Annotated in this window: 56 protein-coding genes and 2 riboswitches (2 of these 58 running past the window's edge); of the genes, 18 read left to right on the top strand and 38 right to left on the bottom strand. The window is 39.9% G+C overall.

Annotated elements, in window-relative coordinates; genetic code table 11:
• Positions 1 to 847: the beginning of a 2-succinyl-5-enolpyruvyl-6-hydroxy-3-cyclohexene-1-carboxylic-acid synthase gene (gene menD / locus JOC34_RS15210; RefSeq protein WP_205137617.1), read on the bottom strand. 893 nt of this gene lie to the left of the window's left edge; the window shows 847 of its 1,740 coding nt (coding positions 1-847); the start codon lies at positions 845 to 847; its stop codon lies beyond the left edge, outside the window.
• 3 nt (positions 848 to 850) lie between these two features.
• Positions 851 to 2,233 carry an isochorismate synthase gene (locus tag JOC34_RS15205; RefSeq protein ID WP_205137616.1) on the bottom strand — a complete coding sequence of 461 codons (1,383 nt, stop codon included), beginning with the start codon at positions 2,231 to 2,233 and terminating at the stop codon, positions 851 to 853.
• A 288-nt stretch (positions 2,234 to 2,521) separates the two neighbouring features.
• Between JOC34_RS15205 and JOC34_RS15200 the strand changes: the two genes are divergently transcribed.
• The 3 genes from JOC34_RS15200 to JOC34_RS15190 are packed head-to-tail and all read left to right on the top strand — an operon-like array spanning position 2,522 to position 4,242.
• Entirely contained in the window at positions 2,522 to 3,457 is a 936-nt protein-coding gene (locus tag JOC34_RS15200) for a 1,4-dihydroxy-2-naphthoate polyprenyltransferase (RefSeq protein WP_205137615.1), read from the top strand.
• 20 nt (positions 3,458 to 3,477) lie between these two features.
• Positions 3,478 to 3,864 carry a hotdog fold thioesterase gene (locus JOC34_RS15195; RefSeq protein ID WP_205137657.1) on the top strand — a complete coding sequence of 129 codons (387 nt, stop codon included), beginning with the start codon at positions 3,478 to 3,480 and terminating at the stop codon, positions 3,862 to 3,864.
• Positions 3,865 to 3,885: 21 nt separating this feature from the next.
• Positions 3,886 to 4,242: a TraR/DksA C4-type zinc finger protein gene (locus JOC34_RS15190; protein ID WP_205137614.1), complete on the top strand. Its 357-nt coding sequence runs from the start codon at positions 3,886 to 3,888 to the stop codon at positions 4,240 to 4,242.
• A 517-nt stretch (positions 4,243 to 4,759) separates the two neighbouring features.
• Here the strand turns inward: JOC34_RS15190 and JOC34_RS15185 are convergent.
• The 3 genes from JOC34_RS15185 to JOC34_RS15175 form a co-directional block, all read right to left on the bottom strand.
• A complete protein-coding gene (locus tag JOC34_RS15185) occupies positions 4,760 to 5,347 on the bottom strand; it encodes an ECF transporter S component (RefSeq protein ID WP_205137656.1) in 588 nt (195 codons plus the stop codon).
• Between the two features lie 171 nt (positions 5,348 to 5,518).
• Positions 5,519 to 5,668: riboswitch (FMN riboswitch) on the bottom strand.
• 148 nt (positions 5,669 to 5,816) lie between these two features.
• Entirely contained in the window at positions 5,817 to 10,190 is a 4,374-nt protein-coding gene (locus tag JOC34_RS15180) for a S8 family peptidase (protein WP_239544459.1), read from the bottom strand.
• A 608-nt stretch (positions 10,191 to 10,798) separates the two neighbouring features.
• Positions 10,799 to 11,857 (bottom strand): M20/M25/M40 family metallo-hydrolase, encoded by a 1,059-nt coding sequence (locus JOC34_RS15175; RefSeq protein WP_205137613.1) that lies wholly within the window; start codon positions 11,855 to 11,857, stop codon positions 10,799 to 10,801.
• 145 nt (positions 11,858 to 12,002) lie between these two features.
• Here JOC34_RS15175 and JOC34_RS15170 point away from each other — a divergent pair, with 145 nt between their 5' ends.
• The 5 genes from JOC34_RS15170 (at position 12,003) to JOC34_RS15150 (ending at position 17,012) form a co-directional block, all read left to right on the top strand.
• Complete coding sequence (locus tag JOC34_RS15170; protein ID WP_205137612.1) at positions 12,003 to 12,557, top strand: thioredoxin family protein; 555 nt, start codon at positions 12,003 to 12,005, stop codon at positions 12,555 to 12,557.
• A gap of 116 nt (positions 12,558 to 12,673) precedes the next feature.
• Positions 12,674 to 13,672 (top strand): ion channel, encoded by a 999-nt coding sequence (locus JOC34_RS15165; protein ID WP_205137611.1) that lies wholly within the window; start codon positions 12,674 to 12,676, stop codon positions 13,670 to 13,672.
• A 101-nt stretch (positions 13,673 to 13,773) separates the two neighbouring features.
• The gene (gene yugI / locus JOC34_RS15160) at positions 13,774 to 14,160 is read left to right on the top strand and encodes a S1 domain-containing post-transcriptional regulator GSP13 (RefSeq protein ID WP_205137610.1); all 387 of its coding nucleotides are present in this window, start codon (positions 13,774 to 13,776) and stop codon (positions 14,158 to 14,160) included.
• Positions 14,161 to 14,297: 137 nt separating this feature from the next.
• Positions 14,298 to 15,644 carry a glucose-6-phosphate isomerase gene (locus JOC34_RS15155; protein WP_205137609.1) on the top strand — a complete coding sequence of 449 codons (1,347 nt, stop codon included), beginning with the start codon at positions 14,298 to 14,300 and terminating at the stop codon, positions 15,642 to 15,644.
• A 198-nt stretch (positions 15,645 to 15,842) separates the two neighbouring features.
• On the top strand, positions 15,843 to 17,012 hold the full coding sequence (locus JOC34_RS15150; protein WP_205137608.1) for a MalY/PatB family protein: 1,170 nt from the start codon (positions 15,843 to 15,845) through the stop codon (positions 17,010 to 17,012).
• A 191-nt stretch (positions 17,013 to 17,203) separates the two neighbouring features.
• On the opposite strand, the gene JOC34_RS15145 is transcribed toward JOC34_RS15150, so the two are convergent.
• A complete protein-coding gene (locus JOC34_RS15145; protein ID WP_205137607.1) occupies positions 17,204 to 17,776 on the bottom strand; it encodes a superoxide dismutase family protein in 573 nt (190 codons plus the stop codon).
• A 103-nt stretch (positions 17,777 to 17,879) separates the two neighbouring features.
• Entirely contained in the window at positions 17,880 to 18,086 is a 207-nt protein-coding gene (locus tag JOC34_RS15140; RefSeq protein WP_205137606.1) for a hypothetical protein, read from the bottom strand.
• A gap of 120 nt (positions 18,087 to 18,206) precedes the next feature.
• Here JOC34_RS15140 and kapB point away from each other — a divergent pair, with 120 nt between their 5' ends.
• Positions 18,207 to 18,599, top strand: coding sequence for a kinase-associated lipoprotein KapB (kapB, locus tag JOC34_RS15135; protein ID WP_205137605.1), 393 nt, complete (start codon positions 18,207 to 18,209; stop codon positions 18,597 to 18,599).
• Between the two features lie 29 nt (positions 18,600 to 18,628).
• On the opposite strand, the gene JOC34_RS15130 is transcribed toward kapB, so the two are convergent.
• On the bottom strand, positions 18,629 to 18,892 hold the full coding sequence (locus JOC34_RS15130; protein ID WP_205137604.1) for a phosphocarrier protein HPr: 264 nt from the start codon (positions 18,890 to 18,892) through the stop codon (positions 18,629 to 18,631).
• Between the two features lie 284 nt (positions 18,893 to 19,176).
• Between JOC34_RS15130 and deoD the strand changes: the two genes are divergently transcribed.
• Together deoD and JOC34_RS15120 are read left to right on the top strand one after the other, a co-directional pair.
• On the top strand, positions 19,177 to 19,884 hold the full coding sequence (gene deoD, locus JOC34_RS15125; protein ID WP_205137603.1) for a purine-nucleoside phosphorylase: 708 nt from the start codon (positions 19,177 to 19,179) through the stop codon (positions 19,882 to 19,884).
• Positions 19,885 to 20,034: 150 nt separating this feature from the next.
• Positions 20,035 to 20,508 (top strand): divergent PAP2 family protein, encoded by a 474-nt coding sequence (locus JOC34_RS15120; protein WP_205137602.1) that lies wholly within the window; start codon positions 20,035 to 20,037, stop codon positions 20,506 to 20,508.
• A gap of 130 nt (positions 20,509 to 20,638) precedes the next feature.
• Here JOC34_RS15120 and JOC34_RS15115 read toward each other — a convergent pair whose 3' ends face one another.
• The 10 genes from JOC34_RS15115 to JOC34_RS15070 all read right to left on the bottom strand — a co-directional run bounded on the left by JOC34_RS15115 (position 20,639) and on the right by JOC34_RS15070 (position 32,306).
• Complete coding sequence (locus tag JOC34_RS15115) at positions 20,639 to 21,331, bottom strand: 3D domain-containing protein (protein ID WP_205137601.1); 693 nt, start codon at positions 21,329 to 21,331, stop codon at positions 20,639 to 20,641.
• 58 nt (positions 21,332 to 21,389) lie between these two features.
• Positions 21,390 to 21,701: a YuiB family protein gene (locus JOC34_RS15110; RefSeq protein ID WP_205137654.1), complete on the bottom strand. Its 312-nt coding sequence runs from the start codon at positions 21,699 to 21,701 to the stop codon at positions 21,390 to 21,392.
• Between the two features lie 167 nt (positions 21,702 to 21,868).
• Positions 21,869 to 23,086, bottom strand: a complete 1,218-nt coding sequence (locus JOC34_RS15105; protein WP_205137600.1) for an NAD(P)/FAD-dependent oxidoreductase — start codon at positions 23,084 to 23,086, stop codon at positions 21,869 to 21,871.
• Positions 23,087 to 23,844: 758 nt separating this feature from the next.
• Entirely contained in the window at positions 23,845 to 24,990 is a 1,146-nt protein-coding gene (gene alr / locus JOC34_RS15100) for an alanine racemase (RefSeq protein WP_205137599.1), read from the bottom strand.
• Between the two features lie 665 nt (positions 24,991 to 25,655).
• Positions 25,656 to 26,504, bottom strand: a complete 849-nt coding sequence (gene dat / locus JOC34_RS15095; protein WP_205137598.1) for a D-amino-acid transaminase — start codon at positions 26,502 to 26,504, stop codon at positions 25,656 to 25,658.
• Positions 26,485 to 27,507 (bottom strand): pyridoxal-phosphate dependent enzyme, encoded by a 1,023-nt coding sequence (locus JOC34_RS15090; protein ID WP_205137597.1) that lies wholly within the window; start codon positions 27,505 to 27,507, stop codon positions 26,485 to 26,487. Before JOC34_RS15090 ends, dat begins: the two co-directional genes overlap by 20 nt.
• A gap of 17 nt (positions 27,508 to 27,524) precedes the next feature.
• On the bottom strand, positions 27,525 to 28,724 hold the full coding sequence (locus JOC34_RS15085; RefSeq protein ID WP_205137596.1) for a M20 metallopeptidase family protein: 1,200 nt from the start codon (positions 28,722 to 28,724) through the stop codon (positions 27,525 to 27,527).
• Between the two features lie 82 nt (positions 28,725 to 28,806).
• Positions 28,807 to 30,237, bottom strand: coding sequence for an NAD-dependent succinate-semialdehyde dehydrogenase (locus tag JOC34_RS15080; RefSeq protein ID WP_205137595.1), 1,431 nt, complete (start codon positions 30,235 to 30,237; stop codon positions 28,807 to 28,809).
• 22 nt (positions 30,238 to 30,259) lie between these two features.
• Positions 30,260 to 31,618: a 4-aminobutyrate--2-oxoglutarate transaminase gene (gabT, locus tag JOC34_RS15075; RefSeq protein WP_205137594.1), complete on the bottom strand. Its 1,359-nt coding sequence runs from the start codon at positions 31,616 to 31,618 to the stop codon at positions 30,260 to 30,262.
• Between the two features lie 34 nt (positions 31,619 to 31,652).
• Positions 31,653 to 32,306: a GntR family transcriptional regulator gene (locus tag JOC34_RS15070; RefSeq protein ID WP_205137593.1), complete on the bottom strand. Its 654-nt coding sequence runs from the start codon at positions 32,304 to 32,306 to the stop codon at positions 31,653 to 31,655.
• 200 nt (positions 32,307 to 32,506) lie between these two features.
• Here JOC34_RS15070 and JOC34_RS15065 point away from each other — a divergent pair, with 200 nt between their 5' ends.
• The gene (locus tag JOC34_RS15065) at positions 32,507 to 33,481 is read left to right on the top strand and encodes a 2-hydroxyacid dehydrogenase (protein ID WP_205137592.1); all 975 of its coding nucleotides are present in this window, start codon (positions 32,507 to 32,509) and stop codon (positions 33,479 to 33,481) included.
• Between the two features lie 63 nt (positions 33,482 to 33,544).
• Here JOC34_RS15065 and JOC34_RS15060 read toward each other — a convergent pair whose 3' ends face one another.
• The 4 genes from JOC34_RS15060 to JOC34_RS15045 form a co-directional block, all read right to left on the bottom strand.
• Positions 33,545 to 34,738: a M24 family metallopeptidase gene (locus tag JOC34_RS15060; RefSeq protein WP_205137653.1), complete on the bottom strand. Its 1,194-nt coding sequence runs from the start codon at positions 34,736 to 34,738 to the stop codon at positions 33,545 to 33,547.
• Positions 34,739 to 35,131: 393 nt separating this feature from the next.
• On the bottom strand, positions 35,132 to 35,854 hold the full coding sequence (locus tag JOC34_RS15055) for an ATP-binding cassette domain-containing protein (RefSeq protein WP_205137591.1): 723 nt from the start codon (positions 35,852 to 35,854) through the stop codon (positions 35,132 to 35,134).
• Entirely contained in the window at positions 35,851 to 36,513 is a 663-nt protein-coding gene (locus JOC34_RS15050) for an amino acid ABC transporter permease (protein WP_205137590.1), read from the bottom strand. Before JOC34_RS15050 ends, JOC34_RS15055 begins: the two co-directional genes overlap by 4 nt.
• Before the next feature lie 140 nt (positions 36,514 to 36,653).
• A complete protein-coding gene (locus JOC34_RS15045) occupies positions 36,654 to 37,433 on the bottom strand; it encodes a transporter substrate-binding domain-containing protein (protein WP_338062685.1) in 780 nt (259 codons plus the stop codon).
• A gap of 337 nt (positions 37,434 to 37,770) precedes the next feature.
• On the opposite strand from JOC34_RS15045, the gene JOC34_RS15040 reads away from it, so the two are divergent.
• The gene (locus JOC34_RS15040; RefSeq protein WP_205137588.1) at positions 37,771 to 38,754 is read left to right on the top strand and encodes an NAD(P)/FAD-dependent oxidoreductase; all 984 of its coding nucleotides are present in this window, start codon (positions 37,771 to 37,773) and stop codon (positions 38,752 to 38,754) included.
• Between the two features lie 821 nt (positions 38,755 to 39,575).
• Here JOC34_RS15040 and JOC34_RS15035 read toward each other — a convergent pair.
• On the bottom strand, positions 39,576 to 39,932 hold the full coding sequence (locus tag JOC34_RS15035; protein ID WP_205137587.1) for a HesB/IscA family protein: 357 nt from the start codon (positions 39,930 to 39,932) through the stop codon (positions 39,576 to 39,578).
• Between the two features lie 155 nt (positions 39,933 to 40,087).
• A complete protein-coding gene (locus JOC34_RS15030; protein ID WP_205137586.1) occupies positions 40,088 to 40,417 on the bottom strand; it encodes a YuzD family protein in 330 nt (109 codons plus the stop codon).
• 152 nt (positions 40,418 to 40,569) lie between these two features.
• On the opposite strand from JOC34_RS15030, the gene JOC34_RS15025 reads away from it, so the two are divergent.
• Positions 40,570 to 40,794, top strand: coding sequence for a NifU family protein (locus tag JOC34_RS15025; RefSeq protein WP_205137585.1), 225 nt, complete (start codon positions 40,570 to 40,572; stop codon positions 40,792 to 40,794).
• Between the two features lie 70 nt (positions 40,795 to 40,864).
• On the opposite strand, the gene JOC34_RS15020 is transcribed toward JOC34_RS15025, so the two are convergent.
• Both JOC34_RS15020 and JOC34_RS15015 read right to left on the bottom strand, forming a co-directional pair.
• A complete protein-coding gene (locus JOC34_RS15020; protein WP_205137584.1) occupies positions 40,865 to 41,827 on the bottom strand; it encodes a 2-hydroxyacid dehydrogenase in 963 nt (320 codons plus the stop codon).
• Between the two features lie 23 nt (positions 41,828 to 41,850).
• Positions 41,851 to 42,825 carry a protein kinase family protein gene (locus tag JOC34_RS15015; RefSeq protein ID WP_205137583.1) on the bottom strand — a complete coding sequence of 325 codons (975 nt, stop codon included), beginning with the start codon at positions 42,823 to 42,825 and terminating at the stop codon, positions 41,851 to 41,853.
• A gap of 92 nt (positions 42,826 to 42,917) precedes the next feature.
• Here JOC34_RS15015 and JOC34_RS15010 point away from each other — a divergent pair, with 92 nt between their 5' ends.
• Positions 42,918 to 43,430, top strand: a complete 513-nt coding sequence (locus tag JOC34_RS15010) for a phosphatidylglycerophosphatase A family protein (RefSeq protein WP_205137582.1) — start codon at positions 42,918 to 42,920, stop codon at positions 43,428 to 43,430.
• Positions 43,431 to 43,462: 32 nt separating this feature from the next.
• Here the strand turns inward: JOC34_RS15010 and JOC34_RS15005 are convergent, their stop codons facing one another.
• Entirely contained in the window at positions 43,463 to 44,233 is a 771-nt protein-coding gene (locus JOC34_RS15005) for a TIGR01457 family HAD-type hydrolase (protein ID WP_205137581.1), read from the bottom strand.
• A 47-nt stretch (positions 44,234 to 44,280) separates the two neighbouring features.
• Positions 44,281 to 44,727: a DUF86 domain-containing protein gene (locus JOC34_RS15000; protein WP_205137580.1), complete on the bottom strand. Its 447-nt coding sequence runs from the start codon at positions 44,725 to 44,727 to the stop codon at positions 44,281 to 44,283.
• Between the two features lie 128 nt (positions 44,728 to 44,855).
• On the opposite strand from JOC34_RS15000, the gene JOC34_RS14995 reads away from it, so the two are divergent.
• A complete protein-coding gene (locus JOC34_RS14995; RefSeq protein WP_205137579.1) occupies positions 44,856 to 45,125 on the top strand; it encodes a hypothetical protein in 270 nt (89 codons plus the stop codon).
• A gap of 8 nt (positions 45,126 to 45,133) precedes the next feature.
• Here JOC34_RS14995 and JOC34_RS14990 read toward each other — a convergent pair whose 3' ends face one another.
• Positions 45,134 to 45,415, bottom strand: a complete 282-nt coding sequence (locus JOC34_RS14990) for a YutD family protein (protein ID WP_205137578.1) — start codon at positions 45,413 to 45,415, stop codon at positions 45,134 to 45,136.
• Between the two features lie 137 nt (positions 45,416 to 45,552).
• On the opposite strand from JOC34_RS14990, the gene JOC34_RS14985 reads away from it, so the two are divergent.
• Together JOC34_RS14985 and JOC34_RS14980 are read left to right on the top strand one after the other, a co-directional pair.
• Positions 45,553 to 46,104, top strand: coding sequence for a YhcN/YlaJ family sporulation lipoprotein (locus tag JOC34_RS14985; RefSeq protein WP_205137577.1), 552 nt, complete (start codon positions 45,553 to 45,555; stop codon positions 46,102 to 46,104).
• Between the two features lie 75 nt (positions 46,105 to 46,179).
• Complete coding sequence (locus JOC34_RS14980; RefSeq protein ID WP_338062687.1) at positions 46,180 to 47,118, top strand: M23 family metallopeptidase; 939 nt, start codon at positions 46,180 to 46,182, stop codon at positions 47,116 to 47,118.
• Positions 47,119 to 47,168: 50 nt separating this feature from the next.
• Here JOC34_RS14980 and JOC34_RS14975 read toward each other — a convergent pair whose 3' ends face one another.
• The 9 genes from JOC34_RS14975 to JOC34_RS14935 form a co-directional block, all read right to left on the bottom strand.
• Positions 47,169 to 47,276, bottom strand: a complete 108-nt coding sequence (locus JOC34_RS14975; protein ID WP_205137576.1) for a methionine/alanine import family NSS transporter small subunit — start codon at positions 47,274 to 47,276, stop codon at positions 47,169 to 47,171.
• Position 47,277: 1 nt separating this feature from the next.
• Complete coding sequence (locus tag JOC34_RS14970; protein ID WP_205137575.1) at positions 47,278 to 48,810, bottom strand: sodium-dependent transporter; 1,533 nt, start codon at positions 48,808 to 48,810, stop codon at positions 47,278 to 47,280.
• A 206-nt stretch (positions 48,811 to 49,016) separates the two neighbouring features.
• Positions 49,017 to 50,576, bottom strand: a complete 1,560-nt coding sequence (locus JOC34_RS14965; RefSeq protein ID WP_205137574.1) for a Na+/H+ antiporter NhaC family protein — start codon at positions 50,574 to 50,576, stop codon at positions 49,017 to 49,019.
• A 147-nt stretch (positions 50,577 to 50,723) separates the two neighbouring features.
• Positions 50,724 to 50,902, bottom strand: a riboswitch (Lysine riboswitch).
• A gap of 49 nt (positions 50,903 to 50,951) precedes the next feature.
• Positions 50,952 to 51,722, bottom strand: a complete 771-nt coding sequence (yunB, locus tag JOC34_RS14960) for a sporulation protein YunB (protein WP_205137573.1) — start codon at positions 51,720 to 51,722, stop codon at positions 50,952 to 50,954.
• A gap of 105 nt (positions 51,723 to 51,827) precedes the next feature.
• The gene (locus JOC34_RS14955; protein WP_205137572.1) at positions 51,828 to 52,133 is read right to left on the bottom strand and encodes a YunC family protein; all 306 of its coding nucleotides are present in this window, start codon (positions 52,131 to 52,133) and stop codon (positions 51,828 to 51,830) included.
• Between the two features lie 85 nt (positions 52,134 to 52,218).
• Positions 52,219 to 53,610 carry a bifunctional metallophosphatase/5'-nucleotidase gene (locus JOC34_RS14950; protein WP_205137571.1) on the bottom strand — a complete coding sequence of 464 codons (1,392 nt, stop codon included), beginning with the start codon at positions 53,608 to 53,610 and terminating at the stop codon, positions 52,219 to 52,221.
• Between the two features lie 12 nt (positions 53,611 to 53,622).
• Entirely contained in the window at positions 53,623 to 54,441 is an 819-nt protein-coding gene (locus JOC34_RS14945; RefSeq protein ID WP_205137570.1) for a sulfite exporter TauE/SafE family protein, read from the bottom strand.
• A 392-nt stretch (positions 54,442 to 54,833) separates the two neighbouring features.
• Positions 54,834 to 56,294 carry a CoA-acylating methylmalonate-semialdehyde dehydrogenase gene (locus JOC34_RS14940; RefSeq protein WP_205137569.1) on the bottom strand — a complete coding sequence of 487 codons (1,461 nt, stop codon included), beginning with the start codon at positions 56,292 to 56,294 and terminating at the stop codon, positions 54,834 to 54,836.
• Positions 56,295 to 56,338: 44 nt separating this feature from the next.
• Positions 56,339 to 57,671, bottom strand: partial view of an aspartate aminotransferase family protein gene (locus JOC34_RS14935; protein WP_205137568.1) — the 3' portion only. Its footprint extends 35 nt past the window's final position; the window shows 1,333 of its 1,368 coding nt (coding positions 36-1,368); its start codon lies off the right edge, out of view; the stop codon is at positions 56,339 to 56,341.

The following is a 57,671-nucleotide window of genomic DNA, read 5'->3' as shown; positions in this document are numbered from 1 at the left end:
TGATTGTTTCACTTTTTAGAAAGGCATCATATCCTTCGATAATATGATCTTTGGCATGTTTTCCCGACCGAATTTGTGACAGTGGATCTGCTAAGATCGGTAAGCCCCAGGACACGGCAAGGTCGACAACCGCTTCAGCAAAAGCATCTTCCACTTGCGGTCCACAAACAATAACCCCTTTTCGCTTATCCTGTAATTTTTTAACTAGGGATAGCAATTGTTCTTCAGCCAATTGTTTCCTGCCATCAAGTGTCGGAGTACTCGATTTTTGGCTTGCTTCTCCCCATAGATGATCTAATGAAAAGTCGGGATTAAGTGGTTCGCGAAAAGGAAAATTCAGATGAATTGGGCCGGGATTCCCCTCCTGTGCCATGTAAAAGGCTCTCGCTGCTTTGTTTCTCACATACTGAAGCATAGATGGCGAGCTTTCAGGCAATGCCATTTCTTGAAACCATTTCACATAATCCCCGTATAATTTAATTTGTTCAATCGCTTGTGGCGCGCCAACATCCCTTAATTCATGGGGGCGGTCAGCTGTAAGAATGATAAGTGGCACCCGACTGTAGTGTGCTTCTACAATCGCTGGAAAATAATTTGCTGCTGCAGTGCCTGAAGTACATACAAGCGCAACCGGATGCTTTGTTTGCTTAGCAATTCCCAACGCAAAAAAGGCCGCAGAACGCTCATCGATAATGACCCATTCCTTGATATCCGGATGTTCAGTAAAGGTCAATGCAAGTGGAGTTGAACGCGATCCAGGAGAAATTACGACATTTGTTAATCCGTTTTTTATCAGTTCATCCACGAAATTCGCTGTATAGCGTGTTAGTATCTCTGTATGGTTCATGATTTAACCTCCTAAAACGGATAGCATTGGTAATAATTTGATATTCGTTTCTTCATATTCCGCTTCCGGATCAGAGTCTTTTACAACGCCACAGCCAGCGAATAATGAAGCTTGGTCCTGTTGAATAAGACTTGAGCGAATGGCCACTGCAAATTCCCCGTTCTGATTACTGTCCAACCAGCCAATTGGGGCTCCATACCAGCCGCGATCCAATAATTCATGATCGCGAATATATGTCAGGGCAGCCTCTTTTGGTGTTCCCCCCAGTGCTGGTGTGGGATGTAATTGTTTAACAATATCAAAGATACTATAGTCTTTCTTTAGTGTGCCCGTTACTGGTGTATATAAATGCTGCAGGTTTTTTAATGGATAAATAACAGGTTCTTCTGGTATTTCCAAATTCGTACAATAATTTTTAATTCCTGCTTTAATCATTTGCACAACAAAATCGTGCTCCTGGCGATTTTTCTCATCCTGAAGCAGATCTTGGCTAATTTTTAAGTCTTCTTGAATCGTTTTACCTCGTGGGGCAGTTCCCGCTAGGCAAGTGGATAATAATTGGTCGTTCTCCAGTTTTACTAGTCTTTCTGGGGTTGCGCCAACAAAACAATCCATTTCTTTTTCGAATGCAAAGATATAGCTGTGCGGCTGTGTTTGTATCAAGTCATTTAAAATGGGTGCAATATTCGCTTCTTTATTAAATTTGACACGTACTTCACGCGCCAGTACGATCTTCTCTAAATTACTTTTGCTAATATCTGCCGTAGCAGTACGAACACTTGCTTTCCATTGTTCAGGTTCAATAACTTCTTTTTCCTGAACTACCAAATCATTAAAAGCAATTGGTTGATTGCTAAACAGCTCTGTCTCAGCGCGTTTTAAACCATCTGCCAATTGTTTAGCATCATCGTTCTTTTTCACTTGTATATTACTCGTGAAATAGAAGTCACCATTACGCTTTGTAAGCAACAGCTCTGGCAAGGTAAAATCACTTGCTTGATACTTATGCCATAAGCTCGTACGCTCTTTCTTCGGGTCAAAATCCATTCCCCCAAGTGCTACAATACCCGTACCAGCAACCTGATAGGGATTATGAACGATCGCCTCCGCTAAAATGCTATTCCATTTTTCTTCGGTTACTTTGTAGCGTGATTCTGTTGCTATCATTTGATACGCATTCCCGACTCCAACAAGATAAAAGTCTTCAATTGTACTTGTCCAGAATGTACGATCCTCATATCTATTTTTAGCCGCCTCAAAAAAACGAAGCGGATCAGCTTCAGTTATTTTTTTCGTTATACTAACAAGTCGAGCATCATTATCAGACCGCAGCGTTTGTATTGCTTCTTCTAATAATGTTTCTACCTGTTCTTTTATTTCAATCATCTGTTGAAACCTCCGTTATACTTTCAATAGCAATTATCTACATCTATTTTATGCTCTTTTTGAAACTTTCTCAAGGAAATGGGCTATTTCTCATTTATTTCCTTAGAAAACGAAGCCTTATCGCCAAGCTTTAGTCTGCACTTATGCAGAAATAAAGCAAAACAAATTGACACGCTATGATAACTTGCCTAGAATTAGTATGATATTATAATCAGTGTCTAAATTGATATACCTCATTATTGACAGCATTTAATGTAACATATACAACCATCCAGGGGGAGAACTGCTATGCAATCATCAGATAAAGTAAATATAAAACATGCATTAAATGAAAAACCCGGTCTACAAATTTGGTGGCGTTTATTAAGGCCACATACATTAACCGCAGCATTTGTACCTGTATTTGTTGGTAGTATGCTCGCATATACTGAAGGGTCCATAAATATCCCCTTATTTCTTGCTATGTTACTGGCATCCATCCTTATCCAGGCTGCCACAAACATGTTCAATGAATATTACGATCATGCAAGAGGTCTCGATAATGAAAATTCGGTTGGGATTGGCGGTACCATTGTACGGGATGGTATTGCTCCAAAAACGGTATTAAATTTGGCTTTATCCTTTTTCGGTATTGCTATTTTATTAGGGGTATACATTTGTACCGCATCAAGCTGGTGGATCGCGGTAATTGGTTTAATTTGTATGCTTTTCGGCTATTTATATACAGGTGGCCCTTTTCCAATTGCCTACACCCCGTTCGGTGAGTTATTCTCCGGTTTTTTTATGGGTACGGTAATCATTGGTATTAGTTACTTCATTCAAACGGGAATACTAACGATTGATGCATTCCTGGTTTCTATTCCAATTGCAATATTCATTGGGTGTATTATGTTATCTAATAATATTCGTGATCGGGAAGGTGACCAGGAGAATGGGCGCAAAACGATTGCCATTTTACTCGGACATCAAAATGCGGTCCGCTTCCTAGCGCTTTTATTTATTATCGCCTATGCACTCACTGTTATTTATACTTTCACAGGTATCTTACCGATTTGGTCTTTGCTTCCTTTGATTAGTGCCTTCAAAGCAGTAAGTGTCATTAAAAACTTCCAAGGTAAAACAAAGCCGATTGAAATGATGCCAGCAATGGTTAACACAGGTAAGACAAATACTTTTTATGGCATATTGTTAGGTATTTCATTATTAATCAGTAAATTCATTTGAATAAGAGGAGCTATTTTAAAATGACATATGAAAAAACACTAATCCAATCACTAGGAATCGAAGTCGTATCTCTGGATAAGAATTTAGTCGTTTTAACCATGCCTGTCGATGAGCGAACCCGCCAGCCAGCAGGTTTCTTGCATGGAGGCGCAAGTGTCGCACTTGCAGAAACTGCCGCCAGTATCGGCGCCACCGCCTATATTGAACCAAAGACACAAAGTGTTTTTGGCATTGAGATTAATGCTAATCACATAAAGAGTAAACAGGAGGGTCTGGTAACTGCCAAAGGTAAGCCACTTCATATCGGCAGGACAACGATGGTTTGGGAAATCAAAATAACAGATGAGGCCGACCAGCTTATTTGTATCTCACGTTGCACCATTGGTATCGTACCTAAGAGAATTTAAGTATGTGGAAAGGAGATTATGATGAGCAACAAATTAAGTAAGGAAAAAATAGCGTATTTCAAGGAACGTTTATTACAAATGAAACAAGAAAACGAGAAATCAATTGAAGCAAATGAAGGTAGCGGTCCAAATGATGCTGCACAGGAACTAACCGATTTCGCTAACCATCCTGCAGATATGGGGACGGAGCAATTCGAACAGGAAAAAGAAGCTGGATTCACGCTCATCCATAAAGAAAACTTACAGGAAATCACAGATGCCTTGGAGCGAATCGAGAATGGCACCTATGGCATCAGTGAGAAATCTGGGAAAACCATTCCTGAAGAACGCTTGGAAGCAATACCAACTGCACGGAACTTAGTGGAAGAAGAGAATTAAATTTGCAAGTGTCCACCCTATCATTTGAAAGGGTGGATTTTTTTGATTCTAAATGCGGGTAGATATCGCACAACCTTTCTCATTTTTTCTTCTACTGTCAATACGATAAACAAGTGCACCGTTTCAAAAAATTCTATAACCTGGAAATGAATAATTGTATATTTAGAGATAGGTGTGGAGACATAACTTTCCGATTACCGCAACTGGAATACACTCGCTTTCCGCGGGCGGCTAATGAGCCTCCTTGAGTTAACGCTCGAGGCCACTGAAAAAGTAAAATATAGCACTATAATATGCGGATCTACCATCGCATCTTCGAACATACTGCGCTTTCCGCGGGCGAGTGTCCACACATTCAAATAGTTCAGACTTACACACACAGATTTTAAGTGACAAAATTGGCTCAAATATTTGCACTAGAAAGAAATTCTGATATGCTGCAGATAGAAAAGTCTATACTTTCCTATTTGCGAACAAAGAAGACTCCCTACCCAGTAGAGAGTCTTCTTCCATTTTCCTATGCGGCAACTTTTGCCTGCTTCTGTTCAATCCAGCTACGCATTTTCATGAATAAAGGAACAAATAACAGACTGACAACAATCCCTTTAATAAAGTTAAACGGTAATATACCAACAAGTACTGATGTCCATTTAACTTGTTCCGTCATCTCCCAGCCCATGAACCAACCGTAAGCAGGTAAAATAAAGAAGTAGTTTAACACACTCATGCCAAGCGCCATAATGACTGTTCCGGTAATCAATCCGGTGATAATACTTTTCACACCTTTAAACTTGTGATAAAGAATTGACACTGGAACAACAAACATTAGTCCGGCAACAAAGTTAGCCAATACACCAATTGGATCGCCTGCACCTGATACTAACCAGTAAAGTACGTTTTTAATACCAATAACAATTACCCCGGCCATTGGTGAAAAGATTAATGCCGCCATCATAGCAGGTACGTCACTAAAATCAATTTTTAAATATGGTGGTAAAAACGGTAGTGGAAAATTCAAGAAAAATAATACAAGTGATATAGTACCCATTAATGATAGAATGATAAGTTTTAATAATTTTGATGAATGCCTATTTGTGCTTTGCATCATCATTCTCCCCCTTCATCTTGAATCGATTCCCATCTCGTGATGAAGGATAAGCCTTTTCCGTTTCGTACTTCAACAATAAAAAAGTACACAAAAACCCTAAAGCCTAATGGGGCTTTAGGGTTATAAATTCTACAGAAAATAAAGGTGCTTGTGCACCAAATTACGGCTCGACTTCTTCTCCCATCCAGACTTTAACTGTCGGTTCTGGCATTGCACCAGATCAACCACGCAGCAACAAGATGCTTTGTGGGTCACGGACTTGAAGCGATAAAGCTCCTTACCGTCGGTCGGGAATTACACCCTGCCCCGAAGTGGAATCGATTATTCTTTTATTAACTATTATTATACATGATTTTTTATGACTTGCAATGCATTTGTTTCTCAACCAAAAAAAGGTATGTATTAGCATCATATGCCGATACATACCCTCCATTCAAATCTTCATTAATGGGCAAAGCCTCATTTATCAATCAACATTAATAAATAATTTACCTTCTGCTTGCTTACGGGTTTCGTTCTTAAAGTCGTCCACGGCTTTTACTTCAAGAACCGCCCCTTCCGCGTAAGCTTTCTTCGTGGCTGTCCAATATCCTACATAATGCCCTTCAGATGTTTCCATCATCGGGAGTTCTGTCGCATTGGCAGTACTGGCTTTGGCATTTGTTAGTGGCATTTGGATAAAGAATGTTGTCTTTAATCCTGGCTCACTATCAAATTCCACCTTCACACTTTCACCAACTGCAACCGTCACATCTTCCGTTGGGGTTAAGTTTTCTATTTCAGGTGCATCGTATTTCACCTGTACGTTAACACCAACAGATGTGCTATTCCCCGCTTCATCCTGTGCAACAACTTCAATGTCATTTTTACCGTTATCAAGCAAGATTCGTTTAGAATAGCTTCCATCTTCCACCTTTGCTTTTTGGCCATTTACCTCTACAAAGTCAAGGTGATCATCTGCTACTGTACCTTCAACCGTTACAGTTTCACGATTTAATTTATCGCCCTCTTTAGGGTTATCAATCGTTAAATCAGGCGCTTCTGTATCTAATGTTACTGTAACAGGATCAGATTCCCCTACTGGATTTCCATCCATTGTAGAAACTGCTGTAAACTCATTTTCCCCTTCTTTTAACACCGTAGGGAAGGTGAATTTACCATCATCCCCAACTTCAGTGGTTTCAACCGCTTCATCGTTGTTCATTAACTGAATCGTAGTGGTTGGTGAAGCTGTACCTTCCACATTGACTTCTGATTCATTCGTTAACAATCCATCGTCTGGAGAAGTAATGACTGGTGCATCAACTTCATAACTCACGCGTGCACGAATCATATAGTTACCCTCGTCGGCTGGTGATTGCTCCCATGAACCACCCACATACTGATAACTTCTTTCAGCGTTCGGGCTACTTTCATCTGTAGCTAAACCGGGTGCCCCTGTATTGGCGTCCGTTTGGATATATACCATATAAAAATCGCTATCGACGGTAATTGCATGTTCACTTAAATCAATAGCTGTCCAGTCTGTTTCATCTCGAACCGCTTCACCTTCGATAGGGCCTGCAATTTTTTTACCCGGCAAACCATCTTTACCGGAAGCATCCCAAACCTCTACTGCAAATTCTGTACCGCCTGGAACAGGGAATTCCTCATTCCAGAACTTAAATACACCATCTGTTACAATCGCGTTATCTTTACCTTCTGGCAAGGACATTTTAACTGCCCAGCCATTGCCTGCATCATAAAATGCCCGGGCATTCTCAGCGGATCCATCATCATAACCAATTTCTCCACCTGGATACGTGTAAAATGGCTCAAGTTCAACATTTAGCTCAACATCTCCGTCACTGAGGTCCACTTCCATTTCCTGTCCATGATAATCTCTTGCCAATATTTTTAATGTGTACATACCTTCATATGCGGTTAGAGCATAATTCCCGGCTCCGTCGGTTTCAACAGGTGTGACATTAGCATCTTCGATCAGCATCACTGTAGCACCTTCAATTGCTTCACCAGATGCCTCATCTGTAACGGTTCCACTAACTGTATACTGATTTTCTTCCTCTAGTGTAAAGTTAGCTTCCGTTGTACTGTCTTTTTCAATATTGACCGGCTGCTCGTCCGAATGGAAACCGTAAGCTTCTGCTTGCACAGTAAATTCTCCAGCAGCATGCATCAGTGAATAGGATCCATTTTCAGGATTTGTATTTACGGAACGTCCGCTTTCAATAACGCTAACCTGTGCATCTAATGGAAGTGCGGCCGGACTAATTTCCTCACCCTTCACTGGTTCTTTTTCTTTTGGCATTGCAGGTTGTATCTTGTCTGGATTTACCTCAGGTTTTAGCGCCGTTGCTTGATCATCAGCATGAATAACACCTAAGCCCATATTGAACGGACTTATTTGGTTACCAGCCTGCGCTTTTGCTCCGGACTCATTTTTATGCAATCCAACTGAAGTACTGTTGCTGGATGCGTCCGTTAATTCTACATCATCAATATACCAGCCATCCTTATTGACACTAATGTCAGAAGTCAGATTAAAGCCAATATATACCCGCTCACCGCTATAATCCGATAAATCAATTTCAACGTTTTCCCAGTCATCGGTTAAACCTTCAAATCTTGCAAGTTGCTCCCATTCTTCTTGATCCGTAGAAATCATTATATGACCGAAGTCATAAGCGCCTCCAGAATCATATTTTTCCAGTTCATGCCACTGATTAAACTGCAGGAAGGCATCTCCTTCAGGCAAATCTACCGGAGGCATGACAAGGGTTGCATTTGTATTAGCTTCATATTCGCCATCAAGGTTGGTTGCATAAACCTTGTCGCCAGATGCTGCGCTACCAGGCCCTGACGTTGGTTCGCCCCACTCCCAGCTGTCATTTTCCCCAAAAGAAGTCCATCCTGTTGGCGTAGACTCAAAGTCTTCGCTGTACCCTACTGAAATACCTTGGAGCACTTCAACAACATAGTCATCACTCGTTACTTCATTATTACCAAAATCGTTAATTAGCCATGAATATGTTAAGGAGTCACCACCAATGTCTTCTCCAGGGATGGTCACAGCATATTCACCATCTTTAAAATCTCCGGAGATACGTGAAGCTTCCACGGTTTGCGTCTCTCCATCTTGATTCTCATAATTTAATGCCACTTTAGCAATACTGATATTGTCACTGACCTGAATCGTTAAGTCTAAATCCATGCCAGCATATGCTTCTGCAATTCCTTCATGTTCAAACGTTGGGGCTTCATCATCTTCACCCACTTTTGTAACTTGTCCTTCTAAGGTTCCAAGCCCGTCCTGCATAGATGAAATCGCATCATATGCATTAACTAGCCCATAACCATACCCGTTATTTGGTGATTCCGGATATTCATCATCGGTTCTTGCTGTTGCCGTATCCAATAAAATTTGTTCCATATCGTCAACTGATATATTGGCATCAGCTTGACGTAACATTGCAGCCACCGCTGTAACAACCGGGCCAGCCATTGATGTACCGCTCATTCCGCCATAGCTGCCTCCCGGCAAGGAAGAGCGAATGCTCACGCCTGGTGCCGAAATATCCGGTTTAATTTCATCATATGGAGAAGGTCCACGCAATGAAAAGTCGGCAATCATATCGTTACTATCTGTTGCTCCGGTTGCAAATGATTCCGGATAATTTGAGGGTGACGCAACAGATCCTGGTCCACCTGGGTTAAATAAATCTGTATTACCCGCAGAGAACTCGGGGAAAATGCCGGCTGTTCTCCAAGCAATAACCATATCCCGATACCATTCATCAAGACCTGGCCCACCACCCCATGAATTATTTACCACGTCTGGAGCCATTTCCACATGTTCATTTCCATCAGCATCGGTCGGTGCTAAAATCCATTGTCCTGCTGCCAATAGATCCGCATCAGTTCCGCCAGCCGCTGAAAATGCCTTCGCAGATATAAATTTGGCACCTGGAGCTACCCCAACCTGGTTAGAGCCATCTTCTTCTCCACCAACCATTGTACCAATCGTGTGTGTACCATGATCCAAATCATCATATGGTTCATCTTCGCCTGCTGTAGCATCAAACCAGCTAAATTGGTGGTCCACTTCACCAGTTGCTGCATCATAGCCACGATATTTTTCTTTTAGTGCAGGGTGATCCCACTCTACACCTGTGTCTATACTTGCAATGACTGTTCCCGATCCATCAATACCCGTATCCCAAGCCGCCGGTGCACCAACGCGGTCAACATTCCATTCAATTTCATCATCGGCAGCAGGTGCTTCAGATGTTTTTACTTCCTCGACCGGATTGAGTAATTGTCTCGTTTCATTCGGTAAAATCTTTTCCACTTCGTTAAAAGTTGCTACTTTTTCAGCTACTTTTTTTGTCGCTGTAACTGCCATACCGTTTACGATATGATAAGCAGTGATCGACTCCGCATTACCGTTATCGACCTCTTTTTCCAAAAACTGTTTTACATTTTGTTGCGAAGTTAATGCAGTTGCTTTTAATTCGGATATGACAGCCGATCGTTGCATCAGGGTCGACTTCTGGGCAGATAATTTTGCTTTACTAGCTGAAGATAACGCATCTGCAGCTGCTTTCTTCACATCTGCCTTTTCACCGAATTTGATTAAAAAAGTAACTTTTTCGTCGTCTTTAAATTCATCCAGTAAACGATCACTTACTTTAACTTTTGCCGTTTGGGTTTCATTTACAGATTGATGTAACTTTCCATTCGATTCCGCACTGGAAACGACCGGTGCAATTAAAGAAAAGGTCATCAGAAATGAAGCTGCAATACTAAAAGCTTTGATTTGACGTTTTTTCTTAGTCTTCAAACTTTTCCCCTCCCCATACAATTTTAAAGCATTCTTTTTACGCAGCAGGCAACATCATGTCATCTTCTTAAAAGACATAGAAATTCCTTCCCCCCCCTTTTCCACAATAAATATTTATTGCCGGCTGGAAGTGATTCGTTTGTAGAATCTGCGTTGTTATTGTAAGTATAGTTGGTTAGAGACGCGGAAAATGTCATATTTCGTCGAATTAAAGTTAAGTTTTCATAATTGATAGATTAGTTCCATTTTTTCCACTTTTAGTTCATGGTTCACCATCCCAACAAGTGATTAAACACTTGATGCGATCTAATAGGAACAAGGGTTTCAGAGGATACTAGAAAATCATTTCGGCTCACCTATCTTTTTACCTACTTAAAAATGAATCATATAACCTAGTAAAAAAATAATATTACAGCTGTATTTTCTATTTACTTGAAAACGCGGGGCTTTAGGCGGGTTTTTCTTTACAAAAAGCAGGATTAAAGACTTGGTAATTGTCATCTTAAAATCATTAACTAATACAACGTACCTATTTATTGAAATAATGTCATCAAGATGTAAAAAAGCCTTCCAGCCTCATTGGAGGAAGGAAGGCCTGTTCAACCGGATTAATCTTCTAAAGGATTTAAACTCTCTTCGCCTGTTAAGCCCGCTATCATAGATACTAATAATTCAATTTCTTCATCTATATCCCGTAAACTAACTGTTTCAACAGGGGAATGCATATACCGTAAAGGCAAAGATACAAGTGACACGGGTACGCCCTGTCCTGTTAAACGCATTTCATCTGCGTCTGTTCCTGTCATCCTCGGTGTTAATTCATATTGTACATTCATATTTAACGCTTTCGCAGTCTGCTCTAATAATTTATTTATCTTTATGTTGATTGGTGCTCCTTTTGCCAGTACGGGGCCACCTTCTAAACGAACATCGCCATGTTTATTTTTATTGACGCCCGGATAGTCGGTCGCAAACGTCACGTCACAAGCAAGTGCCATTGTTGGAGCAATACCTGCCGCAGCGAAATAAGCTCCTCCCATGTTTGTTTCTTCATTAACTGTACTAGCCGCGTAGACACCAACTTTACAGCCGGTTTTTGCAAGACGCTTCAGTACTTCAGCAACAATAAATTGTCCTGTCCGATTATCCAATCCCCGTCCTGCCAGGTAACGATCCTGCAAGATCTCGGGAGAGGTTTTATAGACAGCTAAATCACCAATTTGTACATGTGCTTCTGCTTCTTTTTTGGTCTGATAACCGCAATCGATAAATAAATCCTCCAACCCAAAGTCGTTTTTCAACCCACCATGATGCTGGGCATTCACACCAATAACACCGGTAATGGTTTTGTCCGTTCCCACGACCTGAACCCGCATACCAACTGCTGCCTTCGGGTTGATGCCACCCATTTTATCAAAATGCAAGAAACCATCCTCGTCGATTCGATTGATGACAAGTGCAATTTCATCGCAGTGACCAGCGAGTAGTACTTTAAAAGATGCATCCGGATTAAGTACGCCAATTGCATTCCCGGCATGATCTGTTCGCACTTCATCCGCGAATTCCTTCACATAGGTCATCCATTTTTTCTGTATGGCCATCTCATTACTTGATGGCGATGGTGTTTGTAATAGTTCCAGTAAAAATTCTTGATTTGCCTTTTCCATTTCATTATCCTCCTCTAAACTGTATCTCATGCAAATTATACGCCAATCACGTTAAAATTAATAACAAGAGCACATTTGTTTACCTGTGCAACGATAATGGGTAAACTTTAACATAAAGTGAACAGGAATAGAGGAGCGATAATAAATGAATTTAAACGACTGGTATGAAAAAGCAATGTCCCCTGATACGTATATTGAATCAATGGATAAACACAAAGAAAATTTGCTGCACATTTACGACAATTTTAAAATACCGGATGAAAAAGAACTTTTCGATGAAATAAAGGATAAACAGCTTCGCGTCATTGTGCTAACAGAAGATTGGTGTGGAGATGCGATGTTAAATATCCCTATCCTTCTACGACTTGCAGAAGTATCAAACATCAATGTTCGCATGCTGCTTCGTGACCAAAACTTAGAATTAATGGATCAGTATTTAACAAACGGGAAGTCCCGCTCCATCCCCATCTTTGTTTTTATCGACGAAAACGGAAATGAGGTAGCAAAATGGGGTCCTCGTACTAAAAAAATCCAGCAATTTGTTGATGGCGCTAATAAAAAATTGCCCGCCAAGGATACAGCTGATTACAAGGTGAAATTTAATGAAATGATTTTGTTTATGATGAAATCGTACCGTAGCAATACAGCGTTTTGGGATGACGTGTATATGAGTTTGAAGCAAACATTACAAGATATTTAATGGCTATTCGCGAAGAAGCTGACAGACACCTGTCAGCTTCTTCGCTTCTCACATAGTATAACCTACTGAGATCTTAGGCAATACTGCAAATAAAACATCGAATGTCAGGTGAGAAAATGACGATCAAACTCGTAAAGCGGATTTATTTCCGTATTCCTATTGTAATCAGATTGCTATTCATTGTTTTTCTAATTATGCTCTTTTTCGGAAGTGTCATCCATTTTATCGAACCAAAGCAATTTCCCACTATTTTTGACGGTGTATGGTGGGCATTTGTAACAGGTGCAACTGTAGGATATGGCGATTTCATACCACTAACGGTGGTAGGTAGAGTCATCGGCATTCTGCTCATTCTGACTGGTGGGGGGTTTTTAGCCTTCTACATCACTTCTTTATCCGCAGCTACCATGAAGCATGAAAAAGATTTGGAATTCGGTAAGCTCGCCTTTAAAGGAGCGCGCCACGTGATCATTATCGGATGGAACGAACGCTCCAAACAATTAATCAATATGATTGTAGATGTCGATCCAAATATGAAAATTGTTTTAATTGATCATACCTTACAACATATTACCTTCCAACAATATCCGGTACACTTCATCCACGGAGATGCAACCGAAGATGAAATCTTAAGGCGGGCTAATATTGCTCAGGCCGAAAGGGTACTGATCACTGCAAATATTACTAAAAAGGAGCGGGAAGCAGACATCTATACAATCCTCACTACCGTGGCAATTAGGGGGAATAACGAGGACATTCAGATTGTAGCCGAAATCTTAGCAAAAACACAAATTGAAAATGCCTTACGTGCCGGTGCTTCTACTATTATTCGATCGAATGACTTTATGAGTGCTTTATTTTTTCATGAACTGTCACACACAAAAACGGCCACACCCTTTGAAGATATCTTGCAAATATTAGGTAACCAGCAATTTTTTCATACGATTCTATCAGAGGAATTTGAGGGGCAAACATTCTTAACCGCTTCAGGAACACTTCTAAAAAAGCATCACCTGCTTTTAGGTCTGATTCGCGATCAACAATATAAAGTAAATCCACCTGCAGACTTTATTTTAAAAAAGGGTGATATCTTTGTCACACTTTCTAACTGGTAAACACTGACAATAACTATTGTTTATTTTGCTAGATGATAAAAATTGTGGTAAAATATTATATTGTGTAAAAAGAATCGAAAATGGTATAGGAGTTGTTCAGCATGACAGACAAAATTGAGACCGGCCAAGTTTTAGATGGTAAAGTAACAGGGATTCAACCGTATGGTGCTTTTGTTGCTTTAAACGATGAAATTCAAGGGTTGGTTCATATTTCTGAAGTTACACATGGCTATGTCAAAGACATTAACGAACATTTAACAGTCGGAGATGAAGTAAAAGTAAAAGTGCTCAAGGTGGATGAAGCGAATAATAAAGTATCATTATCTATTCGTGCGACTGAGGAAGCACCAAAGAAAACTGCAAAACCGCAAAAAAGTAATCCTGTAAAACAACAGGAAGACGATGCTTCTGGATTCAATACATTAAAAGACAAACTTGAACAATGGATTGAACAATCGGAAGCGCGTGAAGGTACATTTAAGAAGTAAGAAAGAAGGTAAATTTTGGTGCCTGTCAAACAGGACAATCCAATGTTTACCTTTTTTTAATATTTTTTTCTTGCTTTAACACACTAAAATGGGTAATGTAAAGTGTAAATAAGTTTAGTTTACATAGGAGGATAACAATGACACATGTTTCATTTACGTATGATAAGGCGCTTGCCTTTTTCAATCAACAGGAACTGGATAATTTGCAAGGTTTTGTCCAAACCGCACACGATGCGCTACATCAGAAAACCGGAATTGGAAACGATTATTTAGGATGGATTGACTTACCTAAATCTTATGACAAAGAAGAGTTTTCCCGTATAAAAGCAAGTGCAGAAAAAATCAGACAGGATTCTGATGTCCTACTTGTCATTGGTATCGGTGGGTCTTATTTAGGTGCACGTGCTGCACTGGAAATGCTAAATCATTCCTTCCAAAACTTGCTTTCTAAAGAGGCAAGGAAAGCCCCACAAATCATTTTTGTTGGTCATCACATGAGCTCCACCTACATGAATGAGCTATTTGAGGTGTTGGAAAATAAAGATGTGTCGGTTAATGTCATTTCAAAAAGTGGGACAACTACTGAACCAGCGATTGCCTTTCGTATCTTCAAGAAATATCTAGAAGATAAATATGGTGTAGAAGAAGCTAAAAAACGCATTTATGCAACAACCGACAAGGAAAAAGGTGCATTAAAAACGGTTGCAGATGAAGCTGGATATGAAACATTTGTCATCCCAGACGATGTTGGTGGACGTTATTCTGTATTAACTGCTGTCGGTTTATTACCAATTGCAGCAAGTGGTATTTCCATTGATGATATGATGCAGGGTGCACAAGCTGCCATGGATGATTTAGCAGAACCTGCACTTGATAAAAATCCGGCATATCAATATGCGGCTGTAAGAAATGTTTTATATAATAAAGGAAAAACAATTGAAATGCTGATTAATTATGAACCTAACCTGCAATATTTTGCAGAATGGTGGAAGCAATTATTTGGCGAAAGTGAAGGAAAGGACCAAAAAGGGATTTATCCATCTTCTGCTAACTTTTCAACAGACCTTCATTCGCTCGGACAATACGTTCAAGACGGACGCCGCGATCTGTTTGAAACAGTTTTACATGTGAATCAATCCAAAAAGGATATCACAGTAGAATTAGATGAAGGCAATTCGGACGGACTTAACTATTTAGCTGGAAAAACACTGCAGGAAATTAATGATAAAGCTTTCCAGGGTACTTTACTCGCGCATACAGATGGGGATGTTCCTAATTTAATTGTTGAAGTGCCTAAACTGGATGCCTATACATTTGGCTATCTTGTTTACTTTTTCGAAAAGGCATGTGCCATCAGTGGTTATTTATTAGGTGTGAATCCTTTTGACCAACCTGGTGTAGAAGCGTATAAGAAAAATATGTTTGCCCTACTTGGTAAACCTGGATTTGAAGAAGAAAAAGAAGCATTAGAAAAAAGATTATAATCTTTTTTCAAAGTTTTTCCAAGTTGTGTTTATAATTTTTCCATACGGGTAATACTATCAATGTAAGACTTTCTCGTATTCCCCCTGTAAGCAAGGCGTTAAAACGCTTTGCTTTTTTTTATTTCCCTAAACAGCTTCCCATGCACTTTTATTAATCTTTGTTATAATAGGATTGTCGAACGCACAAGGAGGAAAAGTATGAGTATATTTGATGTATTACATGACAGAAAAAACACACGATCCGTAAAGTGGGATAATCTGGAGCCTGTTTTTCAATCAACGGATGTTTTACCAATGTGGGTTGCAGATATGGACTTTAAAGCCCCAGCAGCAGTGAATGATGCATTAGTAAAACGGGCAGAACACGGTATCTATGGCTATACCGTTATTGATGAAGATGTCAAAGGTGCGGTTATCAACTGGGTAAAGCATCGTCAAAACTGGACGATTGACCCGGATTGGTTATCATTCAGTCCTGGTGTTGTAACAAGCTTACACATGGCTGTTCAGGCATTTACAGAACCAAAAGATAAAATTTTGATTCAAACTCCTGTATATACACCCTTTTATAATGTGATCAAACAGCATGACAGAGAAATTGTTAAAAATCCATTAGTGTATGAAAATCAATCCTATACAATCGATTTTGCCGATTTTGAGGAAAAGTTGAAGCAAGGTGTGAAGGCATTTATCTTCTGTTCTCCACACAATCCGGTTGGACGGGTTTGGACGCATGATGAATTAAGTGAGATTGCCAGACTCTGCTTAAAATATGATGTATTAATTTTATCTGATGAAATTCATGGTGACCTTGTATTTAAAGGACAGCACCAGATTCCGATTGCAACAATCTCCGATGAAGTTGCTGATAAAACGATTACCTGTATGGCTCCATCAAAGACGTTTAACTTAGCGGGACTAGATGCTTCATTTATCGTAACGACCAATGAAGAAAAACGAAAAAAATTAAATACGCTATTTAGCAAGCAAGGCATTGGCGGACTGAATGCAATGGGAAATACGGCATTAGAAGCTGCATACGTGCACGGTGGAGCTTGGCTTGATGAACTATTAACCGTTCTTGAAGATCATCAAAAATACGTATCTGAGATGTTTGCAGCCCATGCAAAAGAATTAAAAGTAATTCAATCTGAAGGTACGTATTTATTATGGATTGATTGTAGCGAGTTGAACATGGATGACGAAGAACTGAAAAACTTTATGATTCAAAAAGCTAAAGTGGGTCTCAATCCAGGAATTGCTTATGGTGATGAAGGTAAACAGTTTATGCGAATGAATATCGCCTGTCCAAGAGTAACATTAGAGGAAGGCGTTAACCGAATCATTGATGCTGTTAGCAATAGATAGAAGAAACAAAGGTTCAGGCGGATAATACATCCTTCCTGAACCTTCATTACACCTGCAACGTACATGCTATGCAAATAAGGTGAGACTTTATTTAGTAGGAGTTTTACTGCACCCCAAACTGCGATAAAAATAACGCATACAGAAACGTATAGGTTAGGCTTGGTGAAAACGATCTTAATTAAGATCGTTTTTTAATCTTCCTCCTCTTGATCTTCCGTATCTGTTGGGTCTGTTGGTGATTCTTTTGCCTTTTCCTCAGATTCCGGTTTTATTTCACCACATAAAATACGGGCACCTGTATTTCCACTGGGTTGCGTCACACCATCATCTTTGTCCTCATCAATGATAAGTGCTGTGCCTTTTTGTACGATCGATTTATTGCCATCAAGTAGCGTTGCCTCTGGTATGATTATTTCCCCGTCAACAAGTCCACTTTCATCTGCTTCAACATTCGGCATATCCCCTAAATGTGCCCCCTCTGGATGCATCAGGCCATGTTCCTTTCCTTCGGGATTAAAGTGATTACCGGCACTTTTAAAATCAGGTGCTTTACATTTCGGAAACTCATGGACATGAATTCCATGAAATCCAGGTGTTAAATTTTCAACTTTGATCTCCACTTTTACGCCTTCAGACTGCTCTGTCAATTTTGCCGTACCAACCATATCCCCTGCCGCATTATACATGTCTATGGTTTTGGCTGATGGTGTGTGATTTTGACAGGAAACTAATATTAAGATAAGAAAGATAGAAAGTAACCGCATATTGGTTTCTCCTTTTTCATGTTGTTATTGCTTAGTATCCACAACATGCCCGATGGATAAACCTAAAAACAAAAATCCCCCAATGCCTTGGAGGAATCGTTACTTATTTACTTTTATCAGTATGCTGTGTTTCTTCTTTGATTTTATATTCACCTTGATGATATTTTTCGTTAAATGTTTCTTCTTCCTTTTTAGACCTTTTTATAACCCAATACATGGCTATTGCTGCCATTATCATAAAAATTACCAATGTAATGATTGCTGGGATATATTCTGTTTTATCCTCTGGGAAATAAAGGAATTCCATCATGGTCGCTCACGTCCTTCTACTTACATTATAACAAAGTTTTCCTGCTTACTAAACAATGGATAGTAAATGTTCGCTAATCTGTTACATTTTTGCGACAATACCTATAAGGGGGTTGATGACATGGCAGAGGTTACTATTGGGGAAATCGTGCGTGCGCACTATAATTCCGGAACCTATATCGGAGAAGTAAAGGAGGATCGGGGTGACCGTTACTTAGTTGAGGTATTGGCTGTTCAGAAACACCCATTACAAGGAGATATTCATAATTATGGCGCCGTTGAAGATGTATTTTTCCATGCAAGAAAGGCTTTAGCCAACCATGAAAAAATGAATGTCAAAAAAGCGGCAGTCCATCCGTTCGACGGACAAGTTCCAGATTACGCTCAATCATTACAGCAGGCTATAGCGCTATATAAAGATAAACTTTCTGCTGAAGATACAGCATATAATCATGCTGCCTTACAGAAATTAACAGAACTCGAAGCGGGGCCTTATCGAAAAATAAAAAGCTAGAGGTATTTAATACTCTAGCTTTCACCTACTTATTCTCCTAAATGCTCTTTAATAACTTCTGATACACCTTTAAGTGCATCTTCTTCATCGCCGCCTGTTGCAGTAATTGTAATCTCTGCGCCATTTGGAATTCCTAATGACATAACACCCATAATCGATTTAAGGTTTACCTTTTTGTCATTGTAAGAAACCTCAACCTCTGATTCATATTGTCCTGCCTTATTTACCAACAATGTAGCTGGACGAGCATGAACTCCTGTTTCAGCAGTAATTTTAAATGTTTGTTCTTTCATTTCAATTCATCCTTTCAGTCGAATTTATTTCATATGTACCTATATATTTAGTTAGTACATCAGTGAATAGCTGAACTCTTTTACATTATATACAATTTCATACGATTTTGAAACAGAAAAGGCTCATTCTTTGCTATTTCTGAGATATATTTGTCATATTTAAGACATTATGGTACCGTTACCTTAAAAGTATACGTAAACAGCTTTATAATACAAGAAACGATATTTTTTTAAAGTCTAACTATGGCGTATGATTAAGCCAAGTTTTATTAGGAGGAACATATATGAGTATACATATTGGAGCAAAACAAGGTGACATCGCTGATAAAATATTATTACCCGGTGATCCCCTCAGGGCAAAATATATCGCAGAAACATTTTTTGAAGACGTAATACAATATAACGAGGTTCGTGGAATGTACGGTTTTACCGGAACATACAAGGGCGAACGCATTTCTGTACAAGGAACGGGTATGGGGGTGCCTTCTATCTCTATTTACGTTAATGAATTAATCCAAAGCTATGATGTTAAAAAGTTAATACGCGTCGGTACGTGCGGTGCGATTCAGAAAGATGTAAAGGTACGTGATGTTATTTTAGCCCAAGGATCAACAACTGATTCACAAATAAACCAGCTAGTATTTAATGGTATTGATTATGCACCTTTAGCAGATTTCGATTTATTGAAAAATGCCTATGATATTGGTGTAGCAAAAGGTTTAAACTTACGTGTTGGTAATGTGTTTACAAGTGATACATTTTATCGTGACAATGCGAAAGAAGTTAACGAGTTGCTCGCGAAATATAAAGTATTGGCAATCGAAATGGAAACTTCTGCCTTGTATACATTGGCAGCCAAATTCGGACGACAGGCTTTATCTGTCCTCACAGTGTCTGATCACATCCTAACAGGGGAAGAAACGACTTCAGAGGAAAGGCAAACAACCTTTAACGATATGATGGAAATTGCACTAGATGCAGCCCTTAAATAATATTAATCACTTTAGACCTTTCATCTAACCCATGAAAGGTTCTTCTTTCCACCGTGCTTTACCTTTCACATTATGGTAAAATAACATCAACCTATCACTTGATGGTTAAGATCATGATCACTCTTCATCAGGAAGGACGGATACAAATTCATGGAAATTTTTTTAAATTTTCCTTTATGGGCTGCCTTATCTGCAATTGTTTTAGCTCAGGTTATAAAAATTCCAATCAAATGGATTGTCACAAAAGAACTTAATCCTGGTTTAGCTTTTAGCAACGGCGGGATGCCAAGCAGTCATTCTGCAGCTGTAACAGCTTTAACCACGGGTATCGGAATCATAGATGGCGTCACATCGCCCCTTTTTGCTGCTGCCTGTGTGTTCAGTATTATTATTATGTTTGATGCAACGGGTGTACGTAGACAAGCTGGTGAGCAAGCCGTTGTTTTAAACATGTTAATTAAGGATTTTCAATCCCTTTTTGAAGGTGCTAAAGATTGGAACAAGAAAGAGGAATATCAAAAACGCCGAGAACTGAAAGAGTTACTGGGGCATCAGCCGATTGAAGTTTTCTTTGGCGGACTTTTCGGTGTAGGGATTGCCTTTCTGCTTCACCAATTATATTAAAAAACTTGGCTTATCGCCAAGCCTTTAATGGAGAAAGCCTTAGTTACACTTATACTGGTTTCCTATAAAAGGTATACTTTTCTATCAGTGTTAAAAAGAAGGCTTCCCCGAGCGGAAAGCCTTCTTTCATTTACTCTTCTGTAATTTCTTGTCTGAATACCTGTAATGCTTCGTTTTCATTTAATTTAGTGAGCTGTTCTTCGGTTAATTTCCCATCACCAAGTTCTACAACATAAACTTCAAGCGTCTTTTTACCCCATTGGGCATAGACATCTTCTACGGTCCCATAATACAAATCAATTTTGTTACCATTAATCGCACTTCCCTTATCTGCAACAACGCCATATCCATAATCGGGGATGTACAAAATGGTTCCAATCGGATAAACATTCAGATCTGCAGCGATGGTAGAATATAGGTCCCGCTTTACTTTTACACCGGAATACGTAATCCCATATTCCGGATGGTTATCTGTCTTTCCTGTTGACTCAATGCCCGCAGTATAGCCGGTAGCGACAACCGTATCACTCGGATACTGTTCAACATTAACTGCCTCTTCCAACGTTTTGGGTGCCTCTATATCATCGTTAGAGATCAACCTTGTTCTTTCCATTACCCTGTTTAATACTTTATTTTTTAATTCGATATGTTTGTTCTCAGATGAAGCTTGGGAATCATTTACTGGTTCCTCCAGTATTTTTTGATCTCCCCATACATGCATATCTGCTAAACTGACATTTGAAATAGATGCAACTGTAAAATAGAGTGCACCTATGAATAACAGTATCATACCAATTCTTCTGCATAAATTTATGATTTTCATAATAACACCTCTGGATGTTATCATTACCAATCCCATTTAAATTTATGCATAATTCCAACTAAAACATTTGATAACCACTCTTACGCAAAATTTTAATAACAATACCCGAAACGATTGTTCCAACAAAACCTGCCGTTAAAATCGTGATGTCCACAGGTGTTACATGTATTAATCTTGAATATGCGGTTGAAAAAGCATTACCGGGATTTATAAAATATTCAGCGGTTGATATACCATCGACAATCATTATAACAATGATAGGATAAATACAGGCCATTAACCAGGTCCTTCTTAATAGCATATTTAAAATAAAGGCAATACCGAAAAATATAACGAAATACAATATGATTGAAACAATTAATTGAACCAACGATGTAGCTCCCTTCACTTTCTCTATCTTCATCCAAGACCCATTTTATAATAAAACGGTTCAAATGTACACGCACATGTCCAATTTATGGGTAACGACACCAAAAAGTGAAGACACAAATCGTCTTCACTTTTATACACTCGCTTGCTCGCCAACCGATGCATTTTTTAATAGAATATATTAAACTTCCCTTTTTTCAATAACAATCCAAAACCGCCTAGTTTAAACAAGTAACGGTTATCAATGATTTTCTTCATGACAGTTGCCTTCCAGCCAAATATCTTTTGATTATTAAATACAACACCAATTGCATCGTTATTTCCTAAAGAAGCTACAGTTCCTAGTTTTTTTGGTTTAAAGGCTTCTAATTTTTCATCACGGATAAAAGCTTTCACATTACGCGCAACAATGCTAGACTGCCGGACCGCTGTTTGTGCCGTTGGCGGATAGGATCTTCCTGTATTTGAATCGATAATCAAGGCACAATCACCGATAACAAACACATCATCATAATCTGGTGCGCGCATATCATCCCTCACTTCAACTTTACCTCGATTGGTTTCCAGTCCGGAATGCTCAACGATTTCGTTAGCACGCACTCCTGCCGTCCAAACGGTAGTCATTGTCGGAATTTCCTCTAGCTTATTATCCTTTTCATATACGATACTTTTTGGTTTACATTCTTTTAACATCGCACCTGTAATAAACTCAATACCACGTGACTCCAATGAATTCATTGCGTATTCTACCAACTGTGGTTCAAATCCTGGTAAAACAGTTGGAGAACCCTCTATATTAATAATGCGGACGAGTGATTTTTCAATATCGTATTCCTCACATAGCTCGGGAATACGGTTAGCTAATTCACCTACAAATTCAACGCCAGTAAAGCCACCTCCACCAATCACAATGTTTAGCCGTGCACTTTTTTTTTCTTTTTCATTATGATATAAGGAAAAATTGTATGCAAGATGCTGTCTCAGCATCCGGGCACTATCTATATTATCAATTGTAAACGCATGTTCTTCCAATCCAGGTATACCAAAGGTTGCTGGTTCAAAGCCAAGTCCGACTACAAGGACATCATAATTCAATGTTGTAGTTTCCAATTTAACCAACTTTTCCTCCGGTTTAATGGAAACAACCGTATCCTGAACAAAGTTAACTCGATTCATTTTTATGATATCCCTTAGTGGAATTCGTGTCCGATCGTGATGTAACGTTCCCGCCGCATTTTCGTGTAACCAAGTAGTTTGATAGTGGTAGTCATTTTTATTAACAAGTGTAATCTTTGCTTCATTCGTGCCAAGCGACTTCTGTAATTTAATGGTTGTCATTAATCCGCCATACCCTGCACCTAAAATTACTATATGTGGTTTATTCATTTTATTTTCACTTCCAATTTTTACTGATTCAAATTAAAAAAGCTGACATAAAGCCAAGCTTTAATAACATTTCATACTTTTTTCTAGTGATAAAGTGACACTTCAATCAGTGGGAATCTTCAACGCACAGGACGTGCTAATGCAAGCGTGGCGACAGGACGTCGCGGATTTAGCTTGTGAACGCACAGGACGTGCTAATGCAGGCGTTGCGACAAATGTCTTCGGTGGGACGAACCCGTGGTGCAGTCCCAGGACGTCGCGAACTTAGTCTGTCTCTCCCGCTTCATGTTAGTTGAGGCCCACACGACGTGGGTTTCACAGACGATGTTGCCACTAGAGGTGGTGATTTTAGTTTTGATGCCCTGTTTGCAGGGCTTGTGCGGGCAGTTATCCCCCACCTTAAAAATTTTCGGTGTCCCTCTATTTTTAAAGTGGGGGTTTTACTGCCCGCCAAACTGCGGTAAATCAGATCGTTTAACATATTTTAATGTGTTTGTTACATGTTTGTAATATAACGCTATCAATATAGTATTACTTTCAGCTATATTTTTCAACCCTAAATCACCGCTTGATTATATGTAAATAAAAGAAGAAGGGCTGAAAACCGCCCTGTGTATAGCGAAGATCACTAATGTGGAGGAGATATTTTTTTGCACTGATAGTAAAGTTTAACTTTTAAGATTAATAGTATAAGTTCTGATTTTCTTTCGAGGGAAATGAGGTGTCCATTTAACTCTTTCAGTTGTTTGTGATTCAATCTATCCTATTCCATGTACATATACACGTCTTATTCTTTCTGTCAGACTGGCAACTACCTCATCAACAATGCTATCCATCCAGCCTGCGATATCACGAGCGGTAATTTCGTCATTTCCTTGTTTTCCGAGCAAAATAATCTCGTCACCCGCAGACGCATCGGGTATATTTGTCACATCTATTAAAGTTTGGTCCAAGGAAATAGAACCAACGATTTTAACGCGTCTACCTCCTACAAGCATTTTTCCTTTATTTACCAATGATCGCTTATAACCATCACCATGTCCAATTGGAACAATCGCTATCTTTTCATATGATTTCGTTACATAACTTCCCCCATAACCAACCGGTGTGTTCGGTGGGAGCTCACGTACTTGAATCAGCTCAGATTGCAGTGACATAACAGGCTGAAGTGCAATCATTTTCTCTTGTCTGACTGCAGGTGTATATCCAAATAAACTGATTCCCGGACGCACCATGTCCAAGTGCATATCAGGTCTTTCCAATGTGATCGTTGACCCTGCAACATGGTGGATGGGAAAATGGAAACCATTGTCACTTAATCTAGCTACTGTATTCATAAATAAAGAAAACTGTTGTTCCGTTGTTTTCCAGTCTCCTTCATCTGCATTGGGGAAGTGCGTATAAACCCCTTCCCAATAAAGCCCCGGAAGTTCATAGCACGCTTCGCAAAAGTATCCTGCTGTTGCTGGATCAATTCCAAATCTATGCAGTCCTGTATCTATCTTCAAATGTACGGGATGAATTTTCCCCTGATTGACCGCTGCATCACTGACTGCCTTTGCCAAAGCAAGCGAAGAAATAGAAGGTATTAGATCATAAGCAACGATGTCCACCGCCTGTCTGGGCGCAATCGAGCTTAAAATATGGATTGGCTTCTTAATACCGTTTTCACGGAGGAGCGCCCCCTCTTCAACCGTTGTTACACCGAGACGGTCAGCGCCTGCCGCTACCGCCTCCTGGCTGATGGGGACAATCCCATGTCCGTATGCATTTGTTTTTACAACGGCAAGGAGCATGCTCCTGTTTGCATGCTGTTTTAACAGCTTCACATTATTATTAAAGGCTTCTAGATCAATCTCAGCCACTGTCGGATGATTGGCAGATAATTTTATTAAATTTGACAAGGTATCATCCCTTTCCTAATTGCTATTGGTTACTAGTGCAACGTTTCAAAATTATTTTCCAGAACCTCGAAATGAAAAATTGTATATTCGAAAAAAGGAGTGAAGACAAAGTATTCTCTTCGATTGCCGCAACTGGAATACACTCGCTTTCCGCGGGCGGCTAATGAGCCTCCTTGAGCTAACGCTTTGCGGGGTCTCATCAAGGCCTTTCATCCCGCTGGAGTCTCGCGAATTCCAGTTGCTTGGATGGGTTTTCATTTTCGTCAGTTTGCATTACTGTTTTGGTTCATAGGAGCCAATTTCGTAAGCAATTCAACTTATCCATAGTCCCAAGTATAAGATATACTATCATTTAATCATTCATTAATTTGGAGCACTACATCGTTGATTGGAACGGAAGGCGGCGACTCCAGCGGGAAAAGCATGAGCCTTGAGACCCCGCAGTGCGGTTGATGAAGGCCGACTAAAATCGTCCTTTGCGGACAACGTCGGCATACCCCTTGCCGGGGCAAGGAGGCTCAAGCCATGCCCGCGGAAAGCGTCCGCCTGCAGTAGAAATCAACGGTTTTAGCACACTTCCAAATAGTTCAGACTTACACACACAGATTTTAAGTGATGAAATTGACTCAAAAATTTGCATTAGAAAAAACTTCTTATATGCTGTACTAGCTTTTTTCTAATTCACGAATAGCCGAACGGAATGATTGTATAATTTTCCTTGTAATTTTCCCTGGTGATTCTTGCCCGATTGACTGATTGTCGATCTTCAGAATCGGTATAATATCTGATTTAGTCGCTGTCACAAATACTTCATCTGCTTGTAACAACGTCTTCACCGTAAATGCTTCTTCATGCACTTGAATACCTAACGATTCACACAACTGAATTACTTTTCTTCTTGTAATTCCGTTTAGAATATAGTTATTAGCAGGGTGAGTAAATAGTTCTCCCTCCTTTACGATAAATACATTGGATGCACTCGCCTCTGTTACAGTGTCTCCGCGATGCAAAATAGCTTCGATTGCGTTATTTTCAACCGCTTTTTGCTTTGCTAATGTATTCGGGAGCAGATTCAACGTTTTAATATCACAACGCAACCAGCGAATATCTTCTACTAATACAGCTGTCGCCCCTGCATCCTCCGTTGCACTCATCCGTTCTTCAGCCCTTGTATATGCTATTGTTACCGGTGTAATGCTATTCCCTGGGAAATAATGTTCCCTGGACGACACACCTCGTGAGACTTGCATATAAATAATCCCCTCGTCAAGCTCATTCGTTTTCACCAGTTGAACTAAATTACGCCGCAATTGTTCCATTGTGTATGGCAGGGATAACTGAATTTCCTTGGCACTTCGTTGCAAACGTTCCATGTGTTCGTCAAGCAAAAATGGTTTTCCACCGTATACCCCGATCACTTCATAGATACCATCACCAAATTGATATGCTCGATCCTCTATATCAACAATGTTTTCCCGTTCCATTATTTGGTCATTAAATATCATTTTTGTCATACTTTGACCTCCCATCCTTATCTGCCTCGGCTAATTTGAATAACACAGACGGATCTACACTACAACCACTAATAATAATCACAACATGTGAACCCACTGAAACTTTCTGATTTAAAAGAGCACCTATTCCCGATGCTGCTGCCCCTTCTATTATCATGCGGTGTTTGTTCAGCATAAACAGCATCCCTTGTGCAATTTCCTGCTCATTTAACAAAACAATTTCATTAACATAACGTTGTATCATGTCAAAGGTGTACCGATTATGCAAACCAATTCCGCCCAACAGACTGTCTGCTAGTGTATCCTGTTCCTTCACAGTAACAGGTCCACCCTGCTTAATACTTTCATACATCGCTGCCCCTTGTGGCGTTGATACACCAATAAGCTTAAGGTTTGGATCTGCCGACTTTAAAGCAATCCCGAGTCCTGAATGCAACCCACCACCAGATAAACCACCAATTACGGTATCTGTTTCAGGTAAATCTTCCATTAATTCCAGACCGATAGTGCCCTGGCCAGCGATAACATCTGGATCGTCAAATGGATGAATGACAGTGAGCCCCTGTTCTTCTTCCAGTTCATAGCAACGCTTTTCAGCATCGTCCTGGGAGATGCCGCTGATTTCGAGTGAAACACCCGTACGCTTAAGCGCCTCCACCTTTGCTTTAGGAACACGTTCGGAAATACAAATAACAGCTTTTAATTTAAGTTGATTAGCCAAATAAGCGACACTCATACCAAAATTCCCCGTAGAAAAAGTGGTGACACCAAGCCTCCTCTCCTCTGCTGTTAAACTTAGCATTTTATTTGCTGCTCCCCTCAGCTTAAAGGAATCAGTTATATGAAGATTCTCCAGTTTCAGGTGAACAGCTGTATGTGCTATTTTTGATAGAGCCCTTGAATAAATTAAAGGTGTTTTCGATACAAATGAGGCGATCCGCTTCCGGGCCGCATATATATCACATAGAACTATCGGTTCTTTGATATTATCCTCAACAACCATACAAGCTCACTCCCTTGCTATCCCATCAAAAAACGTCTAGCGGTTTCCGCCAAGATGGATGTTCCAACCGGAAGCACCCGTTCATCGATATCAAAATAGGCTGAATGCAGATTTCTATCCTTTTCGTCTACCAATCCACAACCAAGGAAAAACATCGCACCAGGAACCGCTTCGGTCATATGCGCAAAATCCTCTCCCCCCATACCAAATGGCGTTTCTACTATCTGATACGCTGGATAAAGGTCTTGAAATACATGACGAATAAATTGATTGATTGCCGGGTCATTATTTAACGCAGGGTCTTCCGCTCTGATTGTTAGCTGATAATCTCCACCCAACGATTTCGTCATTGCAAAAGCCTGCTCCAGTTCGTTGTGGATTACCTCCCTTACCTTCGGATGATAACTGCGAATCGTCCCTTGAATATTCACTTCAGAGGGGATAACGTTACTAGCAAGGCCACTGTTTATCTTTCCAATACTTACAACCCCCGGTTCCAGCGGCGATATCCTCCTTGCTGTTATTGCATATAAGGCTTGCAGCACTGGTCCGAGCATCCATATTGGATCTGTTCCCAGATGTGGATAAGCACCATGCCCGCCACTGCCAAAGATTTCAGCTGAAAAGACATCCACATTTGCCATACTATATCCATCATGAATTTTCACTTCTCCCAAGCTGTTTTCCGGGCTCATATGCAGCGCAATAACAGTATCTACTTCATTTAATACCCCTGCATCAACCAAATAAGGCGCACCTGTCGATCCATGTTCATCTGCCCGTTCTTCAGCAGGTTGAAAAATAAACTTCACCGTCCCCTGCAGTTCCCCTATTCGAAATGCATCTCCTAATAAGACTGCTGCACCTAATGCAATCGCTGTGTGTGCATCGTGACCGCAAGCATGCATCACACCTGTTTTTTGTGATCGATAGGTTACATCATTTTTTTCCTGAATTGGTAAGGCATCCATATCTGCACGAATTGCCATTATAGGACCAACCCCATTGGTGAGCGTTCCGATGACGGCTGTTGGGTATCCGATGCCTTGTTGTACACGCATTCCAGGAATATCCTCCAAGGTTTCCGCGACGAAGCACGACGTTTCCTTCTCTTCAAAGCTTAATTCAGGGTGCATATGCAGCTTTCTGCGCCACTTGATCAATTGCGAAGCTAGTTTTTCCGCCTGAACAACCATCTCATTTTGAGATGTAACCATATCGACCACTTCCTTTTTATTGTAAGGCTGGATATGCACTCAAAATCGTGCAGTAATCTACGAAAGTGTGTAACAATATCTGCTATTTCATACCGATCGAAACATATTGTGATTCCAGGAATTCCTCAATGCCTTCTCGGCCTCCTTCTCGACCAATCCCGCTCTCTTTCATACCACCAAATGGGACTTGTGCAGCTGATGGTGCGCCATCATTCCAGCCAACGATACCGTAATCCAGTTGCTCAATCACTTGCATACCTCTTGCAACACTTTCCGTAAAAACATAAGCAGCTAAACCATAGGGAGTATCATTCGCGAATGCAATTGCTTCTGCTTCCGTTTCTACTTTTTGTACCGGTGCTACTGGGCCAAATGTTTCTTCCTGCATGATCACCATAGATGGATCGACATCACCGATCACTGTCGGACTATAAAATACACCACCTTGATCTGTAATCGACTTCCCACCTGTCACTACTGAAGCCCCTTTAGCGACAGCTTCATCCACATGACGTGTTACCTTTTCTAAACCAGCTTGATTAATTAATGGACCAATATCAACCGATTCATCCAGCCCATTACCGACAGTTAATTTTTCAACTTTCTTTGAGAATTTCTCTAAAAACTCCTCGTAAACACCTGACTGAACATAAACGCGGTTAGCACAAATACAGGTCTGGCCAGCATTTCTAAATTTAGAAGCTATCGCCCCCGCCACGGCAGTATCAATATCAGCATCATCTAATACGATCAACGGTGCGTGCCCCCCCAATTCTAAAGATAATCGTTTTACCTGGTCTGCACTTTGTCTGATCAATATTTTCCCAACTTCAGTGGATCCGGTAAATGTAATCTTGCGTACCCGATTATCTTCCATTAACGCCTTGGCGATTTTAGAGGAGGATCCCGTCACAAGGTTCACGACGCCTTTAGGAAATCCTGCCTCTTCACAAAGCTCCATCAATTTGACTGCTGTGATTGGACTTTCACTGGAAGGCTTCATAATTACGGTGCATCCAGCGGCAAGCGCGGGCCCCATTTTCCTTGTTAGCATAGCGGCAGGAAAATTCCACGGCGTTATTGCTGCGACAACACCAACTGGTTTTCTCCAGACCTGCAACCGCTTACCTTTTACGTGTGCTGGAATCGTTTCACCATATATGCGCTTACCTTCCTCTGCAAACCATTTAATAAAAGAAGCTGCATAGTTCACTTCTCCCCTTGATTCATGGATGGGCTTACCCATTTCCAATGTCATGATTTGTGCTAATTCCTCCTGGTTTTCCAGCATCAGATCATGGAGTCGTTCTAAATAAGCAGATCGTTCATATGCAGTGAGCTTAGACCATGCACCAAATGCATGATGCGCTGCTTCAATCGCCTTATTTGCTTCAGCTTCTCCACCGATAGGAACTGTACCAACTGTTTCGTTATTTGCCGGGTTTATGACCGACAATGTATCTAGTTCCTCTCCAACCCAGTTACCGTTAATATGCATCGCATAATTTTCCATTTGCGTCCCCCTCCTCAAACCTTTATTTTACTGCTTCAGCCTTGGCAACAACCGCCGCAATCGATTCATCAAGAATATCCAACCCCTCATCCAGCTGTTCATCGGTAATCACAAGTGGCATCAACAGCCGAATCACATTGTCATAAACCCCTGCATTTAATGCAATGACACCACGCTTTTGCGCTTCTTTTAATATTTGACCTGTCAATTGCTTTGCCGGTGTTTTACTTTCCTTATCCGTAACGAATTCCATTGCGCACATCGCTCCAAGCCCCCGAATATCACCAACGACCTCATAGCGATCATACATTTCCCGGAATTTCCCCATTACCTTATCACCAATAACTGCTGCTCGTTTGTTAATTTGCTCTTCCTCCATCACTTTCAGGACCGCAAGGCCTGCGCTACACCCCAATGGACTACCACAATACGTTCCACCGAGTTCTCCTGAGTTCGCATCATCCATGAGCTCTTTTCTGCCGATTACACCGCTTATCGGTACACCAGCAGCCATCGATTTTGAAATTGTTATCAAATCTGGTTCAACGTCGAAATGCTCCATAGCAAAATATTTACCTGTACGACCGAAACCCGTTTGTATTTCATCGGCTATAAGTAATATGCCATGTTTTTTACAAAGATCATACACGCCCTGGACAAAAGCTTTGTCTGGAATAATAAAACCGCTCTCACCTTGTACCGGCTCCATAACAACCGCTGCAACATTTTCAGGTGCAACCTCAGTAATAAAAAATCTTTCCAGTTCATCCAATAAAAATTGACTGTATGCCGCATCACTCATAGATGCTGGGCGACGATAACTGTAAGGATATGCAGCATGATAAACTTCCGGTGCAAATGGACCATATTCATATTTATATGGTCTCACTTTTCCTGTTAAAGACATGGTCATCAATGTGCGACCATGAAACCCACCTGAAAAGGAGACAACTGCTTGCCTATTCGTATATTTACGGGCGATTTTCACTGCATTCTCTACAGCCTCAGCTCCACTGTTCAAGAACATTACTTTTTTGTCAAATGACCCTGGTGCGAGTGCCGCTATCTTCTCCGCGAGTTCAATATATGGGTCATACATCATCACATTAAAGCCGGTATGGATATAACGATCGATCTGGTCATGTAGTGCTCTTACAACAGTAGGATGACGGTGGCCGACGTTGATTGTTCCAATCGCACCGGCAAAATCGATAAACCGGTTACCATCTATATCTTCCAGTATTGCTCCTTCAGCCTTTTCGATAAAAGTCGGAATGCCATAACTAACCCCATCAGGAACAATATCATGTCTTCGATCAAGCCACTGCTTTGCCTTTGGTCCCGGTAACGCTGTTTGCACATTAGCATATGATCTAGTCATTTTATAAAACCTCCCAAGCTTCTAAACTATTTTTTTATAATTGATGAACCCCAAGTAAATTCTCCTCCACATACGTAATATGGTTTTTGACTTTCTCTTTCACTATTTCGCTATCTTTCGTTAATAGCGCTGCAAGTAAGTCAACATGTTCTTTATGAAAGGATTGAAAGCTGGAGTAATACTGATCGAGATGTACGAGATAAGTTCTGATTTGTATCTGAAGCGAATTATATATTTTAATGATTCTTGAATTGCTACATAGATGCACAATATAGCCATGAAACTGCATATCTAAGTCAAACAGATCATTCCAATTTTCCTCATCAGTTTTTACTTTCATTTGTTCTGTCATCTGATTTAGTGTTTTAAAGTGCTGTTCCTCCAGATGAGGTAATGCTTGCATAAAGGCTTCTGTTTCCAGCAATGTGCGTAATTCAATAATTTCTTCTACATCATGTTTGGAAAATGTTGCTACATATGTCCCCTTTCGTGCCTTATTCATAACCAGTTCTTCATGCTCCAATATTCTCAATGCTTCCCGAATTGTACTCCGACTAACATCAAATTCTTCCGCTAAATCGCTTTCAACTAAACGATCACCAAAATGAATATCTTTACTCCATATTCGTTGTCGGAGATGTTCTGCAATGATGTGACTTAACGGTTCCTGCAAAACGGTGTCATTCATAACTGTATGCGTCACCCCTTTCAAAAATTTCTATTGTTATTGTCGATTGTCGACAACCTCTTAACTTTATGTTAAATCACGTGTTTTCGAATGTCAATCATTTAAATATAATATTTGAAATAATGAAGTATTAATATTGACATCTCCTCCCATTACCTATATTTTTAGGGTAGAATGGCTGGTAAATGGGAGGGGATTATTTGAAGAAAAAGGTCATCGCCTACAACCGTGTTGAAAAACCGGTATTGGAGGACTTACAACAAAAATATGATGTTCATTATTTCAAAAATATTGATACAAAAAGAGATCCTGAGTTCTTAAAACAGCTGCAGACTGCAGAGGGCATTATTGGCTTGGATCTAACAGTCGACGAAGAGCTGTTAAACCATGCACCACAACTTAAAATTGTAAGTAATAATTCTGTCGGATACAATAACTTGGATATCGAACAATTAAACAGGCGAAGTATTATGGCAACGAACACACCAGGAATTCTTACCGATACGGTAGCTGATACGATATTTGGTCTTTTAATTGCTACTGCCAGACGTATTCCTGAACTGGATGCTTATGTAAAAAGCGGAAATTGGACAGAGTCATTAGGATCCGACTATTTTGGTTCAGATGTACACCATAAGACACTTGGAATTATTGGTCTCGGGAGGATCGGCGATGCAATAGCCAAGCGGGCACATTTTGGTTTTGACATGGATATTTTATATCATACGCGCTCCAAAAAGCCGCACGCGGAAGAAACATACGGTGCAAAATACCGTTCTATGGATCAGTTGTTAATGGAATCTGATTTTGTTTGTCTGATGACACCCTTGACACCGGAAACGGAACGTCACATTGGCAAACGGGAATTCCAGTTAATGAAAGCATCGGCTATTTTCATTAATGGATCGCGTGGAAAAACGATCGTGGAGCAGGATCTAATTGCGGCCCTTCAGAACGGTGAAATTGCAGCTGCAGGTCTTGATGTATTTGAACAAGAACCTACGGATCCGGATAACCCGCTACTAAAGATGAAAAATGTTGTCACATTGCCACATATTGGATCATCTACGAATGAAACGGAATTAAAGATGTCTAGGCACGCAGCTGATAATCTCGAAGCAGGCTTAAATGGAAATAAACCACCAAGTTTGATTAACCCAGAAGTTTGGAAATAATAATCATACCAAAATGAGACTGTCTTACATTTGTTCAACTACTGTAAGGCAGTCTTATTTTCCTTAAGCTAAACGAATATTGGGTTTAACGTATAATTCTCTCGGAAAATCGGCAAGTACTTCGCAGCCGGTTTCTGTTACGCGAAATGATTCACTAATTTCCATTCCAGCGTGACCAAGCTCAATTGTTGGAATCATATGAAATGTCATATTTGGCTCAAGTACGGTGTGATCTCCCTGACGTAGACTAACCGTATGTTCTCCCCAATCAGGAGGGTAGTTGAGCCCCATGGCGTACCCAATGCGAGACTCTTTTTTAATACCATTTTTCTCAATCGACTGACGCCAGGCCGTTTCCACCTCTGTAGCTGTAACACCCGGCTTGACGACATCTAAAGCTGCATTTAGACCTTCTACAACCACTTCTCCAAGCTTTTTCATTTCTTCAGTTGGCACGCCTGGAACCACAGTACGTGCTAATGGTGAATGATATCGCCTGTAGCAACCAGCCAATTCAATGATGACAGGTTCACCGTGTTTAAACGTTTCTTCTGTCCAGGTTAAATGACAGGCAGATGTTTTTTCACCGGTTGGAAGCAGCGGAACAATGGACGGATAATCCCCACCAAACTCCTCCGTACCGCTTATTTGTGCCTGTGATATTGCAGCAGCAACATCACATTCTCTGACCCCTTCGTTAATCATATCGAACGCTACTTGCATCGCTTTTTCCGATATTTTTGCGGCTTTTTTAATATATTCAATTTCCTGATCCGATTTAACGATGCGGATCCAATTGATTAAATTTGTACCATCTATAAAAGTAGCATTGGGCAACCCTTGTGTTAGTTGAAGATAGTTTTTTGCCGTAAAATAATATGCATCCATCTCCAAAGCAATGACATGTTTATCGCGATTTTTATTTCTTAATAGATCACAAATGAAATCCATTGGGTGCCTAATAGATGACTGGACATAATGATCTGCATATGGATAAATATGCGCCTCATCTAACCAGGTCGTATGTCTGGCAGCACTGGCATCCATGCTTCGACCAATCCAGTATGGCTGATCTTCATCAAGGAATACCACCAGCGCTTGGTGAACATAAAATGACCAGGCATTGTACCCGCTTAAGTAGTTCATGTTTGCTGGGTCTGTTACTAGCAGAACATCAATACCCGCATCCGCCATCCGCTCTCTTGTTTTTGACAACCTTTGTTCAAACTCCACGATAGAAAATGCTATCACATCCATCCCTTCCCTTCGTACATAAATGATGCATTCATCTAAAATTTTCAAACATCAGTAACTCCTGTGGCATGCGTTCTGCGGCGATTACTACTTTAAGCTATTCCAGGCTCCAACCCGGTCTATCCTCACCCACCTCATTATATTGTAAGCACTTACATAAAGATGTGTGCATATAGTACTTATCGTACTATGAGCAATGTCGATTGTCGACACTATCTTCACTTTCACCATAGTTTATTTCTTTTAAATTGTCAATCAAATAATTTCAACTGTAACTATTTTTTTCATTAGAAAAATTGGCGTATGCCTTAGCACTTATGCAGTAAGAAAGTAGTTATACTTTTTAACTGCCAAAAAAATCTGCATCAAACGGATGCAGACTAGATGGCTTAACTTTTATAAAATTTTGTTCAAAAATGCTTTTGTGCGTTCTGATTTTGGAGCTTTGAATATTTGTTCGGGATCACCTTCTTCTTCAATGATGCCCCCATCCATAAACAAGACGCGATCCCCTACTTCGCGAGCAAATCCCATTTCATGGGTAACAACAACCATGGTCATTCCTTCATGTGCAAGTTGTTTCATCACTTCAAGTACTTCGCCGACCAACTCCGGATCAAGGGCAGAGGTTGGTTCATCAAACAACATCATTTTCGGCTCCATAGCAAGTGAACGAGCAATCGCGACACGTTGCTGCTGCCCACCCGATAATTGTTCCGGATAACTGTCAGCCTTTTCAGAAATACCGACCTTTTCCAGTAAGGCCAATGCCCGTTTTCTCGCTTCTCCCTTATCGAGTTTTCTAACCAATTTTGGTGCAAGCATTACATTTTCTACCACAGATTTATGCGGAAACAGATTAAACTGTTGAAACACCATGCCAACCTCTGTACGGACGGCATTGATATCTGTCTTTGGATCACTTAAATGGTCCCCATCGATAACAATTTCCCCACTGGTCATCGTCTCCAGCATATTTAAGCAACGGAGAAACGTACTTTTACCAGAACCACTCGGACCAATGACGCAAACCACTTCCTGTGGATGAATGTGACAGTTAATCCCTTTCAATACTTCTAGATCACCAAATTTTTTACATAAGTTTTCCACATGTATCACTGGACATTCAACCTCCTTTCAACGAAACGTAAGATGAGAGATAATGTCAGTGTAATAGCAAGATAAAAGATAGCAACCGTTGTATATATTTCCACAGCATTAAAGTGGTTTGCGGCAATTAGTCGACCTTGAAAAATTAATTCCGGTACAAGAATTACAGATAATAGAGATGTATCTTTAATGCTAATGATAAACTGATTACCTAGTGGAGGAATCATCCGCTTAAGTGCTTGCGGCCAAATAATATGCTGCATCGTCTGCCGTTGATTCAGTCCAAGTGAACGTCCGGCCTCCATCTGTCCTTTCGCGATGGAATCAACTGCTCCACGCACGATTTCCGCAATATATGCGCCTGAATTCACAGCAATAACAATGATACCCGCTACAACTGAATCCAACGTGTAATGGATAATCAGTGGTAGTGCATAGAATATCCATATGGCCTGTACTAAAACCGGCGTTCCACGGATAATCTCAATATAAACCGTTGATATGGCATATGCGAACTTATTCTTCGAAACCCTCCCTAAGCCAAATACCGCACCGAGTGCAAACCCGATAACAAGCCCGACAATCGAGATCAATAGTGTATAATATAAACCTTTAAGTATTTCTGGTAAAAATTCAATAACACCTGTCCAATCAAATCTTCCAATCATCCTGTCACCTCTTAGCTAGTAGAATATGCTTATTACCTTGTCTCCTGGTAAATAGCATCTATTTCTAGTTGTATTCATTAAGATAAAGAGGGCGTAACCATAAGAAGTGTTACACCCTCTTTTATAGCATGTAGACTTTATTACTCTGGTTTTTCACCAAACCACTTTTCGTAAATTTCATCATACTTTCCATTATCTTTCAATGTTGCTAAAGCTTCATTAACAGCCTCAACCAAATCATCCTGATCTTTTGCAAAAGCGATTCCGTAATCTTCAGCTTCATAAAGATCACCGACCATTTTCATGCTGTCCTCCCCTTTAGTTTGAATATAATAGGCTACGTTTGGTGCGTCATACAGGATCGCATCGGCACTGCCATTTTCGACGGCTAAGTAAGCTTGATCCAGTTGTTCATATTCATTCGGCTCGGCACCATCGATATTGTCTTTAATATAAGCTGAACTGGTTGAACCAAGTCGTGTTGCAACCGTCTTGTCTTCCAAATCCTCCATACCATCGATATCCTCATTATCTATCGATACCCCTATACGTAGGCCGGATTCATAGTACGGATCACTATAATCAATGCTTTTCTTCCGTTCTTCCGTAATACCAATCCCTGCAAGTGCAATATCAAATGAGCCCGTTTGTAACCCTGGAATAATTCCATCAAAATTTGTCGTTTCCAGATCAATTTTAAAACCGACTTCATCCGCAAGCGCATTGATTAGATCAATATCAAATCCAACATAATCACCATCTTCTTTAAACTCAAATGGTACGAACGATGTATCTGTAGCTACTGTATAAGTATCTTTTAATTCTCCATCTGCACTACTGTCTCCACACGCAGCTAAACCTACTAGAACGGTAACCATGAGCAGTACAGTGCTTAATCTTTTCCAGTTTTTCTTTTTCACTACATTTCCCCCTCGTCTGTGCATTCCAATGTTTTCTAAAACGTATTCCTTAACTCTATCAAATATCGTAATTTTATAAAAATAGAATTTTCGGGCATTTAAACGGTTGTATCAACGTTAAAAGTCCTGAGTGCTATTTTAAATCAATAATCCATATGATTATAAAGATTTGCTCCTATATGCTGATAATCCTGATAGAAAAAGTTTTATGTTAAGAAAAATAAAAATAATGTAACAGACTTTATAATTTATAAGCGCATTAATACACAGCCGATTAACGTTATGATATTATGAGATTGGTGTAAAATTTAATATAGAGAAGATGGGGGTAATTTCCATGTCGGAAGAGGTCTATGATATAACAATAATTGGAGCCGGCCCTACTGGTTTGTTCACCGCCTTTTATGGTGGCATGCGACAAGCGAGTGTTAAAATAATTGAAAGTTTACCACATACTGGCGGGCAACTCACTGCCCTATATCCAGAAAAATATATATATGATGTAGCAGGCTTTCCAAAGATACGCGCACAGGAATTAGTTGACAACTTAGAGGAACAGGCTAATATGTTCGATCCAACCATTGTACTTGACCAGGCAATTGAAAAGGTGGAACGGCTGGAGGATAATACTTTCAAATTAACTTCCAATAAGGAAGTTCACTATACGAAAACGATCATTATAACGGCAGGTAATGGCGCATTTCAACCACGTCGTTTAAATATTGGAACGTGTGATGATTTTGAAGGAATCAACCTACATTACCATGTGAAAGACATGAGTCATTATAAAGATAAGAACGTGGTCCTGCTTGGTGGCGGGGACTCCGCTGTGGACTGGGCACTCATGCTCGAGCCAATTGCGAAACAAGTAACACTTGTACATCGACGCGACAATTTCAGAGCACACGAACATAGTGTAGAACGCTTGATGGCTTCCAACGTATCCGTGTTAACACCTTACGTTCCAGCCGATATTGTTACATCCGATAAAATAGACAAAGTGATACTGGATCAGGTAAAAGGTGATCATCAAGTAGAACTTGAGGTAGATGCAGTGCTTTGTAATTACGGATTTATCTCTACATTAGGACCGATTAAAGATTGGGGTCTGGAAATCGAAAAGAACAGCATCGTAGTGAATACAAAAATGGAAACCAATATACCAGGCATTTATGCGGCGGGTGATATTTGTACTTTTGACGGTAAGATAAAATTAATTGCAACTGGGTTTGGTGAAGGTCCAACAGCTATTAATAATGCGAAACAATACATCGATCCAAACGTTCGCTTACAGCCAAAACATTCAACAGCGATGTTTTAACACACATAAAAGAAACTGACCGGCATGCGTCATACCGATCAGTTTCTTTTGTTTTCCATCCTGTAATATTTACAAAAGTAATAACTCAACTTTCGCAGAGTAAAATTGATAAATAAGCCTTGATAGAATTAGGCAAGATCGTGATACACTGCTCAACCTGACTTTTGATAGAGCCTTTTCGTTAATTTTGTCGCCTTTTATTATCGCATTTATATAAACTGCGACATAAGAGCATGTTGATTTCCCAAGAGATGTGCTATTCCACCGTCCGGGATCGATCCGGGCGGATGCTTTCCGCGGGCACGGCCTCAGCCACCTCGAGAAAACCACTCTCGGGGTCTTCGGACACGTGCTTTTCCCGCTGGAGTCACCGCCCTTCTCTCACCCGGACTGGTTAATGCTATTTACAGGAATGCACTTTTTCATTTCATCCAGCTAAAGCACGCTTTTATTGGCAAACGCTATACTTAGCAGCCCGTATACACGAAGACTCCTGCGGGAGAAAAGGCATCGGTGAGACCCCGCAGTGCGTTAGCGCAAGGAGGCTCAACAGCCGCCCGCGGAAAGCGAAGTGTATACGGGCTGCGGTCGCCTAAGTAACCTGTTTCCATTATCAGGTGCTACAGATCTAACATAGATAGAATTTATGTCGCAACTTCTCTCTTTTGTGTAAAAAACAACCCTTATTTTACAATGTTGCCAAGGGAATTATTGAAAACATTCTAGGTTTAACTCGTCTAACGCTTTGAACGTATTTTATTGGTGCGAAAGTTGAGTAATAAAAAAAGGCCAAGACAATGTGTAGTCTCGGCCAGCAAAAATTAACAGTCGCCTGGTGTTCCCTCTCGATCCTTCGCTCTGAATGAAGAACCACAGCCACACGAAACGATTGCGTTCGGATTATCAATGGAAAACCCGCCGCCCATCATATTTTGTTTGAAATCAATTTTTGTTCCTTCTATGATTGGAATATCCTGATTAAATAAAACAACCGGGATATCATTTATTTCGTCTAATGTGTCCAATTCCTGATTAATATCATATTCAAAACCTAAAGAATAAGACAAACCACTGCATCCTCCACCTTTAATTCCAAATCGGAAACGGACACCTTCAGATTCATCCTTCATCATTTCTTTGATTTGATTACTTGCATCATCTGTAATTGTAATAACCAATGCATGGACCTCCTTTTTTTTACAATTTAATACTATCCTTAGCTATTAGTATACAAACTGGTTCGCCATTATTCAAATAATTAAATCCTTGTAAGCGAAAAATTGGACAGAAATCAGCTGCCATTTTTCCAGTTAATCCATATTAGCTTGATTCATTACGCCAATAACTCCAGTCCATGTTCATCTAAAGCCTGATACACTGTCTTTAACCGTGGGATACCCTCGGCAACCATATCATCATTGACAAATACAATAGGATAAAATAAATCCTCTGCAAATATGCGCTCCACAAACTTCTGTTGCTTTTCTATCTTTTGCGGTTGATCAATATCAACATATTCGTAAGCGATTGGTTCATCATTATATTTCCTGCCAATTGCTGCCTGTAACCATTCGTAGGTGTCCTTTGATCCTGGTGCACCGACACAGCTTGCACAAATTTGTTCTGCCCCATACACAGTGATCGTCACTTTTTTAATTCCCATTTGCAATCCCCCCATTCCCAGTTACTTTTATTTTACAAAACCTTTGCTGAAAGGTACAATAAAAGAAGTTAATCTGCTTAAAATCAAATTTTCAGATAGATTTTTTATCGTCAATCCTTTATAATAACAATATGGAAAGGAGTAGATGGATTATGCAAGAGCAAGTACAAGAAGTGTTAAGTAAGCTTCGTCCATTTTTACTACGAGATGGTGGAGACGTGGAATTAGTCGATGTGGATGAAGATGGCATCGTTCTGCTTCGCCTGATGGGTGCATGTGGAAACTGTCCAAGTTCAACCATTACTTTAAAAGCTGGAATCGAACGCGCACTAATGGCTGAAGTGCCTGGTGTAACAGAAATTGAACAAGTATTTTAAAGAGAAATCCATAAAGAAAAGGCAGACACCTATTGTCTGCCTTTTTATTTACCTTTTTGAACACATATTTTTATACTTGGGTTTTTGGTTGTTTTCCATCCATTACTGCCGAGATATTTTCTAAGCATAGTTTAATCATGATTGTACGTGTTTCCTCACTGGATGAACCGATATGCGGTAAACAGATTACATTGTCCAATTTCATTAATGGGTGATCATTACGAATAGGCTCTTTCTCAAATACATCTAAACCTGCTGCTTTGATTTGCTTTGTCTGCAGCGCTTCAAATAATGCTGATTCATCTACTGTTGCACCCCTGGAAATATTAATGAAGATAGCAGTTGATTTCATCTTTTGAAAAGCACCTACATCAAACATTTTATTGGTTTCACTCGTTAGTGGAACAACAGAAATAACAAAATCTGCTTCCTTCAACAAGTGATCCATTGTCACATAAGTTGCTTGTAATTCATCTTCCGCTTCATATTTACGTGAACGGTTGTGATAAAGGACAGACATGCCAAATCCCTTCGCCCGTCTCGCAATTGCTTCACCAATTCTTCCCATTCCTACAATACCAATTGTTTTATGGTGAATATCTGAGCCGGCTAATAAATAAGGTGCCCAGTTTTCCCATTGATCTGCTTGAACATAATTACTTGCTTCTACAATTCTTCTCGCCGTTGCCATAAGTAATGCAAATCCCAAATCCGCTGTTGTTTCTGTTAATACATCAGGTGTATTTGTAACAATAATGTCACGCGATTTTGCCGCGTCCAGATCAATATTATCATAGCCTACAGCCAAATTCGCTATAATTTTCAGGCGAGGAGCTTCTGTTAGAAGTGCCTCATCAATTTGATCACTCAGCATGCAAAGCAAACCATCAGCTTGAGCGATTTCTTTTAATAACACGTCATGCGGAACTGGTTCTGTTTCCTTTTCCCACATGTGAAATTCAAATGTATCCTTGTATGGTTCCAATAATTCCCCTGGTATTTTTCTTGTAATATAAATGCATGGTTTTGACAATTTAGTACCTCTTTTCTATGATGTTATAACCATTTTATCACAGGGATATTCAGCTTTTCATGCTTGACGCCTCCCATTTGAAAAAAGTCAGCCAGTTTTCTTTCATAATCAGCTTGTTTGTCCAAAAGGTCCGTCATTTGTGTATATAAGCTTGCAAAGTCATCGGTTAAGAATCCACTTTGCATGATATCAAAAAAATGAATTGGAAAAATCAAACGCGCATATAATAAACGCCAGCTGAAAACAGATAGTGGTCGGATACTATTATAATCCTTTAGAAATTCAACCAATTCATCCTCGCCACCATCTTTCAACAATGTCATCCGGATATATTCGGCGAGATCTCTTGCTGGATGGTCATACACAAACTCATCCACCCAAAGGATTGGTTTTTCTAATTGGTTTGTATACCTGCGAAATGAGATAGTACCCTGATCCGCCTCATGGAAACGATTGTCCTGTTCACTCTCCTGCAAATATTGAATCGCATTTTCGCTGATACCAATCACATATGGTAATATATCCATGATTAACTGATAATAATGGGTCGGATGTTTTTTTGCTTCCTGTTCCAAATTTGTTTCGAATACGGTTAACTTTTCTATCCATAGGGCTTTCCATTGCCCATAACTGGAAATGGCTTTTGGTTCATAATCATAGTTGGCTCCCACTAGATGGAAGGATGCAAGTGACTCACCAGGTGATAACCGTTGATCCTGTAACGGTTGCTGGACCTGTAGTACCATATGGTTTTTCCCCTGATCGGTTGTAAACCATTCCCCATATCTGTTTTGAATTGGGAATGCGGTATGATTAAAGTGATTTTCTAATAAATAATAAGCTAAAGCAGCTTGTTCCATATGAATAACTTCCTTGTTGTTCACGTTAATGATAAAATAGAAATATTCATCATGTTTGTAACCTTCTTTACCGTCCAGTACTATCTTTTCTTCAACTGGAAGTTCATAGTAGGTATGTAACAATTCACGAAAAGGCAAATTAATCTCCCCTTTATTAGCTATTCATACTATTGTATGTATCAAAAAGGAAAATCTTAACTACAAATACAGATTAGAAAAGGTGATTGTGAATGGATAAAAATACAAATCAAAGTGTATTAGAAGTTAAAGCACGACAATTGTTAACGGAACGCGGGGTGGACTTGGAGGATATCGCTGAACTGGTCTATTATTTGCAAGCAAAATACCATGATGATCTACAAATGGAAGACTGCCGCTATAATGTGGACCGAGTATTAACAAAAAGAGAAGTTCAGAATGCCATCCTAACAGGTATCCAACTTGATGTCTTGGCGGAGAAGAAAATGCTCGAGCAACCACTGCAAACAACGATTGAAACCGATGAAAGTCTGTATGGACTGGACGAAATCATTGCACTATCGATTGTAAATGTATACGGTTCGATTGGCTTTACAAACTATGGTTACATTGACAAACAAAAGCCTGGTATTTTAGAAAGATTAAATGATAAATCCACTGGCGAGGTGCATACATTCTTAGATGATATTGTTGGGGCGATTGCCGCAGCTGCTTCCAGCAGACTTGCACATGCTTCTGCAGATGATAAACTATTGGACGATTAAAAACAGGAAGCGCATAGGGCGCTTCCTGTTTTCTATAGATTGGTGATCCATTCTTGTAATTGTTGTATATGATATGTAGGTGGGCTTTCCAACTGTGACAGTGCCGCCAATGGGGTTACCCCTGTAAAGACCAGCAATGTATCCATTCCCGCATTCATACCTGCGCAAATATCTGTATCATAATTATCACCCACCATGATTGTTTCTTCTTTTGTCAGACCTAGCACGGCTAACGCTTCATCCATAATAATTGATTCCGGTTTACCGATAAAAGTTGGCTCTCGACCAGTGCTAACCGTTAAAACAGATGTAAGCGCCCCATTTCCTGGTTCAAGCCCCCGTTCCGTTGGTAGCGCAACGTCGCTGTTCGTAGAAATAAAATAGGCACCACGACGTATCTCTAAACAAGCCGCTGACAACTTTTCATAACTGATAGCGCGATCGATTCCAGCCACAACAAAATCACATGCATCCGTTGCAATGATTAAATCCTTCTGCTCTAGCGCATGCTGTAATCCAGCTTCACCAATCACATAACAGCGTGCATGCTCCTGTCTTGCTTGAATGTAATTCGCGGTTGCCATACTAGAGGTAAAAACGTGATCCGGTGTAGAGAGAATTCCCATCTTATTCAACTTATCGGAAACTGCAGTCTGGGTCATTGACGAATTGTTCGTTACAAACAAATAGGGAATCTGCTTATGATCCAAAGCCGCAACGAATTCCGCTGCCCCCTCGATCAATTCATTTCCGCGATACATCGTCCCATCCAAATCAATTAAATATCCTTTATATTGCTTCAAAAAAGCCCCTCCTGCCAATCAACAAGCTTCGTTCCCATTCTTCATAATCACGCTTGCGATTCATTTGAAAATGCATTCGCAACTCCCAGTTCATTGTCTAAATATTGTCGAATATGATAACTGAATTGCTTAAGTACAGCTATATTACCTATAAATTGTTTATTCAATTGATCATGATCAACTGTTATATAATCGGTGACAAGCGTTTTCCGCAAGCGTATGACAGCCTTATAATCTGTTTCATCAGCCTGTGGTAAAACCTTTTCATCAATTAGAATATCAATAATATCATTATAACTTCCCGGGTCACGCATGATAAATCCATCAATCATCATATTCCCTACATCAAATAGGGATTCGATAAACACATGAACCATTCGCTCCAGCGCCAATTTTTCTACAAATGATGTGAAATCATGACGCCCGATCTCCTCAAGTATTTCTTCCATATATAAAAGTGTTTGCTCAATTTTACTTCGATCGACAAAATACATATGTATGATCCCTCCATTATCCTCTTCATTATCTATTATACCATATTATACCTCTGCCAAATAGCCGATATTTACCATCATATAACAGCCTTTTTAGTGGAAACTATGGATAAAGGAGTGGTTTGCAAATGGAGAAAAAAGATGGAAAAGTGTATCGAAACTTTTCAAATGTAGAAAACGAAGCGGATTTAATTCCTGAAGAATTTCCTGAGGGTGCCTTTGGTGCTACCCAAGCCGAGGAAACGGTATCTGGTAAATCGACACCATGGAAAGAAGGACAGCGCCGGCAAAGTGCCTTTATTTATTCCGATAAAGAAATACATGATGACCTGCCGCGAAAAACGCCTGGTTCCCATCCACTACATGATGAGCCCGGAGATCCGACAGATAAAGAGTAGCTTGACCGCTACTCCTTCGTTTTCACTTTTTTTAAAACAAAATAGGCACAACCAAAATTACAGTATTCGTACAAATAATCATCCAAAGTACTTATTTTCGAATCAATCGCAGCTTTTTTATGATGATCATGATAAAAACCCTTCAAGCGCAACTGTTCATGACCCCAGTCCCCTACAATGTAATCATACTTGGATAATATATCGGAAAAACGTTCTTTCAATACTTCCTCTTGAAAGCCTTCTTTTATATCTTCCATAATTTCGTAATTTTTTCCATTTAACTCAAACAATCATACTCACCCCTCTTAAGCTGACTATAGTTTAACACAAGATTCCCTATGTAAACCAGAAATAATGATATGCATGAATTCCGCTATCCTATAACAAACTATAAATGAAATGCTACAAAATACAAAGGAGGGACAGCATGACAATCAAAAATTTATTACCACTTACTTTATCTGCACTTTTTATTGTCAGTGCTTGTAGTGATTATACCAATGATGCTACTGATAAAGATAGTGCACTAGACCCTGTCAAGAATCAGCAGGCGCCACCAGTGGACGATGATTTGAATGATAAGCTCGGCTATGTTCATTATACAAGATCAGAGCTTGATACTGATAACACACCACGAAGCCCTATACTCACCCTAGATCGTAATGCTGTGGCTAATATGATTACGAAAACAATCATGCAAAATGATGGATTTGAAGAAGTTGCCACACTTGTAACCGATCAGGAAGTATTGATTGCCTATCAGAAAACAGACGAGATGGATCAAAACCGGGCAGCTGATATCGCTAAATCATCCGCTAAATCCGTCACACCTAGGTATTTCGATATTTATGTATCCGATAATGACCTGTTAATTAAAGATATACACAGCTTGCACAGAGCGTCCACTAAAAACAAAAAATACGATAATACCATTGATCAGATTATTAACGAAATGAAAAAAGCGCCACAGGGGGATTAACGAAATGAACAATCCCCTTAACGAAACCATGAAGGGACCGGGGTGATTGTTTTGTATAAGAAAATAGCCTGCGCTGTGATCAGTAGTTTTCTATTACTCGCATTTACTGTCAATCAGACGCAAGCAACGAACGACATTTACAAAGAACGAATGGCTTTATTTAAAAAAACAGAAGCTTTAACTCAAATTCCCTGGTATTATTTTGCTGCGATGGACAATTATGAGCGAAACACAAAGGAAGAGACGGATACTGAACCGGTTATTTCCATTTCCATTCCAACCGAAATATGGTTCGGAATCGGCAACAGTTCCATGATCAAAGATAAAACTGCGATTGAATTTTTCCATGGTAAGGGAAAAGATGGAGATGGGGATGGTAAGGCAGATCCAGACAACCCAGAAGATGTTCTATATACAATCGGGACTATCATTTCTTCATATGGACAAACAGAAGATGATATAAAAATTGCTTTATGGAACCATTACCAACGAGACTTAACTGTCCAAACCATTATGAATACTGCTAAAGTATTTCAAACCTTTAATGATATTCATTTGACGGATCGGAGCTTTCCTGTATCGACTCAATATAATTACAGCTATCAGAATACATGGGGAGATAGCCGTGGATTCGGCGGCTTGCGCATCCACGAAGGGACAGACATTTTTGCCGGATATGGAACACCAGTTAAATCTACCACCTATGGCGTGGTTGAGATGATGGGCTGGAATTTATATGGCGGATGGCGCATCGGGATAAGAGATATTTACAATATTTATCATTATTACGCCCATATGAGCGGCTATGAGGACGATATAAACGTTGGTCAGGTTGTTAAGCCCGGAGATGTGATTGGCAGTGTAGGATCGACTGGGTATGGCCCTCCAGGTACCTCTGGTAAATTTCCGCCACACCTACACTATGGTATGTATAAGGATAATGGATATAGCGAATGGTCATTTGATCCTTATCCATATCTAAAGAAATGGGAAAGAATGGAGAAGGATAAATAAGTAAGCGCCTCTACCGGCAAGGTAAAGGCGCTCGTTTTATATAGGTTGTTTTATTTTGCTTCTTTGCCCTTTTTTACCGCATGCATGATACTCGCTACCAATCCGCCCCATATAATCACAATTCCAACGATCATCATAGAAATTGCTCCACCACTCATTCTATTCTTCCTCCTTTGGCTCAACATCTTCCTCTTCATCGGTTGTTCTCCACTTACTGAATGACATCAAAACACCAATCAGCAATGCAGCTGCTGCTACAGCCCAACCACCAAACGTAATAAATGTATCTGAGTAGTTTTCATAGTTACCAGTATCTGTTGGAAACTTCCTTAGCAAGTTTTCACTAAACAAACCAATCATCATATACCCCATCACAATTGGTGTGATGATACTTAAGCTGATCGTCCACCATGAACCTAACCGGATGTCTGATATGCCATTGGCATGCGATTTGAAGTCCCCTAGTTTACGTAAGAACCAGGCAATTAATACCACTTCAACCAAGCCCAACATAGCTACCCCGAACTGATTAATGAAATAATCTACTGTGTCCAGGAAGTACATACCACCCTGTGTCGCATAAAGGAAGGAAATAAGCGCTGCTAGACCACCACCATAAAACACTGCTTTACCCCTGGAAATTTTAAATTTATCGACCAGCCCCGCGACATAGGTTTCAGTAATAGACATAAGCGACGTTAAACCTGCTAATACCAGTGATAAGAAGAATAAAAATCCAAACAGCCCATTCAATGCTGGAAATTCATTAATGATGGCTGGAAAGACCACAAATGCCAATCCCACCCCACCAGCGACCACTTCATCCACACTTACTCCAGACTGTACAGACATAAATCCAAGAACAGCAAACACCCCAATACCTGCGAGTAGTTCGAAGCCTGAATTACCGAACCCAACAATAAAAGCATTGTTTGTAATATCAGATTTTTTCGGCAAATAGCTGGAATAGGTAATCATGATTGCAAAGGCAATTGACAAACTGAAGAAGATTTGTCCGTATGCCGCAATCCAAACACCTGGTTTCAGTATTGCTTCCATATCAGGCGCAAAGAATGCGTCTAGTCCTACAAATGCTCCAGGTAAGGTTACTGCTCGAATAACAATAATAATAAAGATAATAACCAAGGCCGGAATAAAAATTCTGTTGGCCATTTCGATACCTTTCTTTACACCTTTAAATAAAATACCTAGCACAATAATCCAAACAATGATCAAAGGAATAAGTACACCCGGGACAAGACTGCCGACATGACCAGGTACGTCAACCAATTTCAAATAATCGTTAAATAGAAATCCCTCAGTATCCGAACCCCAGCTTAACTTTAATGAAAAGACTGAATAAGATATGGACCAGGCGATAATGACCGAATAATAGGTCGAGATAATAAAGGCAACTGCAACGCCCCACCAGCCTATCCATTCCGTTTTCTTACTGATTCTCTTAAATGTTAATGGTGCTGAACCACGATACTTTTGACCCATCGTAAATTCCATAATTAATATTGGAATCCCTGCGGTTAACAGTGCAAATAAATAGGGTATGAAAAATGCGCCACCACCGTTTTCATACGCCACAGCCGGGAATCGCCATATATTCCCTAACCCAATTGCTGAACCGACTGCAGCAAAAATAAAACCTGCTCTTGTCCCCCATTGAGAACGTTTTTCCATTGGTAAACCTCCCCTTTTTTCCTTATTACTATCTAGTCTATGTGCCTAGGTAACAAGGAATGTTTACAATGTTTACTTTTTTCAGTTATTTGTAATTATATTATACCCTTGCTTGTTTATCATGTCAAAATGGTACTTGGAATATTCTATTACCTTAGCCAAATAAAAATTCCTTCACAGTACATGCTGAAGGAATTTTTGACAATCTAATTTTTATGAACTTCTCGCGTCATTGACAGCTTATACACAACAACAATACCAATAATAATGACTAGCGTAGCAAATAATGCCAGTAACACATGGCTGAAGAAACCTAATAACAAATAGCCAATACTTGCAGCAATGGCAGCAATAAATGCATACGGCAACTGTGTTACAACATGATCGATATGATTGGATCCTGCACCTGTTGAAGAAAGAATGGTCGTATCCGAAATCGGCGAGCAATGATCACCGAACACAGAGCCGGCTAACACAGCAGCTAAGGTTGGAAGCAGCATATTCATATCTGTAATAACCGTTACTTCGGCTGCGATTGGCAACATGATACCAAATGTTCCCCATGATGTTCCCGTGGCCAATGCCATGAAAGAGGCAATTAGGAAGAACAAAAATGGTAGCAAGGCGGCGCTAATGGATGCATTATCAACAAGCATTGCTAAATACTCTCCTGTTTTTAAATTGCTAATAATAGCACCAATCATCCATGCTAATATAAGGATGTAAATCGCCGGAAGCATTGATTTTACTCCTTCAACAACAATTTTTAGAACCCTTGCCCTGGGCGGACTTTGCGTAAGGTTAAAACATAATGATGTTAACACAGCAATTGATCCCCCAGCAAAAAGAGATAAGTTCACATCCGTATTAGCAAACATTGATAATATCGTAACGTTTCCCTCGCTCGCATTAGCTCCTGTTATCAACATTGCGCTAACAGTGGCAACAACCAATACAATGATCGGAATTAATAAATGGAATACCCTTCCCTGTTTATGCGGCTGAAATATATCTCCCAAATCACCTGGCACATGATCCTGATCCGGGTTTAATAATTCCCCTTTCTCAATCGCTCTTTTCTCATGTATCCGCATTGGACCAATATCGAATTTAAATAAAGCAACAATAAATACGAGAAGAATAGCTGCTAGTGCATATAGGTTTAACGGTATCATCTTAATAAATGCTTCTATTGGCTCAATATTAGTTATACCATTCGCAGCAAACAAACTTCCAAGAATCCCAATAATGTAGGCTCCCCAGCTTGAAATCGGAGATAACACCGTAATCGGTGCTGCACTTGAATCGATATAATAAGCTAATTTAGCACGTGAAATGTTATGGCGATCTGTTAATGGCTTGGCGATTTGTCCAACAGCCAAGCTACTAAAATAATCATCAATAAAAATAATCAGACCTAATATCGCAGTCATCACCTGTGCACCAGTGCGTGTCTTAACGTGTTGCATCATCCATTCCCCAAAGGCCCTGCTACCGCCAGAGGCTTGTAAAAATGCAGTCATAATGCCGAGCAACAACAGAAAACCGATTAAATAGATATTTCCTATATTTAAAACACCTTCAGAAATAAAAATTTCATAAAAGCTTAGGCCAATTTCCTTCACTGCTTGTACAACATTAAACTGATGGATAAATAATGCACCGATAATAATTCCTGTACCCAAAGATAATAATACTTTCCTTGTAAGTAAAACAAGTACCAGCATAATTAATGCTGGAATAATTGAATAAATTTCGCCTACCATTGATGCTACCTCCAATAATGTTGTGTTCAATGGATATGCATGAAAGCCCGTGTAAAAGAAAGCACTTTTCATTCTTGTAAAAAGGCACAAAAAAACAACGATAGAAAATAACCTATCATTGTTTTACAATATACGTTATCCTCCATCACGATCAGTAGTTCTCCATGCATATCCATTTCGCATGACAGTATGCTCCTTTTTTCAAAAGCACACCAGCAATAATAAGTGTGACCCTTATTACGCTTCGGCAAACTATCCTTTCGCCAACATTCACAGGTGTCATTCTCCTGCTGGCTACTTTTACAATTTGCACCTCTACCTCACCGATCTGATAAGGTTTTATTATTTAATTATATCTATTACTATACTAAATACTTAATCATCCTGCAAGTCCTGCTTTGGTACTGAAATGGAAGGGCCATTACCATTACCGCCATAAAATTCTGGCACCCCGCCCATAATCACCCTTGAATCCAGATATACCTGGCCAGTGACTGTCTCAACCTTTGTTACATTTGGTATAATTACTTGAACATCTGCTGATGTATAAATATACAACTTTACTAAAGAATTATTGATGCCATACTCCTCTATTTCATGCTTCACCTGTGTATCAACACTACCAATGATCTCAAAATTAATCGGGATTTTAGGTCCTAAATTGGCAAGCAGTGAACTTCCCAGTGCCTCCCCGAGTGGTATCTCTACTAGTGTTGGATCATCTACTACTAATTCATCTGTTGTGTCACCATAATCCAAATCCATTTTCGATTCCAGCTGCTCAGGAGATACGCCCTGGTTCATATATTTAAAAAACTCCTCGATCCGATCTGTTGTTACGCGATTTATTTTGTTCACTACAGATCCATTCCACCCTACGATTGTCACATCTCCACTAGTATCCATCGTCGTCATATCATCAAAATCATATGTTTCAGCATATAATACAGCCTGATTGATAGCCCTTGTAGCAAATTCCTTTCTTTTCGCATTTGCAATATCCATAAGAATTGGATCTATTTTCTGACTCACGACCCAAATACTAAGAAATACACATATGATAAACAATACGAATGTAATCAATAATATTTGTTTACGCGGAGGCGGTGTTCTTGCTTTTTTTATTCCCATTCGTCGTCTCAACATAAAAAACCTCCTTAAAAACAATTTATGCTTGTTTCAAGGGAGTTAGAATGACGAGAAAGTTTTTACCGATGAAAAAATGCCTTCCAATTCGGAAGACATTTGATTTTAAGCTATTTTCATTAAAGCATCCTTACCTATCATACCCTCTTCCCAGCCATATGCAGTGGATGCATCTGTAATTTTTTCTAATGGTGCGTGTAATAATTCATCAATCGTTCGCACCCCGGCTGCGCGGCCTGCAATGACATGCCGATCTGCAAGCGAACCCTCATTGAAAATATCCACATCTAATGCCTTGCACATAATATAGCCTATGTCATTGGATATGATTAATAAATTTGTCTTTGGTAATTCAACACGAGTTGCAGTAAAAATGATGCCCTCAATTTCCAATGGATTCATTGTAATCATTTTTAAAAACCCCTTTCATCCCACAATTATATATGTATGCATGAAGGGGCATTTTGGGCACCTATCGTTGACATTGAAATGTAGTTCAATAATCTTCGTTTCTTAATGTATCTGCCAGTAGGTCCCGGAGAAATTCTGGTAAAAAGAAATCTTTTGTTTCTGACTTTGCAACCTCCGGTAATAAACGTCCGAAAGTAAATGTGTCAGCAGTTGCAACCCTGTACGTATGACTCGGATCCAACGGTCTCCCGTGATAAGTAACATCTTTCACGTATTCGCCACTTTCATGGAAAGCTGTCTCAACCTTAATGCCTGAAAAAATCATTCTTCCTAATACTTCACCTCGAAATCCAAACCCTTTTAATTTCATTTCCATAAAGTCTTTCGTAATGGAAGCACGAATCACCTCCAGCAATTCATTGCCATTCAATGTCACGACACAGGGATTGATCGGATGGGGACAGATGCGGTGAATATCCCCGTACGTCACATCTCCTGCCGGTAATTGATCCATTAATAGTCCAGCATTCAACATCGCACAATCAGCGTTTGTCCATGCTTTGACAGTGTTTGTGAGCTGTTGCATGATTTCTGTATGTTTAAACCATTTTACTTCTATTGGCTTTTTCAAATAGACAATGGGTTTCCCAAGCAGATCGTCCGCTGTTTCCTGTAGTTCAATTAAAGTTTGCTCCGTTGGTAAATCCTTCGCAATATGGGAAATATCTGTTGCAAATGCCTCTTTATTGACCACCTTTTTCTCAACATGGTCCCAAGTTAATATCACTTCACCGACAAAATGACAGTGCTTCCCTGCCGCGGTGATGATTGTATTATTAATATGCTCTCCTGTACGTAATAAGTGGTGGGTATGTCCACCGATGATCACATCAATATCACGATATCTACGAGCAATTTCCTGGTCCTCATTAAGACCTAAATGTGACAGTAGAATAATAATATCTGTAGATTGTTTTAATTCTTCAACATACTTATCCAATGCACGAAACGTAGATGAAATGTGCCAATCAAGCAATTCATAAAAATCATTAAATGGTGCCGTTAATCCAATCACACCGATCTTTATCCCATTCATGGACGTCATCTTCACCGTTGGCTGCAACCAATCTGGTTCGATCTGATCCATACTATGCAAATTTGCACAGGAAACAAGGAAGTCAGCATCATCATATAAATGGAACAAATCATCATGTCCTAATGTGATGCCTTCATTATTTCCAATGGTTGCTACATCATAGCCAAGATCATTCATTAGTTGAACATTTGCCTTTCCCATTGTGGCTTCTGTAATCGGATGTACACGATCTGCATGGTCGCCAACATCCATCAACCAAAAAGATTCATTTCTTGCTATCCTATTTGCCTTTGCATCCTTAAAAAAGCCTGCAACACGCGGCCACTGTGCAAAATTACTATGTAAATCATTTGTATAGTAAAAATAAAGTTTTTCCTTCATTTGTCATGCTCCTTATGATAGCCCTTGAATCATCATCCTTACCCCAATAATGATCAATAATATGCGTAATATCCATTCGATTGTTTTTCCTGACAGCATTTGATTGATCATTGCACCAAACTTACCACCAAACCACGCACCAGGAATAAATGCCAACACATATTTCCAGGCAATATGCCCGAGAACAATATGCGTACTTGCCCCAACGATACTAATAAATAAAATCATAAACATCGATGTGGCTGTAGCAATATGTGCCGGAAAGCCAAATAATAGTATCATGGCAGGAACCATAATAGAACCTCCACCAATACCAAACAAGCCGGATAATGTCCCTACACCTAAGGAAAGCACAAATGCTGCCCAGGCCGAAACCGTATAACGATAAACCTTTCCTTCCAGATGAAATGTCCGCATCATTTTGTTCTTTCCTGACACCTTTTTAGCTGGTGGTTTTCGTTTGATAAAAAAGAGCATCGATATCATAATCGTTAAAAAACCAAAGTATAATAAGAAGTCATCTGATGCTATATATTGATTTAACCATGATCCTATGATTCCACCAGGGATACTACCGGATAAAAATAATAACCCTGTTTTATAATCAACTCGCCCCTTTTTATTGTAGGCGATAGTTGAAGATAATGCTGTAAATATCATCGTTATTAACGATATACCTACGATTGTTTGTGGCGTTGCCCATGCAAATGCCTCTGAATAACTACTCATAAATAATAAGCTCGGGATCAGAATAATTCCCCCGCCAAGCCCCATTAACCCGCCTATAGTGGCGGTGATAAGACCAATTAATAAACAAATTATAATAACCAAAAGTAACCCTACCATCTTTCATGTTGTCTATACTTATAGTAGCATGTATTGACAGAAAAGCACAAAAAAATCTTAACTCAACATCATTGAATACGAATTTATTACATGACAAATCACAGACATTCTGTGTACTTTATCACCGATTTTTTATGGTTTTTCTAAGATATGAAGGTGGATTAGAAAGAATTGAGCCTTAATGAAAACGAAGTATTTATCGATTGGCAATTTGTAAGCATTACTGAGTAAGTCCGGTTTGAATAATAGGCTTGTCACACAACAAATGGTGGTGCACCAATTACGGTGCGCCACCATTATATTTTACAGTTATTCCTGATTTTTCCTATAATGAAGTTGCCTCATGATAAGGTAGGTTATGTGATTCAGCAACACCCTCACACCCAGCGAGTCGTCATAACCTTCTTACGCGTATAAAATTCAATACCATCCTTTCCATTTACATGGAGATCACCATAAAACGAATCTTTCCATCCTGAAAACGGGAAGAAAGCCATTGGAGCAGGTACGCCAATATTTACGCCAAGCATTCCTGCATCTATTGTTTCACGGAAAGTACGAACACTTCCACCATCATTCGTGAAAATACATGCGCCATTTGCAAAACGTGATTTATTAGTTAATGTTACAGCATCTTCAAGGTTTTTCACCCGGCAAATAGATAAGATTGGAGCGAATATTTCATCTTGCCAAATTTTCATTTCGCTAGTCACATTATCAAAAATGGTTGGACCGACAAAATAACCTTCCCTTTGAATGCTTTCATCTTTCCGTCCGTCCCGAATAAGTGACGCACCTTCTTTTTCACCAGTTTCAATATATTGGAGTGTGCGTTCTTTTTGTTGATCTCGAATAACCGGTCCTAGAAAAACTCCCTCATCCAATCCATTTCCAATCTTAATTTCATTTGCTTTTTGCACAAGTCTTTCAATTAATTCATCCGCAATTGAATCTTCAACAGCAACAACGGAGCATGCCATACAACGTTCTCCAGCGGAACCAAAGGCAGCACTAATAATTTGAGTGGCTGCGTTCTCCAGGTTAGCATCATGAAGTACGATCGAATGGTTTTTAGCTCCAGAAAGTGCCTGAACGCGTTTCAGGTTATCCGTGCCTTTTTTATACACATACTCTGCTACCGGTTGCGAACCAACAAATGAAATAGCGCTAACTTTCTCGTGTTCCAACAGACCATTCACGACGTCATGTGCTCCATGGACGATATTAAATACACCTTGTGGCAGTCCCGCTTCTTCCAACAATTCTGCAAGGCGATTTGCTAGGAGTGGTGTACGTTCCGATGGTTTTAGGACAAATGTATTCCCTGTTACAATTGCCATTGGGAACATCCAGCATGGGACCATCATTGGAAAATTGAATGGGGTAATTCCACCGACAACTCCAATTGGGTATCGATAAACACCTGATTCCAGTCCCGAAGCGATGGATGGCAGTTGTGACCCCATTGATAAGGAAGGGGCTCCGGCCGCATATTCCACACACTCGATACCACGAAGCACTTCACCATGTGCCTCTTTAAAGCTTTTTCCGTTTTCAATGGTAATCAATTCTGCAAGCTCATTCCAATGGTCTACTAGTAATTGTTGATACTTAAACAGGATTCGCGCACGTTTTGGTATTGGAACCTCTTTCCAAGTTTGAAACGATTCAGTTGCCGCTTCTACTGCACGATCCAAATCCTCTTCTGTTGAAAGGGGTACAAGTGCGATCACTTCACCTGTAGCTGGATTGAATACCTCTGCCGTTTTATCAGACAGGGCCTCAGCCCATTCCCCACCTATATAGTTCTGAATCGATTTTAATTGTGTTTGTGTCAAATTGATAACCTCCTACTTTGTTTATTACGTTTTATTTTGTAAAATTAAGATTCATTTTCCTTAAATACTTTTTTAACGACCGAAATAATAAACTCCAAATCGTCATCCGTACTGGAAAGCGGTGGGCATAACGCCAAAATGTTGTTATAACCCGCAACGGTATCTCCATTTTTCCCAATGATCAAACCATTCGATTTACAGTCGCTAATGATTTTACCAACTCTTTGAGCCGATGCTGGCTCTTTCGTTTTTTTATCTTCGACCATTTCAATCCCCATTACAAAGCCTAAACTGCGAACATCCCCAACATTTGGATGGTCGAGCAATTTCTCAAGGGATTTTTGAAGACGATTTCCCAACATAGAAGCTCTACTGACCAAGTTTTCTCTCTCCACAATTTCAATGTTTTTTAGGGCTAATGCACAGGCTGCAGGGTTTCCTCCAAATGTATTAACGTGACGAAAATGACTGTTTTCCTCATTTTGTTCAAAACTTTTATAAATATCTTTACGAACCGCTGTGACAGATAACGGCAAGTAAGCACTTGTAAGCCCTTTGGCCATCGTAACAATGTCGGGTTTAATATCAAAATGCTGATGACCAAACATTTTACCTGTTCTTCCAAAACCGCAAATAACCTCATCAATGATTAATAACACACCATGTCGTTTACAAATTTCTTGTACTTTTTCTACATATATTGGATCAGGAATCAAAATACCCCCGCCCGTTATCAACGGTTCCATGATCACAGCGGCAATGGTTTCTTTTTGTTCCCAAATAATTTTATCTTCAAGTTCCTGAGCCCTTTGTAAATTATATTCTTTAACCGATAACCCGTTTGGCCTCCGATAATTATCAGGGGGAGAAACATGTAGAAATCCGGAGGTAAGCGGTTCGTATTTATATTTCCGTAATGCCTGCCCTGTTGCCGACAATGCTCCCATCGACCCTCCATGATAAGCTCGGTAACGTGAAATAAATTTATATCTTGAAGGTTCGCCATTTTGCTGATGATATTGACGAGCCATTTTAAAGGCCACTTCATTAGCATCGGAACCACTATTCGAATAAAAAATCATATAATCATCATCAAGCAGCTCATTTAACTTTTCAGCAAGTTCAATCCCAGGTACATGGCTTTGCGTCATCGACGCATAGGCCATCTTTTGCATTTGTTCATATGCCACTTGCGCCAGCTCCTGACGACCATAGCCGACGTTAACACACCATAATCCTGACATACCATCCAAAAATTTATCTCCATTATGATCGGTTATCCAGGATCCTTTTCCCTCAGTGATCACCATCGGACGTTTCTCATCATTGTACTGTGAAATATGATGCCATACATTTTTACGATCTTTTTCAGTAATG

This window comes from Virgibacillus halotolerans (genome assembly GCF_016908515.1).
GTDB lineage: Bacteria > Bacillota > Bacilli > Bacillales > Amphibacillaceae > Virgibacillus_M > Virgibacillus_M halotolerans.
The sequence above is the reverse complement of the archived record's forward strand: the minus strand, read 5'-3'. Positions and strand labels throughout refer to the sequence as shown.

Bases quoted from the DNA above. Each gene is read 5' to 3' on its own strand.
- JOC34_RS15040 (WP_205137588.1), top strand. From the start codon at position 37,771: ATGTCGGAAGAGGTCTATGATATAACAATAATTGGAGCCGGCCCTACT.
- JOC34_RS15200 (WP_205137615.1), top strand. From the start codon at position 2,522: ATGCAATCATCAGATAAAGTAAATATAAAACATGCATTAAATGAAAAA.
- JOC34_RS15155 (WP_205137609.1), top strand. From the start codon at position 14,298: ATGACACATGTTTCATTTACGTATGATAAGGCGCTTGCCTTTTTCAAT.
- JOC34_RS15150 (WP_205137608.1), top strand. From the start codon at position 15,843: ATGAGTATATTTGATGTATTACATGACAGAAAAAACACACGATCCGTA.
- JOC34_RS15140 (WP_205137606.1), bottom strand. From the start codon at position 18,086: ATGATGGAATTCCTTTATTTCCCAGAGGATAAAACAGAATATATCCCA.
- gabT (WP_205137594.1), bottom strand. From the start codon at position 31,618: ATGACTAGATCATATGCTAATGTGCAAACAGCGTTACCGGGACCAAAG.
- kapB (WP_205137605.1), top strand. From the start codon at position 18,207: ATGGCAGAGGTTACTATTGGGGAAATCGTGCGTGCGCACTATAATTCC.
- JOC34_RS14985 (WP_205137577.1), top strand. From the start codon at position 45,553: ATGACAATCAAAAATTTATTACCACTTACTTTATCTGCACTTTTTATT.
- JOC34_RS15085 (WP_205137596.1), bottom strand. From the start codon at position 28,724: ATGGTTACATCTCAAAATGAGATGGTTGTTCAGGCGGAAAAACTAGCT.
- JOC34_RS15010 (WP_205137582.1), top strand. From the start codon at position 42,918: ATGGATAAAAATACAAATCAAAGTGTATTAGAAGTTAAAGCACGACAA.
- dat (WP_205137598.1), bottom strand. From the start codon at position 26,504: ATGACAAAAATGATATTTAATGACCAAATAATGGAACGGGAAAACATT.
- deoD (WP_205137603.1), top strand. From the start codon at position 19,177: ATGAGTATACATATTGGAGCAAAACAAGGTGACATCGCTGATAAAATA.
- JOC34_RS15050 (WP_205137590.1), bottom strand. From the start codon at position 36,513: ATGATTGGAAGATTTGATTGGACAGGTGTTATTGAATTTTTACCAGAA.
- JOC34_RS15115 (WP_205137601.1), bottom strand. From the start codon at position 21,331: ATGAAAATCATAAATTTATGCAGAAGAATTGGTATGATACTGTTATTC.
- JOC34_RS15080 (WP_205137595.1), bottom strand. From the start codon at position 30,237: ATGGAAAATTATGCGATGCATATTAACGGTAACTGGGTTGGAGAGGAA.
- JOC34_RS15205 (WP_205137616.1), bottom strand. From the start codon at position 2,233: ATGATTGAAATAAAAGAACAGGTAGAAACATTATTAGAAGAAGCAATA.
- JOC34_RS15090 (WP_205137597.1), bottom strand. From the start codon at position 27,507: ATGGTTGTTGAGGATAATATCAAAGAACCGATAGTTCTATGTGATATA.
- JOC34_RS14975 (WP_205137576.1), bottom strand. From the start codon at position 47,276: ATGAGTGGTGGAGCAATTTCTATGATGATCGTTGGAATTGTGATTATA.
- JOC34_RS14965 (WP_205137574.1), bottom strand. From the start codon at position 50,576: ATGGTAGGCGAAATTTATTCAATTATTCCAGCATTAATTATGCTGGTA.
- JOC34_RS15070 (WP_205137593.1), bottom strand. From the start codon at position 32,306: ATGAATGACACCGTTTTGCAGGAACCGTTAAGTCACATCATTGCAGAA.
- JOC34_RS15145 (WP_205137607.1), bottom strand. From the start codon at position 17,776: ATGCGGTTACTTTCTATCTTTCTTATCTTAATATTAGTTTCCTGTCAA.
- JOC34_RS15130 (WP_205137604.1), bottom strand. From the start codon at position 18,892: ATGAAAGAACAAACATTTAAAATTACTGCTGAAACAGGAGTTCATGCT.
- JOC34_RS15195 (WP_205137657.1), top strand. From the start codon at position 3,478: ATGACATATGAAAAAACACTAATCCAATCACTAGGAATCGAAGTCGTA.
- JOC34_RS15175 (WP_205137613.1), bottom strand. From the start codon at position 11,857: ATGGAAAAGGCAAATCAAGAATTTTTACTGGAACTATTACAAACACCA.
- JOC34_RS14950 (WP_205137571.1), bottom strand. From the start codon at position 53,610: ATGAAGGAAAAACTTTATTTTTACTATACAAATGATTTACATAGTAAT.
- JOC34_RS14955 (WP_205137572.1), bottom strand. From the start codon at position 52,133: ATGATTACAATGAATCCATTGGAAATTGAGGGCATCATTTTTACTGCA.
- JOC34_RS15170 (WP_205137612.1), top strand. From the start codon at position 12,003: ATGAATTTAAACGACTGGTATGAAAAAGCAATGTCCCCTGATACGTAT.
- JOC34_RS15165 (WP_205137611.1), top strand. From the start codon at position 12,674: ATGACGATCAAACTCGTAAAGCGGATTTATTTCCGTATTCCTATTGTA.
- yugI (WP_205137610.1), top strand. From the start codon at position 13,774: ATGACAGACAAAATTGAGACCGGCCAAGTTTTAGATGGTAAAGTAACA.
- JOC34_RS15030 (WP_205137586.1), bottom strand. From the start codon at position 40,417: ATGGGAATTAAAAAAGTGACGATCACTGTGTATGGGGCAGAACAAATT.
- JOC34_RS15190 (WP_205137614.1), top strand. From the start codon at position 3,886: ATGAGCAACAAATTAAGTAAGGAAAAAATAGCGTATTTCAAGGAACGT.
- JOC34_RS15060 (WP_205137653.1), bottom strand. From the start codon at position 34,738: ATGGATGTGATAGCATTTTCTATCGTGGAGTTTGAACAAAGGTTGTCA.
- JOC34_RS15120 (WP_205137602.1), top strand. From the start codon at position 20,035: ATGGAAATTTTTTTAAATTTTCCTTTATGGGCTGCCTTATCTGCAATT.
- JOC34_RS14995 (WP_205137579.1), top strand. From the start codon at position 44,856: ATGGAGAAAAAAGATGGAAAAGTGTATCGAAACTTTTCAAATGTAGAA.
- JOC34_RS15000 (WP_205137580.1), bottom strand. From the start codon at position 44,727: ATGTATTTTGTCGATCGAAGTAAAATTGAGCAAACACTTTTATATATG.
- yunB (WP_205137573.1), bottom strand. From the start codon at position 51,722: ATGTTGAGACGACGAATGGGAATAAAAAAAGCAAGAACACCGCCTCCG.
- JOC34_RS15185 (WP_205137656.1), bottom strand. From the start codon at position 5,347: ATGCAAAGCACAAATAGGCATTCATCAAAATTATTAAAACTTATCATT.
- JOC34_RS14970 (WP_205137575.1), bottom strand. From the start codon at position 48,810: ATGGAAAAACGTTCTCAATGGGGGACAAGAGCAGGTTTTATTTTTGCT.
- JOC34_RS15105 (WP_205137600.1), bottom strand. From the start codon at position 23,086: ATGAATAAACCACATATAGTAATTTTAGGTGCAGGGTATGGCGGATTA.
- JOC34_RS15025 (WP_205137585.1), top strand. From the start codon at position 40,570: ATGCAAGAGCAAGTACAAGAAGTGTTAAGTAAGCTTCGTCCATTTTTA.